The organism is Alloyangia mangrovi (assembly GCF_002300555.2).
Classification (GTDB): domain Bacteria; phylum Pseudomonadota; class Alphaproteobacteria; order Rhodobacterales; family Rhodobacteraceae; genus Salipiger; species Salipiger mangrovi.
The window spans coordinates 1-49,539 of sequence record NZ_NTHN02000041.1; the positions used below are offsets into that span (position 1 = coordinate 1).

38 protein-coding genes and 1 pseudogene are annotated in these 49,539 nt (G+C 64.9%); 20 read left to right on the forward strand and 19 right to left on the reverse strand.

Annotation, left to right across the window (positions count from 1 at the left end; all coding sequences use genetic code 11):
• The 4 genes from CLG85_RS19095 to gmd all read left to right on the forward strand — a co-directional run.
• A partial coding sequence (locus tag CLG85_RS19095; RefSeq protein ID WP_260349861.1) for a hypothetical protein occupies positions 1-210 on the forward strand: 210 nt, incomplete at its 5' end.
• A 344-nt stretch (positions 211-554) separates the two neighbouring features.
• On the forward strand, positions 555-1,109 hold the full coding sequence (locus tag CLG85_RS19100; RefSeq protein WP_260349862.1) for a hypothetical protein: 555 nt from the start codon (positions 555-557) through the stop codon (positions 1,107-1,109).
• A gap of 5 nt (positions 1,110-1,114) precedes the next feature.
• Entirely contained in the window at positions 1,115-1,612 is a 498-nt protein-coding gene (locus tag CLG85_RS19105) for a hypothetical protein (RefSeq protein ID WP_260349863.1), read from the forward strand.
• Positions 1,613-1,813: 201 nt separating this feature from the next.
• On the forward strand, positions 1,814-2,827 hold the full coding sequence (gmd, locus tag CLG85_RS19110; RefSeq protein WP_095884060.1) for a GDP-mannose 4,6-dehydratase: 1,014 nt from the start codon (positions 1,814-1,816) through the stop codon (positions 2,825-2,827).
• Positions 2,828-3,058: 231 nt separating this feature from the next.
• Here gmd and CLG85_RS19115 read toward each other — a convergent pair whose 3' ends face one another.
• Positions 3,059-3,298, reverse strand: coding sequence for a hypothetical protein (locus CLG85_RS19115; protein ID WP_260349864.1), 240 nt, complete (start codon positions 3,296-3,298; stop codon positions 3,059-3,061).
• Positions 3,299-3,495: 197 nt separating this feature from the next.
• On the opposite strand from CLG85_RS19115, the gene CLG85_RS19120 reads away from it, so the two are divergent.
• The gene (locus tag CLG85_RS19120; RefSeq protein ID WP_260349865.1) at positions 3,496-5,442 is read left to right on the forward strand and encodes a glycosyltransferase; all 1,947 of its coding nucleotides are present in this window, start codon (positions 3,496-3,498) and stop codon (positions 5,440-5,442) included.
• 10 nt (positions 5,443-5,452) lie between these two features.
• On the opposite strand, the gene CLG85_RS19125 is transcribed toward CLG85_RS19120, so the two are convergent.
• The 4 genes from CLG85_RS19125 to CLG85_RS19140 form a co-directional block, all read right to left on the reverse strand.
• The gene (locus tag CLG85_RS19125) at positions 5,453-6,466 is read right to left on the reverse strand and encodes a DUF2793 domain-containing protein (protein ID WP_260349866.1); all 1,014 of its coding nucleotides are present in this window, start codon (positions 6,464-6,466) and stop codon (positions 5,453-5,455) included.
• Positions 6,467-6,656: 190 nt separating this feature from the next.
• Positions 6,657-8,714 (reverse strand): DUF4214 domain-containing protein, encoded by a 2,058-nt coding sequence (locus CLG85_RS19130; protein ID WP_260349867.1) that lies wholly within the window; start codon positions 8,712-8,714, stop codon positions 6,657-6,659.
• Between the two features lie 183 nt (positions 8,715-8,897).
• Positions 8,898-10,421 carry a DUF4214 domain-containing protein gene (locus tag CLG85_RS19135; protein ID WP_260349868.1) on the reverse strand — a complete coding sequence of 508 codons (1,524 nt, stop codon included), beginning with the start codon at positions 10,419-10,421 and terminating at the stop codon, positions 8,898-8,900.
• A complete protein-coding gene (locus CLG85_RS19140; protein ID WP_260349869.1) occupies positions 10,415-11,662 on the reverse strand; it encodes a hypothetical protein in 1,248 nt (415 codons plus the stop codon). The genes CLG85_RS19135 and CLG85_RS19140 overlap by 7 nt, the downstream gene beginning before the upstream one ends.
• A gap of 186 nt (positions 11,663-11,848) precedes the next feature.
• Between CLG85_RS19140 and CLG85_RS19145 the strand changes: the two genes are divergently transcribed.
• Positions 11,849-12,793 carry a glycosyltransferase gene (locus CLG85_RS19145; RefSeq protein ID WP_260349870.1) on the forward strand — a complete coding sequence of 315 codons (945 nt, stop codon included), beginning with the start codon at positions 11,849-11,851 and terminating at the stop codon, positions 12,791-12,793.
• Between the two features lie 36 nt (positions 12,794-12,829).
• On the opposite strand, the gene CLG85_RS19150 is transcribed toward CLG85_RS19145, so the two are convergent.
• Positions 12,830-13,492 (reverse strand): ABC transporter ATP-binding protein, encoded by a 663-nt coding sequence (locus CLG85_RS19150; protein ID WP_224849654.1) that lies wholly within the window; start codon positions 13,490-13,492, stop codon positions 12,830-12,832.
• A 13-nt stretch (positions 13,493-13,505) separates the two neighbouring features.
• Positions 13,506-14,819 carry a KpsE/RkpR family capsule polysaccharide export protein gene (locus CLG85_RS19155; protein WP_260349871.1) on the reverse strand — a complete coding sequence of 438 codons (1,314 nt, stop codon included), beginning with the start codon at positions 14,817-14,819 and terminating at the stop codon, positions 13,506-13,508.
• 175 nt (positions 14,820-14,994) lie between these two features.
• Here CLG85_RS19155 and CLG85_RS19160 point away from each other — a divergent pair, with 175 nt between their 5' ends.
• Positions 14,995-15,735, forward strand: a complete 741-nt coding sequence (locus CLG85_RS19160; protein ID WP_260349872.1) for an ABC transporter permease — start codon at positions 14,995-14,997, stop codon at positions 15,733-15,735.
• A 59-nt stretch (positions 15,736-15,794) separates the two neighbouring features.
• A complete protein-coding gene (locus CLG85_RS19165) occupies positions 15,795-16,700 on the forward strand; it encodes a hypothetical protein (RefSeq protein WP_095884059.1) in 906 nt (301 codons plus the stop codon).
• On the opposite strand, the gene CLG85_RS19170 is transcribed toward CLG85_RS19165, so the two are convergent.
• The 4 genes from CLG85_RS19170 to CLG85_RS19185 all read right to left on the reverse strand — a co-directional run bounded on the left by CLG85_RS19170 (position 16,672) and on the right by CLG85_RS19185 (position 21,843).
• The gene (locus tag CLG85_RS19170; protein ID WP_260349873.1) at positions 16,672-17,598 is read right to left on the reverse strand and encodes a glycosyltransferase; all 927 of its coding nucleotides are present in this window, start codon (positions 17,596-17,598) and stop codon (positions 16,672-16,674) included. The two genes, CLG85_RS19165 and CLG85_RS19170, sit on opposite strands and share 29 nt — an antisense overlap.
• Entirely contained in the window at positions 17,549-19,213 is a 1,665-nt protein-coding gene (locus tag CLG85_RS19175) for a glycosyltransferase family 2 protein (RefSeq protein WP_260349874.1), read from the reverse strand. Before CLG85_RS19175 ends, CLG85_RS19170 begins: the two co-directional genes overlap by 50 nt.
• 29 nt (positions 19,214-19,242) lie before the next feature.
• On the reverse strand, positions 19,243-20,391 hold the full coding sequence (locus CLG85_RS19180; RefSeq protein WP_260349875.1) for a ParB/RepB/Spo0J family partition protein: 1,149 nt from the start codon (positions 20,389-20,391) through the stop codon (positions 19,243-19,245).
• Between the two features lie 105 nt (positions 20,392-20,496).
• Positions 20,497-21,843, reverse strand: coding sequence for an AAA family ATPase (locus tag CLG85_RS19185; RefSeq protein WP_260349882.1), 1,347 nt, complete (start codon positions 21,841-21,843; stop codon positions 20,497-20,499).
• A 473-nt stretch (positions 21,844-22,316) separates the two neighbouring features.
• On the opposite strand from CLG85_RS19185, the gene CLG85_RS19190 reads away from it, so the two are divergent.
• From CLG85_RS19190 to rpiB, 3 genes are all read left to right on the forward strand, one after another.
• Positions 22,317-23,369: a replication initiator protein A gene (locus tag CLG85_RS19190; RefSeq protein ID WP_375796940.1), complete on the forward strand. Its 1,053-nt coding sequence runs from the start codon at positions 22,317-22,319 to the stop codon at positions 23,367-23,369.
• Positions 23,363-24,193, forward strand: a complete 831-nt coding sequence (locus CLG85_RS19195; protein WP_260349876.1) for a hypothetical protein — start codon at positions 23,363-23,365, stop codon at positions 24,191-24,193. The genes CLG85_RS19190 and CLG85_RS19195 overlap by 7 nt, the downstream gene beginning before the upstream one ends.
• Positions 24,194-24,378: 185 nt before the next feature.
• Positions 24,379-24,822, forward strand: coding sequence for a ribose 5-phosphate isomerase B (gene rpiB, locus CLG85_RS19200; protein ID WP_095883852.1), 444 nt, complete (start codon positions 24,379-24,381; stop codon positions 24,820-24,822).
• Positions 24,823-25,047: 225 nt separating this feature from the next.
• Here rpiB and CLG85_RS19205 read toward each other — a convergent pair whose 3' ends face one another.
• Entirely contained in the window at positions 25,048-27,006 is a 1,959-nt protein-coding gene (locus CLG85_RS19205) for a DUF4214 domain-containing protein (protein WP_095883853.1), read from the reverse strand.
• A gap of 744 nt (positions 27,007-27,750) precedes the next feature.
• Between CLG85_RS19205 and CLG85_RS19210 the strand changes: the two genes are divergently transcribed.
• Positions 27,751-28,662, forward strand: a complete 912-nt coding sequence (locus CLG85_RS19210; RefSeq protein ID WP_260349877.1) for an acyltransferase family protein — start codon at positions 27,751-27,753, stop codon at positions 28,660-28,662.
• Positions 28,663-29,114: 452 nt separating this feature from the next.
• Here CLG85_RS19210 and cysN read toward each other — a convergent pair whose 3' ends face one another.
• Entirely contained in the window at positions 29,115-31,022 is a 1,908-nt protein-coding gene (gene cysN / locus CLG85_RS19215; protein WP_095883855.1) for a sulfate adenylyltransferase subunit CysN, read from the reverse strand.
• 58 nt (positions 31,023-31,080) lie between these two features.
• Positions 31,081-32,019: pseudogene (cysD, locus tag CLG85_RS19220) on the reverse strand (sulfate adenylyltransferase subunit CysD); the annotation flags it as partial.
• Between the two features lie 416 nt (positions 32,020-32,435).
• Between cysD and CLG85_RS19225 the strand changes: the two are divergent.
• From CLG85_RS19225 to CLG85_RS19245, 5 genes are all read left to right on the forward strand, one after another.
• Positions 32,436-33,140 carry a helix-turn-helix transcriptional regulator gene (locus tag CLG85_RS19225; protein WP_260349878.1) on the forward strand — a complete coding sequence of 235 codons (705 nt, stop codon included), beginning with the start codon at positions 32,436-32,438 and terminating at the stop codon, positions 33,138-33,140.
• Between the two features lie 320 nt (positions 33,141-33,460).
• Positions 33,461-35,632, forward strand: a complete 2,172-nt coding sequence (locus CLG85_RS19230) for a YjbH domain-containing protein (protein ID WP_095884207.1) — start codon at positions 33,461-33,463, stop codon at positions 35,630-35,632.
• Positions 35,611-36,291: a YjbF family lipoprotein gene (locus tag CLG85_RS19235; protein ID WP_095884208.1), complete on the forward strand. Its 681-nt coding sequence runs from the start codon at positions 35,611-35,613 to the stop codon at positions 36,289-36,291. Before CLG85_RS19230 ends, CLG85_RS19235 begins: the two co-directional genes overlap by 22 nt.
• 135 nt (positions 36,292-36,426) lie before the next feature.
• Positions 36,427-36,849: a hypothetical protein gene (locus tag CLG85_RS19240; RefSeq protein WP_260349879.1), complete on the forward strand. Its 423-nt coding sequence runs from the start codon at positions 36,427-36,429 to the stop codon at positions 36,847-36,849.
• A gap of 171 nt (positions 36,850-37,020) precedes the next feature.
• Complete coding sequence (locus tag CLG85_RS19245; RefSeq protein WP_176476492.1) at positions 37,021-38,388, forward strand: polysaccharide biosynthesis/export family protein; 1,368 nt, start codon at positions 37,021-37,023, stop codon at positions 38,386-38,388.
• 999 nt (positions 38,389-39,387) lie between these two features.
• On the opposite strand, the gene CLG85_RS19250 is transcribed toward CLG85_RS19245, so the two are convergent.
• On the reverse strand, positions 39,388-39,930 hold the full coding sequence (locus tag CLG85_RS19250) for a hypothetical protein (protein WP_260349880.1): 543 nt from the start codon (positions 39,928-39,930) through the stop codon (positions 39,388-39,390).
• Between the two features lie 14 nt (positions 39,931-39,944).
• On the opposite strand from CLG85_RS19250, the gene CLG85_RS19255 reads away from it, so the two are divergent.
• Both CLG85_RS19255 and CLG85_RS27820 read left to right on the forward strand, forming a co-directional pair.
• Positions 39,945-40,892 (forward strand): glycoside hydrolase family 16 protein, encoded by a 948-nt coding sequence (locus tag CLG85_RS19255; protein WP_176476491.1) that lies wholly within the window; start codon positions 39,945-39,947, stop codon positions 40,890-40,892.
• A 280-nt stretch (positions 40,893-41,172) separates the two neighbouring features.
• Positions 41,173-41,478, forward strand: a complete 306-nt coding sequence (locus tag CLG85_RS27820) for an integrase core domain-containing protein (RefSeq protein WP_141244447.1) — start codon at positions 41,173-41,175, stop codon at positions 41,476-41,478.
• A 216-nt stretch (positions 41,479-41,694) separates the two neighbouring features.
• Here CLG85_RS27820 and CLG85_RS19260 read toward each other — a convergent pair whose 3' ends face one another.
• From CLG85_RS19260 to CLG85_RS19275, 4 genes are all read right to left on the reverse strand, one after another.
• The gene (locus tag CLG85_RS19260) at positions 41,695-42,840 is read right to left on the reverse strand and encodes a glycosyltransferase family 4 protein (RefSeq protein ID WP_095881101.1); all 1,146 of its coding nucleotides are present in this window, start codon (positions 42,838-42,840) and stop codon (positions 41,695-41,697) included.
• Between the two features lie 69 nt (positions 42,841-42,909).
• Positions 42,910-44,172, reverse strand: coding sequence for a lipopolysaccharide biosynthesis protein (locus CLG85_RS19265; protein WP_141244446.1), 1,263 nt, complete (start codon positions 44,170-44,172; stop codon positions 42,910-42,912).
• A 153-nt stretch (positions 44,173-44,325) separates the two neighbouring features.
• A complete protein-coding gene (locus tag CLG85_RS19270; protein WP_260349883.1) occupies positions 44,326-45,342 on the reverse strand; it encodes a glycosyltransferase in 1,017 nt (338 codons plus the stop codon).
• Positions 45,343-46,350: 1,008 nt separating this feature from the next.
• The gene (locus tag CLG85_RS19275) at positions 46,351-48,465 is read right to left on the reverse strand and encodes a GumC family protein (RefSeq protein ID WP_095881098.1); all 2,115 of its coding nucleotides are present in this window, start codon (positions 48,463-48,465) and stop codon (positions 46,351-46,353) included.
• A gap of 649 nt (positions 48,466-49,114) precedes the next feature.
• Between CLG85_RS19275 and CLG85_RS19280 the strand changes: the two genes are divergently transcribed.
• Positions 49,115-49,539 (forward strand): helix-turn-helix domain-containing protein (locus CLG85_RS19280; protein WP_260349881.1); only part of this gene is annotated, 425 nt, incomplete at its 3' end.

A 49,539-nucleotide genomic window follows, 5' to 3' on the forward strand; every position in this document is an offset into this window, starting at 1 on the left:
GGCGATCTCGCGCGCTACTGCGACCCCGGCGCGCCCGAGAGCCTGCGCGCCGCGCTCGCGGCCACGCTGGCCGACCCGGGTGCCGCCGCCCGCGCCGACGCGCTGCGCGCGCATGTCGCCCGGCACATGTCCTGGGAGGGCTACGCCCGCGCCACCGCCGAGGCCTACCAGCGCGCGCTGCAGAGCCCGCCAAAGGCGCCCCCCGCCTGAGCCCAGTGGCCAATCCCTGCCGCCGCTGCTCGCCGGCGAGATCGCCCGGGCCGGCAGCGAGGCGACCGAGCAGAAGATCCGCTTCGGCGCCGGCTGGCAGGCGCCGGAGGAGGGGCTGCGCCGGACCTCCGCGCCGCGCGCCGAACTCTGGCTGCGCGGGGACCGCGCGTTGCGCCCCGGGCAGGAGGCGCTCCTGCTGCACCTCGGCCTTTGCGGCACACGACCCGACGGAGAACCCGCCGAGCTGCGCGTCCATTGTGGCGGTAGCTGCCTCTATGCCGCGCCGGTCACCGGCGCCGGCCTGCCCGGCGAGCTGCTGCTGCACCTGCCCGCCAGCGCGCTCGATGGGGCGGGCGAGCTGCCGCTGGTGCTCGAGCTACCCCCCCGGCCTCGGTCTCGGCTTCGCGCGGCTGCTCGATCCCGAGCTTTGCAACCCGCTCTATCTCCTTCCCAACCCGCAGGACTGGAGCTTTGGCCTGCTGCCGCAGGAGATCGACCTCGGCCTCGCGGCGCAGCGCGCCCTGCTCGCCCCGGGCCTGCAGGCCAGTGCCGCCTGGGGCGCCGGATCGCGCGCGCCGCACCTGGCGCTCTTCCTGCCGATCCTGCCCGGCGCCCCGGCGCAGCGCCTCGTTCTGAGCCTGCGCCCGGTGGCCAGCCCCGAGGCCCCCTCGGGCGCGCGGTTCTCCTGCAACGGCAGGCTGCTGGCCGAGCCGCGCTGGCAAAACAGCACCCCGGTCGAGCTTGAGCTCGAACTGCAGGAGGCCGACCTGCAGGCCGCCCCCGCGGTGCTGCTGATCGAGCCGCTCTCCCCGGCCACCCCGGCGGATCTCGGCCTCGGGCAGGAGCGCGGCCTGGCCGGGCTCGGGCTCTTCGACCTCAGCCTGACACCGGAGGGATGAGCGCCATGCTGCTGCCGTCCAACAGCCGTTTCGAGCAGCCCATGGAGGGGCGCGAGCTGAGCACCGGGATCCGCCTCGGCCGCGGCTGGCACACCGGGGACCCCGCGGACGCAGGCGCGGCCTGGACCCGCAGCCCGCGCGCCACGCTGCAGATCTCCGCCGGACATTTTCCCGAGCCGGTGCCGCTGCGCCTGACCCTGCGGGCCTTTTGCGCCAGCCCGGAGCGGCAGGGCACGCTGCGCCTGCTCAGCCCCGGCCAGCCGGTTCTGCAGCGCGTGCTCACCAGCACCGCGCCGGTCACCCTGCTGCTGCCGACGCCGCGCCACGCGCCGGGAGCGGAAAGCACCGCGCTCACCCTCGCCTTCGACCTCTTCGGCAGCCCGCTGCTGGAGGGCACCGGACCCGACGAGCGCCAGCTCGGCCTCGCGCTCCTCGATGTCACCCCGCGCTGGCCTCTGCGCCGGCGCCTGAACGCGGTGCTGTCCCGGCTGCGGCGCGGCTGATCCCGCGCCCCCATGCCGTGTCTTGCATGTAGCACCTTGCCCCCGGGGTACGGTGCTGGCCCTGTGCGCTTGATCCCCCCCCCACCGGGCCTCTATCAAATCTACGGACTTGTCCCTCTCCTGCACGGGAGCCCGCGCAGGAGAGGGACCAAGAAGGCGGCGCATACCGCCCGGACACGGACGTTTCAGAGGCAGGACCCCATGAAGACAGCATTCATCACCGGCATCACCGGACAGGACGGCGCCTATCTCGCGAAGCTGCTGCTCGAAAAGGGCTACGAGGTCCACGGCGGGGTGCGGCGCATCTCCCATTCCGAGACCGTCCGGCTGGAGCTGCTGGGGATCGCCGACCAGGTCACCCTGCACGAGTTCGACCTGACCGAGCAGAACAACATCTTCCGCACTTTGCAGAAGATCGAGATGGACGAGTTCTACAACCTCGCGGCGCAGAGCTTCGTCGGCGCCTCCTGGGACCTGCCGATCTACACCTCCGACGTCGACGCCATGGGTGTGGTGCGGGTGCTCGACACGCTGCGCAGCCTGCGCCCGGACGTGCGCTTCTACCAGGCCTCGACCTCCGAGATGTTCGGCCTCGTGCAGGCGGTGCCGCAAAGCGAGACCACGCCCTTCTACCCGCGCTCGCCCTATGGCGTGGCCAAGGTCTATGGCCATTTCATCACCAAGAACTACCGCGAGAGCTTCGGCCTGCACGCCAGCTCGGGGATCCTGTTCAACCACGAAAGCCCGCTGCGCGGCGCCGAGTTCGTCACCCGCAAGATCACCCTCGGCCTCGCGGCGCTGGCCCGCGGCGGCGAGGCGGCGGTGGAGCTCGGCAACATGGACGCGCAGCGCGACTGGGGCTTTGCCGGCGACTACGTCGAGGGCATGTGGCGCATGCTGCAGCAGGACGAGGCCGACGATTACGTGCTGGCCACCGGGGTGACCACGACGATCCGCGACTTCTTCACCTATGCCGCCGAGGAGCTTGGCATGGATCTGGCCTGGGAAGGCGCGGGAGAAGCCGAGACCGCCACCGACCGCAAGAGCGGCAAGCTGGTGATGAAGGTGAACCCGAAGTTCTACCGCCCCGCCGAGGTCGACCTGCTGATCGGCGACGCGACCAAGGCGCGCGAGAAGCTCGGCTGGGAGGCGCGCACCGACATTCGCGCCCTGGCGCGGATGATGGCCAAGTCCGACTACGACGCGCTCGCCTGAGCCGCCTGACCCACCGACTGCCCTTTTGCCCAAGGAAATCCCGATGAGCCCGCTGCTCTCCAAGCTCCGCTCCACCGCCCGCCGGGTGCTGAAGGGCCCACCGCCGCCGCCCGATGGCCACCAGTACCACGGCGCCTTCCGCGGCAGTCTCGACGGGCTCTCCGATGACGGTGTTCTGCGCGGCTGGGTGATCCGCCACGACAGCAAGAAAGGCCGGGTGCCGGTCGGGCTCTACGCCGGGACCACCCTGATCGACGCCCGCGTCGCCGACGAGCTGCGCGAGGACGTGCGCGACGTGACCGGCGGCGAGACGACCTGCGGCTTCCAGTTCCGCCTGTCGGAAATCCACCACCAGAAGATCGCCGAGGCCGGCGGCGCGCTGCGCCTGCGCATCGAGGGGCCGGAGGGGATCGAGCTGGGACGGCTGCAGCTCGAGGTCGAGGACGCCGCGCCCGGCGCTGGCGCCGACATGGTGACCGGCTGCCGCTTCGCGCTGAAGCGCGAGCTGGCGGCCCTGCGCGCGCTGCTGGACGAGACGCCCCCCGGTCGAGGCCCTGCCCTCCGCGCCGGAGCCGCGCCCCGCGCTGAGCCGCCACCGCAATCTCCTGACCACCGAGCGGCTGGTCCCCGATATCCCGAAGAGCGGCCAGCCCGCCTATCTCGATTACGTGCGCTACCGCTACCGGCTGAACGAGCGCTTCCCGGTCGAGCCCGGGCTCGAATGCCAGGACCACTACCTCTACTGGTACATGAGCGCCTACCGCAGCGGCGAGAACCACCGCATCCCGATCTCGGCGCAGCAGATCGCCTATCTCAACGCGCCGCAGACCATGGGCGGGCAGACCAATACGCTCACCCGCGTCATGTGGTGGCGGCTCATGGGCCGACCCGACATGCTGGGACGGCTCAACCTCAACGACCGCGACGCCTATCTCGACGTGCTGTTCTGGTGGGCGCACCAGGACGTGGCCACGCTCTACTTCGAGGATTGCCTGGTGCCGGAGCAGGTCGCCGAGGCGCTGCGCGAGGTGCCCCCGGCACGCCGGCTCGCCGCCTTCCCGCTGAGCCAGTTCGCCGCGCGCTTCCACGCCGAGAACCCGAAACTGAAGTTCCTCGACATCGAGACCGCCGAGGGCCGCAAGACCCTGCTGCTGATCCTGCTGTTGCAGGCGGCGCAGCGCCCCGACCTGTTGCGCTACATCCCGCAGGAGCAGATCGACGCGCTGCTCGCCCCGGGCGCTTCCGGCGGCGCCTCGGAACTCGAGCTCTTCGTCAACGCCCTCCTCGAGGACGGCACCGGGGAAGAACAGGCAGATCCCATTGCCCTGCCCCGCGCCCGCTACGCCGCGGCGCTGCGCCGCAAGTACTTCGACCTCGGCAGCCGCGCCTTCCTGACCTTCGACCAGGCCGGCAACCGTTTCGAGGCCGCCGCCATGCCGCTGCCCGATCCCGCCCGCCGCGAGGTCGACGTGCAGCTAATCGGCCCGCTCGCCAAGGCCTCGGGCCTCGGCCAGGCCACGCGGCTCTCGGCCGAGATCCTGCGCGCCACCGGGCTTGACGTGCGCGGCGTCGACTTCGACCTCGACAACCCGGCACCCGAGGGCTTCTCCTCGGAGACGCTGATCGAGGACTACGGCCCGGCCAAGATCAACCTGCTTCACCTCAACGCGGAATCCGTGCCGCTGGCCTATTCCTACCAGCCCGATGTCTTCTCGGGCGCCTACAACATCGGCTACTTCTTCTGGGAACTCGACATGCCGGCCTATTGCCACTACCTCGGCATGTCGCTGCTCGACGAGATCTGGGTCTCCACCGAGTACGGGCTGCGGATCTACAAGCCGGGGGCCGAGGGCAAGCCGGTGGTCAACGTCGGCATGTGCTACGAGGAGCACCCCGACATCACCCGCGAGACCGCCCGCGGCTTCGTCGAGGCACGCTTCGGCTTCGACGAGAGCCACCACGTCTGCCTCGTCGCCTTCGACAGCTTCTCCTTCGTGCAGCGCAAGAACCCGGTGGCGGTGCTCGAAGCCTTCCAGCAAGCCTTCGAGGGGGTGCCCGAGGCGCGGCTGGTGGTGAAGACGCAGAACCGCACCAAGGTGTTCGACCCGGTGCAGGTGGCGCTCTGGAACCGCGTCGACGCGATCATCGAGAGCGATCCGCGCATCGTGGTGATGAACGAGACGCTGAGCTACCGCGACCTGCTGCAGCTCAAGGCCGGTTCGGATTGCTACATCTCGCTGCACAAGTCCGAGGGCTGGGGCTTTGGCATGATCGAGGCCATGGCGCTGAAGGTGCCGGTGATCTGCACCGCCTATTCCGGCAACATGGACTTCTGCTCGGACGAGACCGCCTGGCTGGTGGATTACGAGGAGGTGCCACTCGAGCAGGGCGACTACATCTTCGTGCGCGAGGGCTCGCTCTGGGCCGAGCCCTCGGTCACCGATGCCGCCCGCCAGCTGCGCGCCGCGCGCGACAACCCAGAGGCCAGCCGCGCCAAGGCCGAGGCGGCCTATTCCCACATCCGGGAGAATTTCTCGGTGGAGGCCATCGCCGGACGCTACGGCGGGCGGCTGCGGGAGATCCTCGCCGAGCTGCAGGCGCCGCGGGCGAGCTGAGCCCGGGGCGTCAGACCCAGCTTCCCACCGCCAGCACCGCGCAGGCGGTGGCGACCCGCGCGCCGCTGAGATCCCAGGCCGAGATCTCGGCGCTGCCCGAGGCCAGCGTGCCGACCGAGAGCAGCTGCGCGGCCCCCGAGGCACAGCTGCCGCTCACCACGGGCGGCGCGGCAAACCCTGCCGGGTAGCTCCAGCTGACCGCCCCCGCCGCGCTGCTGGTCAGCGTGTGCCAGCAAAGCTGGGTGCCGTCCGCCAGCCGCCAGGTAGCTGCCCGCCGCCCCCCGAGCCCTGCTCGAGCAGTGCCCCCGGTGCTCTCGCCTGCCGCCTGCGCCACCGTGCCGAGCACGCCCGAGCCGCAGAGCGCGCCATCGACCCGCGCGCCCTGCGGCAGATGCGCCACGCCGGTGGTCGCCGACAGGCTCAGCCCGATCCGCCAACCCGCGCCATCCTCCGAGACCTTCACCGAGAAATCATCCTCCCCGGCGCAGCCCATCTCGGCACGGCCCGACCAGCCGGACTGGAAGAGCAGGCTGGCGGTGTCGCCCGCCGCCGCCTTGTTGATCTTCAGCTGGTGGCCAGCTCCGGCGTGGCTGAGCAGCGTCGCCTCCGAGGCCACCGCCAGCCGGTTCACCGCGTCGGGCGCGGCGTTCACCCCGAGCTCGAGCATCTGGCCCCGGCTCGGCAGCGACATCTCCTGCCAGTCGCCCTCCTGCCAGACCAGCGCCGCCGCCTCGTCGAGCACGAAGGCCAGCCAGCCCGGCCCCGGCGCGAGGAACTGCCAGGCCGTGCCGTCCCAGAAGGCCAGCGCCCCGCCCTGCCCCGACCAGGCGCCGCCCGCCGCCGCAGGCAGCAGGTAGCGCGCGCCGGGCGCGGGCTCGGCGGGAGGGTCGGGAAGCGTGCGGCTCTGCACCGCCAGCTGCACCAGCGCGTCGAGCCGCAGCAGCGCCTCGTTGTGGGTGACGTGCTTCTGCGCCTGCGCCGGGGCGAGATAGGGCAGCGAGAGGTTGGCGGACAGATCGGACATGCGGCGGCTCCCTGCGCGATGCCCCCTCGCGGAGGCTCATGGCAGGCAGGGTAGGCGCAGCGCCCCTAAGCGGATCCTGCACCGCCGCGCGCGCGAAGCGCAACGGCCCGGGCGCCGCTTGGAGATGCCTCGAGAGAGGGTCGATCCGGGCGAAACCGCCCGGATCAGAGACTGTTTTCGGCTCAGGCCCTCAGGCCAGCTCGAGCCGCGCCCCGGTCATCAGGTCGAGATCGGTGCCCAGCAGCACCAGGTCCGATCCGCCCGCGGTCAGCAGCAGGTCGTCGCCGTCCTGCACGAAGGCCGCCCGCGCCGCGGCGGTGTCGGCAAAGCCGAAGCCCTCGAGCCGCAGCGTGTCCCAGGCCTCGAAATCAGCGATCGTGGCGCTGCCGCCGCTGGCGAAGAGGAAGAGATCCGCATGGGCGCCGCCGACCAGGATGTCGTCGCCGGTGCCGCCGTCGAGCACGTCATCGATGCCCTGACCCCGCATCCAGGCCTCGTAATCGGCCTCGGTGCCGGCGATGAACTCGGCGCTCTGGGCAAAGCCCTGCACCACCTCGGACCGGCTCATCCCGCCGTCCAGCCGCGCCGTCCAGTTGGCGAGCCCGGTGGCATCCGCATCCCGGCCCAGCACGTTGTTGTAGAGCAGGTCGACGAAAGCGCCGTTGTCGAGCGCGCCGTAGGTTTTCTGGAACTCGGCGCTCTGCACGAAGCCGTCGACCACCTCGAGATAGGCCCGCCCGTCGGCGAGCCGGCCGCTCCAGTTATCGAAGCCGGTGACATCCGGTGCGCGGTCCAGCGTCGCCTGGTAGAGCCGGAAGACATCGTCACCCCAGGAGGCCGCGCCGCCCTCGGACAGGGCGTGGTGGATGCCGTAGGCCGCCGCATCCGCCGCGGTCTTGGCGATGAACTCGGCGCTCTGCGAGAAGCCGAGCACCACCTCGGGGCGGCTCCAGGAACCCCCGTCGAGCCGCGCGGTCCAGTTGGCCAGCCCGGTGGCATCGGGATCGCGGTCCAGCACGTTGTTGTAGAGCAGGGTGACGAAGCCTTCGTTGTCCAGCGCGCCGTAGGTTTTCTGGAACTCGGCGCTGCCGGTGAAGCCGCTCGCGACCTCCTCCAGCGTCTTCGCGCCGCTCTCGAGCCGCGCCGACCAGTTGCCGTAACCCTCGAGGTTGGGGGCGCGGTCCAGCGTCGCGAGGTAGAGCCGGTAGACCGTGTCACCCTCGGCCGGGCCCTCGAAAGCCTGATCGCCGAAGAGCAGGTCGTCGCCGCCGCCGCCGAGCAGCGTGTCCGACCCGCCGCCGCCGATCAGGGTCTGGTCGACCTCGCCGAGGCCCTGCAGCAGCTCGTCCGCCGGCGTGCCCTGGAGCAGCGCCGCCGAGGAGATGAGATCGCCCGCCACCGCCTCGCCCGCGATGGCGTCGAGCTTGAGGTTCTCGTCTCCCATGGCGACGCTGTAGCTCAACTCGCCGGAGATTCCCGCGCCCGAGAAGCTGACCTCGTAGACCCCCTCCGGCAGCACCAACTGGTAGCCGCCCGAGGCCCAGCTCGTGGTGGTATAGGTGCCCGCGGCGCCGGTGGCGATGACGGTGATGCCGCCCAGCCCCTCGCCGATGTCGTAGAAATCATCGCCGTCGGCATCGTCGATCACCACCCCCAGGAGCTGCGCCTGGTAATCGGCGCGGGTGCCGAAGTCCTGCGTCATCGCATAGGGGCCGATGCCGCCCGAGGCGGCGGCGACGCCGATGCCGACCTCGGTCACCCCCGAGGAGAGGATGGCGTTGCGGTGCCCGGCCGGGCTCTGCATGCCGCCGGTGCCCACGCCCCAGTCGATGTAGAAGGCGGCGTGGCTGTGCAGCGGATCCTCGGCATAGGCAAAGACGTTCTCGTTGAGCCGGGTCCAGCCGGTGTAGCCCGCCGCCACGACCCGGTCGCGCAGCACCGGCTCGTCGTCGATCTGGTGGGCCTGGGTCTTGGTGTCGATCATCAGCTGGGTGTGGTCGTCGGCGGCATCGGCCAGGGCGCTGTTCCAGGCCAGCGGCGCCACCGGGTCATAGGCGGCGAGCTGCTGCTTGAAGAGATCGAGGTCGACGCCGAAGTAGTCCAGCGCCTGGGTGATGTTGGCCTGCGCGCCGGTGCCGCTGGCGGCATCCGAGATCAGCGCATCGAACTCCCCCGTCGGGTCGAGGCGGGCGCGGTTGATGTATTCCAGCATCTGCTGTTCGAAGGCGGTGGGGGTCTGGGTCGACATGATATCCTTCGTGTTTCTACTCTGGTGCTTGGGAAATTCCGAACTTCTGAAACTCTGAAAACTCTGGAAGCGGGGCTTACAGGTAGGTCTAACCGGCCAAAAGTAACCCACTCCCCCCCCTCATCGGCTATAGGCTTGGCGAGGACCGGCGCTGGCCCGGCTCTGGCCTGCCGCGGGCCGGCCCTAGAACAGCAACATGTCATCGTGAATGTCAGATTGAAGCACCCCCTGCAGGGTGATGCTGCTGCCTTGGGCGGAAAACACCACCCCCTGTTCCCCCTGCTCCAGATGCGCCCGGATCTCCGCCGCCGAGCCGAAACCAAAGCCCTCGAAGACCAGCAGGTCCCAGCGCTCGAGATCGGCCACCACATGGGTGCCCCGCGCCTCGGCGCGGAAGACGAAGCGGTCCGAGAGCATGCCGCCGACCAGCAGGTTGGTCCCGCCGCCGCCGTCGAGCAGGTCGTCCTCGCCGGTCCCGCGCAGGAAGGCCAGCAGGTCCGGGGCGCTGCGGGCGGTGAACTCGGCGCTCTGGGAAAAGCCGCGCACCACCTCGGCGCGGCTCATCCCCGCCTCGAGCCGGGCGGTCCAGTTGGCCTGCCCCGCCGCGTCGCCCTCGCGGCCCAGCACGTTGCGGTAGAGCTGCGCGACGAAGCCCGCCGCGTCGAGCGCGCCGTAGCTCTGGCGGAACTCGGCGCTGGCGGTGAACCCCTCGACCACCTCGGGAAACGGCCGTCCCTGCGCCAGCCGGGCGCTCCAGTTCAGCAGGCCCGGCAGGTCGGGGGCGCGGTCCAGCACCGCCTGGTAGAGCCGGAAGACATCGTCCGCCCAGCCCTGCTGCAGCGCCTCGCGGCTGTGCCCGGCCGCCCCGGCGGCGCTGGCGGCGATGAACTCGGCGCTTTCGGAAAACCCCAGGACCACCCGCTCGCGGCTCATCCCCGCCTCGAGCCGCGCGGTCCAGTTGGCCAGCCCCTGCGGCTCGGGCTCCCGGTCCAGCACGTTGCGGTAGAGCAGCGTCACGAAACCGGCGTCATCGGGGGCGCCATAGGCCTGGCGGAACTCCGGCGCGCCGGTAAAGCCCGCCGCCACCGAGACGAGGTCGCGCTCGCCCGAGAGCAGCCGCGCGCTCCAGTTCCACAGGCCCGCGGCATCGGGCGCGCGGTCGAGCGTGGCGCGGTAGAGCCGGTAGACCGATCCCGCGACCGGATCGAAGCCGGGGTCGGCCTCCGCGCCGCTCAGCACATCGTCCCCCGGCCCGCCGAGCAGCAGGCTGCCTGCGGCGGTCGGCGTTTCGCCCGGAGTTTCTCCCGGCGGTTCGCCGGGCGTCTCCTCCGGCGGTTCAGGCTCTGATCCGGGCTCTTCTTCGTCCGGCACCTCCTCCACCGGCTGCGGCTCGGGGATCGGGCTGGTGTCCAGGTGCCACAGGTCGCGCAGATCCCCGATGTCGAAATCCGCCGCCGAGAGCGGGCTGCCCGCGGCGCTGCGCACCTGCAGCACATCCGCGCCGATCTTGATCCGCGCGCCGGTCGAACTGGGGGTGATCGTCAGCGCCGCCACCGTGTAGAACCGCCCCATGGCCGAGAGGTCGATGCGATCCACCCCCGGCTCGAAATCGTCGATCCGGTCAAGCTCCCCGTCGCCGTCGATCACGAAGACATCCGCCCCGGCGCCGCCGTGCAGCCGGTCCCGCCCCGGCCCGTCGATCAGCACGTCGTCCCCGGCGCCGCCGCGCAGCGTGTCGTCGCCTGCCCGCCCGCGACCTGGTCGTTGCCCGCGCCGCCCTGCCAGCTGTCCGCCCCGGCGCCGAGCTGCAGCCTTGCGCCGATCTGCCCCAGCTCGGCACGCAGCAGGCTGATCCCGCCGCCCGAGCCGGGCGGCCCCTCGGGCCAGCCGCCAGCCACGTAGATCTCCAGCGTCGTCCCTGCCCCGCTGCCGCTGCGCGCCAGCGCCAGCGCGGCGGGATCGCTCAACGCCATGCCCGCGTCATCGGCCAGCGTTGCCAGGTGCAGCAGCCGCCCGCCGGGCAGCAGGGTCAGCAGGCTGATGCCGTCGTCGCTGCCGCCCGCCACCAGGTAGAGCTGCCCGTCCACCACGAGGCTGGCCAGCGCGGTGACCCCGGCGAAGCGCGTGTCCAGATCATCGCCGACAAGGTCGGTCACCCGCATGCCGCCATCCGCCGCCAGCGCCACCACCGCCAGATGCCCCGAGCCCGCGCCGATCAGCGCGTAGCTCTGCCCGGCCAGCGTCACCAGCTCGAGCCGGGTCGGCGTGTCGAGAAACAGCCCGTCGTACACCCGGAGCTGGCGCATATCGCTCAGCCCGCCGGAAGGTGCGATTTCCCATGAATAGAGACTGTTTTCCCCGGGTGAGAGCGCCAGAACCCCGCTCTGCGTGCCAAGCTCCGCCACCGCCAGCGCCGAGACCGCGCCGATCTCGCGGGCCGAGGTCCCCACGCGCAGGATCCCGTCTGATCCGACCTGCCAGACCTCGATCCCCGGACCCTGCCGCGCCGCGCTGACCAGAAGATCCGCCCCGCCACCCTGCCCCGGCAGCACGACCAGATCCGCCAGCGCCCGCGCCGCGCCATCGCCGTAACGCAGCGAGACCCGCTCCGCGAGCGCGCCATCCGCGCCGATCCGCCAGCCCTCGATCCCCGCGCCGGCGCCGCCCGGCACCAGCAGCAGATCCGCCCCGCCGATCTCGGCGACCAGCAGCCGGCGCGGCGCGGAGAGCCCGGGATTAGAGCCTGCATAGCCCTGCACCGTGGTGATCCCCAGGTCCGCGCTCCAGCCCAGAAGCCCGGTTCCGGCGCTGTAGATCCGCAGGCCGCCCTCCCCACTTTCCTCCGCAGGCCAGGCCAGCAGCGCCGAGAGCCCCATCATCTGCGCCGCGCCCGCGGGGCCCAGGTCGGCCCCGGCAAACTGCGTCGTCACATGGCTGAGCTGCCCCATCTCGCGTCCCGCGTCCTGCCCGGCGTGGCCTCCAGCTATGCCCCCGCCGCCCTCGCCACGTGGTTAACGCCGTGCCCTGAAATCCGCGCAAAATGTCTCGCATTGTCGAGAACTGCCGCGCGCGGTTGCGCGCCCCGCCGCGCTCCGGCATGACCTAGGGCAAGAGCCCCGGCAGAGAGACCGACCATGCGCGCGCCCCAGCCCCCTTCGGTGCAGACCCGGATCACCATCCTCCTGGCCACGTGGAACGGCGCGACGCACCTGCAGGAACAGCTCGAGTCGTACCTGGCGCAGACCCATGAGGCCTGGGACCTCTGGGTCAGCGACGACGGCTCCAGCGATGCCACGCGGGAGATCCTCGAGGCCTTCCGCGCCGCCGAGAGCCCTCGCCGCGAGGTGCGCATCGTCGCCGGGCCGCGGCGCGGCCATGCCGCCAACTTCCTGTCGCTGCTGTGCCACCCCGAGCTGCCCGCCGGGCCGGTGGCGCTCTCGGACCAGGACGACGTCTGGCTGCCCGGCAAGCTGGCGCTGGCGCTCTCGGCGCTGAAGAACGCCGGGCCGGTGGCGCTCTACGGCGCGCAGAGCATCCACACCGACCAGGCGCTGCGCCGCATCGGCGGCTCGCGCCCGCCGCGCGGACGGCCCTGTTTCGGCAATGCGCTGACCCAGAACGTGGTAAGCGGGCACAGCGCCACGCTCAGCGCCGGGGCGCTCGAGCTGGTGCGCCGCGCCGGCGTGCCCGAAGGCATCCCCTACCACGACTGGTGGCTCTACCAGCTGGTGAGCGGCGCCGGCGGCGAGATCGTCATCGACCCGGCCAAGGTGCTCTATTATCGCCAGCACGTCAGCAACGCGATGGGCGCGCACCAGGGGCTGTCGGCGCGGCTGGTGCGGGCGCGGCAGGTGCTCGGGCGGACCTACGCGGGCTGGATCGGCGCCAATCTTGCGGCGCTGGAGCGGGTCTCGGAGCTGCTCACCCCGGAAAACCGGGCGCTGATCGCCCGCCTGCGCGCGGAGCCGCCGCGTCCGGGGCTGTCGCGGCTGCTGACCTTCCGCCAGCTCGGCCTGCACCGGCAGACCCGGCTGACCACGGCGAGCCTCTACCTCGCCGCAGCGCTTGGGCGGGTCTGAGGCGAAACAGGCTCTAACGAGGGGAAATCCACCCCCTCAGGCGCGGCGCTTCATGTTGTCCTCATGGTCGCGGATGCCCTGGTCGACGTCGTCGTAGAAGGTCAGATGACCGTCTTCCAGCACCACCACCGCGTCGCAAAGCTGGCTGATCTGTCTCATGGAATGGCTCACCACCACCGCTCCGGCGTTGCGCATGCGCTCCTTGAAGAGCGCGTCGCTGCGCGCCTTGAAGGAGGCGTCGCCCACCGCGGTGATCTCGTCCACGAGGTAGGTGTCAAAGGCGATGCCCATGGAGGTGCCGAAGGCCAGGCGCGACTTCATCCCCGAGGAATAGGTCTTCAGCGGCAGGTGGAAATGCACCCCGAGCCCGGCGAAGTCCTCGACGAAGGCGATGAGCTCATCGGTGTCGACGCCGTAGATCCGACCGATGAAGCGACAGTTCTGCGCGCCGCTCAGCTCGGGGTGAAAGGAGCCGGCAAAGCCCACCGGCCAGGAGATCGAGCCCGAGGAGCTGATCTTGCCCGAAGTCGGCGGCTCGGTGCCGGCGATCATCTTCAGCAGCGTCGACTTGCCCGCGCCATTGCGCCCCAGCAGCCCCACCGAGCGGCCGCTGGGGAAGGTCATGGAAACATTCTCCATGATGGTCTTGCGCTTGCCCTCCATGACGAAGGTCTTGCTGACGTTCTCGAAGCGGATCATCTCCGGCGCGCCCTCAGCGGCGGTCCTTGACCGAATAGGCCAGCAGCACGGCGGTCGACCAGAGCAGGAAGAGGAAGAGCGACACCACCATCAGCAGCGTGAGGCGGCTCGGGTATTCCGCGGTCTCGGCGCTGGTCGGCTTCATGTAGGCGGCGAGGTAGCGGCTCTTGCGCTTGGCCTCGGCCAGCGCGCTGTCATAGGCGGTCAGCGCCGACAGGTAGGCGCGCTCGGCGAACTCGCGGTCAACCGAGAGCCGCTCATAGTCGCCGACCAGATCGGCAAAAACCTGGCCGTTCGCCCCCGAACCCTCGAAGCCGAGCTTCTGGCGCTCGGCTGAAATGCGCGCACGGATCACGTCGAGCCGACGCTCGGCCTGGCCGACGCGCGGATCGTTCTGCTGCGAGGTCTCGCGCAGGAGGTCAAGCTCGATGATCTGCTCGGCTTCCTGGGCCTGCAGGTTGCTGAGCAGCCCGGCCTGGCTCTGCAGGTCGATCTGCGGGTCGATGATCTGGGTCTCGTTGCGGAAGCGGGTGACCGTCTCGCGCGCGACCTTGAGCCGCTCCACCGCCTCGTCGAGCTCGTCGCGCGAGTAGCTGATCGCATCGGCCCGGGCCACGGCGCTGAGCTCGTTGATCACGTCCGCGCTCTCGTCGAGCAGGGTCTGGGAGATCAGCGTCGCATCCTCGGGACGGAAGGCGCGGACCTCGACCTCGATCAGCCCGGCGCTGTAGGAGATGCGGACCATGTCGCCCCAATAGGCCAGCAGCTGCTCGATCGAGGCGTCCTGCGGCAGCTTGAACACAGGATCCCAGCCCGGCGGCGACCAGATTGCATGAAGGTCGATCTTCTTGTCGATGTCCGAGACCAGCTTCTGGCTCTGGATGAACTCGTAGAGGATGTCGGTGTCCGAGGAGCTCGAGCTCGAGAGGTTCGTCAGCCCGCCCAGCAGATCGACCGCCGAGGCGGCATCCTCCTGGCGCACGGTGAAGCCGACCTTCGAGGCGTATTGATCCGCCGCAACCAGCCACAGGTAGAGCGCGGTGAGAATGCCCGGCAGCACGACGCCGCAGAAGAAACTCAGCAGCATCAGCTTGTGCCGGCGCCGCGGCTTCGCCGCGCCCGCCGGCGGGCGGGCCGGAGCCTGGGGCACCGCCTTCGGACCCTGTTTCCGCGGCTGGCCCGGGGCCGGCACGACCGCCGGGCGCGGCAATCCGGGTGCGGCCTTCTGCTCGGCGGGGCTGCTGGGCTGGGCGGAACCGGGCTTGGCCTGCCCCCCCTGCTGCGGCTGCGCCTGCTTGGCAGCCTTGTCCTTGGCGGGTTGTGTCAAACGAGCCCCATGGGAATGTCATTTACCTCAAGGCGATGCTAATACACCTCAGACGCACAAGATACCAGTTTCCGGAAGACCCCCCGCATGAGCACCGAAGGTTTTGCGCCGCCCCCCCCAGACGCCTGCCCCGGCCACGGTTTCCGGCCGGCGCTCCTTTCCCGGCGCGCGCGCGGTGGCAGCGCTGATCCTGCGCGAGATGGCCACCAGCTACGGCCGCTCGCCGGGCGGCTACATCTGGGCCATCCTCGAGCCGATCGGCGGCATCGTGATGCTGTCGCTGGCCTTTTCGGCCTTCCTGCGCCACCCCAGCCTCGGGATCAGCTTCCCGATGTTCTACGCCACCGGCATGCTGCCCTTCGTCATGTACACCGAGCTGCAGGGCAAGATCGCCAGCTCGTTGAACTTCTCGAAACCACTGCTGGCCTATCCGACGGTGACCTTCGTCGATGCCATCGCCGGGCGCTTCATCCTGTCGGTGATGACCAAGCTGCTGGTCAGCTACATCATCTTCGGCGGCATCATGCTGATCTACGAGACCCGGGTGACCCTGGACTTCCTGCATATCTTCGAGGCCTTCGCCCTGGCGGGGCTGCTCGGGCTGGGGCTCGGCACGCTCACCTGTTTCGTCTTCACCCGCTTTCCACTGGCGCAGCAGGCCTGGGGCATCGTCACCAAGCCGCTGTTCCTGGTCTCTGGCATCTTCTACCTCTACGAGACCATCCCCCATCCCTACCAGAGCTACCTGTGGTACAACCCGCTGGTGCATATCATCGGCATCATGCGCAAGGGGTTCTACCCGACCTATGACGCCAACTACGCCTCGCCGGTCTACGTGCTCTCCATCGCGCTGATCAGCCTGGCCCTCGGTCTGCTGCTGCTCCGGCGCTACCACGCCGAGATCCTGAACCGCTGAGCCTATTCTCCTCCCCCTGGCCTTCTCCCCTGTCCTATACTTCATCCATCCGGAACCACATGCCCACGCTTTTCCTCCATGTCGGTCTGCACAAGACCGGCACCACCAGCCTGCAGAAGGCCTTCTTCGACAATCGCGCCGCGCTTGAACGCCAGGGGTTTCTCTATCCCCACACGGGCCTTTCCCCGAAGCCGGTGAACTGGGGGCACCACGAGCTGGCCTATGCCCTGCGCCATCGGCCCCAAGGAATCGAGATGTGGCAGGCTCTGCGCAAGGAAGCCGATGACGCCGGGCTGCCGAACGTGGTGGTCTCCTCCGAAGAGCTTTCGCTTCTGCCCTTCGCCAGCCTGCCCGGGCCCGCAGCCTTCAAGCTGATTTCCAAGATCTTCGAAGGCTACGATGTCCGGCTGATCTGCTACCTGCGGCCGCAGGCGGAGATGATCGCCTCGCTCTACAACCACCATGTCAAATCGGTGGGCGAGAAACGCGACATTCTCGAGTTCATCGCCCAGGTCGCCCCGCGGCTCGACTACCAGAACTACCTGAACGTGGCCGCCCATGGGCTCGGCACCGAAGCCATCGAGGTCCGGCTCTATCAGAAGAGCCACATGAAAAACGGCGACATCATCTCCGACATGGCCGACCGCCTCGGCATCGATCTCTCCGACGGATTTACCATACGTCAGGCATCGCTCAACTCCGGGCTGACGCGCGAAGGCCTGCAGGCCATGCTCGAGGCCAACCGCCGACTCACCGGCGACCCCGAGCGGCTCAAGGCCGAGCGCACCGCCATCATCGAGCGGCACCGCGCACCAGCCTTCTACCGCCACCAGCTGCTTTCGGACGAGATGCTGCAGGTCATCGAAGCGCTCTATCGCAACAAGAACCGCCAGATTTCCCGCCGCTTCCTCGGACGCAACGAGCCCCTGTTTGCCGTCAGCTCCGAAGCCGAAGCCCTGGCGTAGAGACCAACCGCGCCTCGGCGAGCGCCGCCAGCAGATCGGCGGGATCCATACGCGTCCCCTGCGGCACCGGCAAGAGCGCCCCGGGCGCGCCCTGCGCCAGGGCCCGGGCCACCGCCTCGCCCTGGGCGCCGAGATCGAAGCTCACCACCGGCAGGCCGGTGGCCAGCATCTCGTGGGTGGTGAAGGAGAAGGTCTCGGGCCAGATCGAGGGCATCAGCCAGCCCGAGATCCCGTAGCGCGCCACCAGCCCCGGCAGGTCGCGCAACTCGTAGCTGCCATGCACGAGGCTCGGTGCGGCGAGCTTGTAGGACGGATCGATATGGCCCAGCACCACCAGTCGCGCGGCACCCGAGCGCGCCAGATCGCGGCTCAGTTCCTGCAACAGCGCCACGCCCTTCTGCTCGCCGATATTGCCCAGGACGCCGATCACCGGCGCGCCGTCGGCCCCGGCCCCCGGCGCGATGCGCGGCGGAGTGGCGGGCAGCACATGCGGCACCACGGCGATACTCCCCGCGATCTGCGGATAGGCCGCGCATAGGATGTCCCGGCTCGAGCCGGAGAAGACCACCACCCGCTCGGCGGCCTGCATCAGCCGGCCCCAGGCCTCCTGCCAGTCGCGCAGCGAGGCGAGCTTGCCGCCGGGCCGCTCGTAGACATGCGCCGGGTCGGCCTCGAGCGGGCCGCCCGCCACCGGCACGCCGCGGTAGAGGCCATCCTTGCCCAGTAGCGTGTAGGAGGGGCTCACCGGGAAGAAGTCGTGCAGCAGGATCTCGACCGGGTGCCTGCCCTGCCCGTCTTCCCGCTCTGCCAGCCGCAGCAGCCGGTCCGGCAGCTCGGACGCATCGCGTTCATGCACGCCGCAGGAATAGACGATGCGCCGCTCCGGCAGCAGCGCCACCAGTCTCTCGACAAGGGCAAAATCGTTGGTCAGACCCTGGGTGAGCCCCGTCGCCCCGTAGAGCTCGAGCTTCCAGCGATGGCCCTGCCCGACCCGCAGCACCAGCGCCGCGCCGCCCGCGGCCACCTCCTGCGCGATGCGTCCCTGCAGGTAGTTCTCGGCGCCGCCGCCGAGCGCATGGGCGATGGTAGACCGGCACGGGCCCCGCCTGCAGCGCGGCCTGCCGACGCGCCGCCAGCACCAGCCCCAGCGCCAGCCGCGGGGTGTTGAGCGGGTCGCGGCGGATGAACTCCTGCACCTCGGCGTCATAGCCCGGGTAGCGCCCGGCGAGCACCCGCAGGTTGCGCTCGAGCAGCCGCTGCTTGTCGGCGCTGCCGAAAGACTGCCCGCCGCGGTGCTCGACGAAGAGGTTGGGCGCGCAGAGATGCCGCCCGCCAAGCTCGGCCACCTTCCGGCACCAGTCGTTCTCCTCGCCGTAGCCACGGCCGAAGATCGTGTCGAACTGCGGCACGCGGGCAAGGAAGCGCGGCGCCAGCGCCATGCAGAAGCCGACCCCGGTGGGTGCCTCGGCGAGCCCGGCCCGCGGGTCGAACCCCGCCGCCACGCGGTCGAGCGCATCGACGTCGCCGGGCGCCAGGTCGTTGCGCTGGCAGATCACCGGCACGGTGAAGATCTCGGCATCGTTGGACATCGGCGTGACCGAGGCGACATCGGGCTCCGCCAGCGGCGCCAGCAGCCGCGGCAGCCAGCCTGCGGGCACCATGGCGTCGGAATTGACCAGCACCACCGGGTCCTCGGGCCAGCGCGCCAGCGCCTCGGTGAAGCCGCGGTTGACCGTGCCGATGAAGCCGAGGTTCTCGGGGTTCTCCAGCAGGGTGACCTCGGGCCGGCCCTCGGCCCAGGTGCGCAGGAAAGGCAGCACCTCGGGGTCGGGCGAGGCATCGTCAATCAGCAGCAGTCGCCAGGCCGTGCCGGAATGCGTCGCGATCCGCTCCAGCGCCTCGGGCAGCAGGTGGAAGGCATTGTAGACCGGCAGGATCAGCGTCGCGGCGCGCTCGGGCGGGACAGGCGGCGGCGCCTCCGGCAGCAGCGCCGAGATCATCTCCACCGCCTCCGAGCGCGGCACCAGCCCGAGCCGCTCCTTGACCACCTCGCGCGCGCCGAGATCGCCCTGCCATTTCCAGCGGTAGATCACCGGCGCCAGCGCCGCCAGCGTCGCCACGAAGCGCAGCGCCATGGGCAGCCGTGCCCGCATAAGCGTGGCCTGGGAGAAGCCGGGCAGGCTCTGGCCCGCCTTGGGCAGACCCTCTCCGCGCTCGGCGATCAGGTCGATCGGCCCGGTCTCGCAGGGGATGTCGAGCGCAAAGCCGCGCCGCACGCTGCCGCCCTGCACCAGGTCGGGCACCGTCCAGGCGCGGGTGCGGTTCACCGCGAGCCCGATCCGCTCGGCCTCGGCCCAGCCCTCCACGTGGATGCGGTTCCGGCGCAGCGCGATGCGGGTGATCTCGCCGTAGGCGGCGCCGCCTTCATCGGTGAGCGAGGTGCCCGGGAGATCCCGCGCGATGTTCATCTCGGCATAGCGCTCGAAGATGCGGTAGATCCGGCCCAGCAGCACGCGTCGTCTCCTTCAGTCTTCCGGCCCGCTTACAGGGCAAACCGTCTTGTCACAGGCCCCGCCCGGTGCCGCGCGAAAATGTTTCGCAGCGAAACAAATGCCGGAACAGGGCCTGTCATGGTCATCCCTTGTCGAAACGGGCCGAGAGCCAGGCGGCGAGATCCGCGCCCAACTCGGCATCCGCGCCTGGCCCGTCGATCTCGAGCCGTGAGCCGCGGCGGCGCAGGGTGAGCCCCGGCCATTGCGCCAGGGTCTCGGGGGCGGGCTTCGGCTCTACGTCGGGGATTTGGCTCTGGATCGGCGCGGGCTCGGAGACCGGCTTCGCCGCCATGCAGCGGGTCAGGATCTCGCGCTCCGCCGCGGCATCGGCGGGGGGGCGCGGCCTTCAGTGCCTGCGCGATCTCCTGCGCGATCCCCGGACGGTCGCGCAGCTGCTGCGCCAGCTCCAGCCCGGCCCGCTCGCTCAACGCCTCGGGGAAGCGCAGCGCCCGGTCGAGGCTCTTCACGATGGCGATGAAGGAATTGATCTTCGAGCGCCGCGCCCGCGGCACCGAGGCAAAGAGTGTCGCCAGAGCGGATTTCTCCGAGGCGAAGACGCCGCGCTCGGCGGCTTTCACCACGATCCGCGCGCGCTCGTAATGGCTGAGGTTGGCGCGGATCTCGTTCTCCTCGATCATCGCGACATAGGCCGCGTGGCCGTCCTCGGGGCGGCGCAGCAGCGCCTGCACCGTGCCGAAGCGCGCCTCGCCGGTTTCCTCCCGCAGCGCCGCCAGCGCCCGGCAGCGGCGCCAGCCCGAGAGCAGCCCGTAGGCGGCGCGGCCGGGCAGGGCGACCACCTCGATCGGCGTCTGCTGGCCGCGCGCCCGCAGGCTGTCGCGCAGCGCCTGCGCCTCCTCGGGATCCTCGGCGATGCGGTCGCGCACCAGGTGGGTCATCTCGATCTGCTCGAGGGGGATCTCCAGCACCAGCTTGCCCTCGCGCCGGGCGGCCTCCCAGCGCTCTGAAAGCTCCTCGAGCGCGGCGCTGGCCGCAGCTCCCGCCGCCACGTCGGCGATCGGCGCGGCCCGCCGCGGGGCGGTGAACATGGATTTGGTCTCGAGCCCCGCCGCGGGCTCGCCGGTGTCCAGGCCGATGTGCGGGCCGGTCTCGAGCGGGGTCAGTCTCTTGCGCTTGGCCATCCGTCTGCTCCTGTCAGGAAAGGGTCCAGGCACAAGCCCGCCCGAACTTGGTTAAGACGGGGTAAGCCCGTCGCGCAGAAAATTGTTTCGCAGCGAAACAGAGTCTCATTCGGCCGCCTTCAGAGCCTGTTCATCGCGCCGCCAACTGCCGAGCAACAACTGCTTCAACGCCGCGTAGGTGGCGTCGAAGGTCTCGCGGCCGCGGGCATAGGTCTCGCGATTGAAGTCGCGGTAGTCGGCCTCGTAGATGCCGCGCACCTGCTCGCCGGCCTGGCCGATGAGCGCGGTGAAATCCTGCCGGTGCGGCGAGAGCACCGGGCCGAGGTAGGCCTGCATCAGCGCCGCGAGCTCGGCCTGCTGGGTGCCGTCGTAGCGGGTGATCACCGCGCGCACCGCGTCCCATTGGAAGGACAGCCCGTCGCGGCCCAGGGCCCGGGCAGCCATGTTCTCGGCCTCCTCGATCGAGGAGAAGGTCGAATGCAGCATGTCGAAGAACCGCCCCGTCGAGTCGAACTCGAGGAAGGAGGCGCCGAGCGGCACCAGCAGGATGTCGGCGGCGGCGAGCCCGTTGATCGTCAGGTAGCCGAGCGCCGGGGGCGTATCGAGGAAGATCACGTCGTACTGGTCGAGGATGCCATCCTCCTCGAGGCTTTCGGTCAGCGCGTCCCAGAGTTTCCAACCGCGGCCCTGCATGCGCCAGACCGGGATCTGGAACTCGGCCCAGTAGAGGTTGAGCTGCGCGCCGATGAGATCGATGTTCAGCCAATGGGTCTTCTGCACGAGGTCCGGGGCCTTGACCTCCAGCGCCTCGGTCAACGTGTCGTCGAGCGGGACGGGGGCCTCGCCGCGGTCGAGCCGGCGCTGGTTCTCGCTCCGCAGGTGGCGGCCGTAGTGGCGCGCCAGCAGCGGGAAGACCGTCTGCCATTCGTCCTCGACCTTGCCGCCGAAGATCGAGGTCATCGAGCCCTGGCTGTCGAGGTCGATCACCAGCACCTTGTAGCCATCGAGCGCGGCCGACATCGCCAGATGCGCGCAGGTCGAGGTCTTGCCGACGCCGCCCTTGAAGTTCGCCACGGCGACCATCTTGGCGGGCAGCCCCTCGGGGCGCCAGGGCAGGTAGTTCTTGGTCTTCGACCCGCCGGCGGCGAAATGCGCCCGCAGCCGCAGCACCTCCTCGAAGGTGAACCACTTGGCGCCGCCCTCGGTCTCGGAGCGGCCCTGCGGCAGCTCGGGGTTCTGCTTCAGCACCCGGCGGAAATGCCCCATGGCGACGGGGATGAGATAGCGGGTGATCTCCCAGGTCGAGAAGAGCCGCAGGCTGCGGCCGCCGTTTTCCTCCAGCCCGCGCCCGGCAAGATCGCCCCGGCCCGCCTCGCAGGCCTGGGCGATGGCGGAGAACCCGGAGGTCTCGAAGGGCCCGCCGAGGGCGCTCAGCGCGGCATCGGGATCGATGTTGAAATAGGGGGGGGAGCTCGGTCTTGATCTCGGCTTTCATGTCCCTGCTCGGCCTTTATGTGTGGCGTTTTTTTGCAGGATAGCGAAAAAACTGCGCACATGGAAGCAAAAGCTGCACATCTACGTATTTTCTCAGCAAATTCGCGGCTTTGGGAGAGGGCGGATCGCTGCGATCCAGGGCAGCCCCTTTCTGCGGGGTTGTTATTTTTTGTTAGTTTATTCGTTACGGTCTGGGAAGTACTTTCCCAAGCATCTGATATTCAATGGCAAAAATGCATCGTTGCGAGCTGCTCCGACTCTGAACCCACGTTCGCCCGACTCTGAACCCACGGCGAAGCGACTCCGATCCCCCGAAGTCGGGCTGGACGGGGACTGTGGATAAAACTAGGCTGAGCGTCACTGAAACCCCGAAAGCGGGCGGGCGCAGATCCGCCGCGAAAAACCGGGGGCAGGGCAGGCAGGACGAGACGATGAGCGCAGCGACACAGCCGCCCGGGCAGGGGGCGGGACACTCCGACAGCGGGCTGCTGCCTGACCGTCATCCGACCGCCGACTTCTTCGTCTGCGACATCTTCGATGCCGCGCCCAAGGATGATCTCGGCTCGATGGAGCACCCGATATTCTCGCTCTCGACCCGGCCCGACCGGCGGCTGCTGAGCTACGAGCACAACGGCACGCAGATCGACGTCATCCCCTCGGTCAAGGGCCGCGCCACGATCCACGACAAAGATATCCTGATCTACTGCGTCAGCCAGCTGATGGCGGCGCTGAACGCCGGCCGCGAGGTCTCGCGCACGCTACAGCTCAAGGCGCATGACCTGCTGGTCGCCACCAACCGCGACACCTCGGGCGACGGCTACACCCGGCTCAAGGACGCCTTCGAGCGGCTCGCCGGCACCCGCATCACCACCAACATGACCACCGGCGGCCTCGAGACCACCCGCGGCTTCGGCCTCATCGAAAGCTGGGAGATCGTCCGCCGCTCGCGCGGCGGGCGGATGATCTCGGTGACCGTGACCCTCTCGGAATGGCTGTTCCGCGCGGTGCTGGCAAAATCGGTGCTGACCCTCAGCCGCGACTACTTCCGCCTGCGCAAGCCGCTCGAGCGGCGCCTCTACGAGCTGGCGCGCAAGCATTGCGGCAAGCAGGCGAGCTGGCAGGTCTCGGTTGGCACGCTGCACAAGAAGTCCGGCTCCGCGGCGCCGCTGCGGGTGTTCCGCGCCGCGCTGCGCAAGATGATCGCCGAGGCGACGCTGCCGGACTACGCGCTGCGCGAGCTGCCGGGCGATCTCATCGTCATCGAGCGCCTGCGCGCCACCCGCGGCGACCACTACCACCGGACCGCATCTGTCGGACGATGCCTTCGAGGCCGCCCGCGCGCTGCGCCCCGGCGCCGACGTCCACGCCCTTGCCGCCCGCTGGCGGGGCTGGTGGGAGGAGACCGGCCGGCCGCGCCTCGGCAATGCCGACGCCGCCTTCCTCGGCTGGGTGAAGGCGCAACGGTGAAGGTGAAGAGATGCTGACCTTCGACAGAATTGTTTCGCTGCGAAACAAGGCCGGACGGCTGCTCGGCCGGGGCAGGGGGGCGCCGCGCCCGCCGCAGCCGATCCGCGAGCGGGTGGTGCTGTTCCACTTCCCGAAGACCGGCGGCACCTCGCTGCACCGCTTCCTGCTGCCGCATTTTCCGCGCGAGACGATCTGCCCCGAGCGGCTGCGCAACCTCGACCGGTTCGACGCGGAGCAGCTCGCGGGCTATCGCTATGTCTCCGCCCACATGGATTACGAGCGGTTCCAGCTCATCCCCGGTCCGCATTGCGCGATCACCGTGCTGCGCGAGCCCAAGGCGCGGGTCCTGTCGCTCTACTATTTCTGGCGGGCGCATTCCTGGCGGGTGATCGAGGAACGCAAGTTGAAGGGGCCGCGGCTGGCCAAGGACCTGGGGCTGCTGGAGTTCCTGCGCCATCGCACCGAGGGCTTGCCCTCGGACACTGACAACTACTACGCCCGCAGCCTGATCGGCCGGCATTGGGTCGGCCCGCGCGGCGAGATGCGGCTGAGCGACGAGGAGGCGCTGCCCCTGGCCCTGGAGCGGCTCGGGGAGTTCGACATCGTCGGCTTCACCGAGGACATGCCGGCTCTGTTCCGCCAGGTGACCTCGCGGCTCGGGATCGCCATGCCCAGGGAGATGCCCTGGGCGCTGTCGTCGCAGGAGCGCGCCCGCCATCCGGACATGGAAGAGGTCGACCGCGAGGAGATCACCCCGGAGATCGACGCCGAGCTCGACCACCTGACGCGGCTCGACCGGGTGATCTACGAAGAGGCCAGGCGGCGGTTCGGGCGCCACTAGCCTAGGTGGCAGAGGTCACAAAGGTCTGCCTTTCGTGGGCCGCGCGCCGCTCGCTAGGCCCGCCAAGCTGCCGTTCGCGCAGGGCGCGGCGAACGACCCTTCCGAGCCCATTTTGCATTTTGCTGCAAGGCGTTTGGAGGTCTGCTATCGGGTGCTCACCGAGGATATTTGTGTAGGACTCGCCTATGAGCATTCGTATCGCCCTGTCCAGCGACCATGCTGCTATCGAACTTCGTCAGGCAATCGCCCGTCATCTTGCGGACCAAGGTTTTGACGTAGTCGACATCGGGCCGACGGAGCCTGAGAGCACTGACTATCCGAAACATGGCGAAGCGGCAGCGAGGCTTGTCAAGTCTGACGACTGTCAGCTTGGCATCGTCTTATGTGGCACAGGCCAAGGTATCATGATGGCCGCGAACAAAGTGAAGGGTATCCGGTGTGGTGTCTGCGCTGACGTATTTTCGGCCCGTATGATCCGCCAACACAACGATGCCAATATGCTCTCTTTGGGTGCGCGCGTGGTTGGAGAAGGCTTGGCACTGGAAATAGTCGATGCGTTCATGAACGCGAGCTTCGAAGGTGGTCGACATACGGTGCGAGTTAAAATGATCGACGCGCTGGAAAGCTGAACGCCGCCATTGGCGCAGCCGCAGCAAAAGCCTGCTTTTCCGCACTGTGGACACTCGCGCCAGCGGCAGCGATGGGCCGCGTCTCCATGGGTAGCCCGGCCAGAGGCAACGCCTCTGACAAAAGGGGCAGAACTATCTGCTGCTTTACACTAGCCCGGGCATGAAAAAGGGATCGCGGCGGGGCCGCGATCCCTTGGAGGGGGCAGGGCCGGAGGGCCCGTCGCCTCAGACCAGCACCATCCCGGCGTTCAGATCGGCCATCGCCGTGTCGTGCAGCGTGACCGTGACGTCCTGGTCGATGAACACCAGGTCGTCGCCGACCTCGGTCATCTGGTCCATGGCCGCGCCCGCGCTGCCGTAGCCGAAGGCGCTGAAGTCGAGCATGTCCCAGCTCTCGAGATCGGTCACATCATGGCTGCTGCCGGCCTCGGCGGCAAAGACGAAGCGGTCCGAAAGCAGCCCGCCCGAGAGCGTGTTCGCCCCGCCATCGCCCATCAGCACGTCGTCGGTGCCCTGCTCCATCACCCAGTCGGTGATGTCATCGGCCATCGACTTGCGGAACTCGGGGCTTTCGGAGAAGCCGAGCAGCACCTCGGCCCGGCTCATGCCGCCGTCGAGACGGGCGGTCCAATTGGCCAGCCCCCGGGCGTCGGCGCCGCGGTCGAGCACGTTCATGTAGAGCGCGTCCACATAGGCCTCGTTGCCCAGCCCGCCGTAGTCGCGGGCGAACTCGGCACTGCCGGTGAAGCCCGCGGCGACCTGCCCGAGCGAGAGCTCGCCGGTCTCCAGCCGCTCGGTCCAGTTGTAGAAGCCCCCCGCGTCGGGCGCGCGGTCGAAGGCGGCCTGGTAGAGCCGGATGACCTGGCCGCTTTCCACCTCGGCGCTGCCCGTGGTGGCGAAATCGCCGTAGATCATGTCATCGCCGCCGCCGCCGCCGATATTGTCCGCCCCCTGGTCGCCGTAGAGCGTGTCATCCCCGCCCGCGCCGCGCAGGATGTCGTTGCCCATGCCGCCCGAGGCCCAGTCGGCCATCATGCCGGTCGAGGCATTGGCCAGGCCCTGGTCGCCGTCGGCCCAGCTGCCGGTGTGGATCTCGTCGTTGCCGGCGCCACCGTAGATCGTGTCGGAGCCGTCGGCGGAGGCATCGAAGGTCAGTCCAAGCGCGTCGGCGACGCGGCTGTCGTCATCCCCGGTGAGGATGTCGTCCCCGGCGCGGCCGCGGATCACGTCATTGCCCGCGCCCCCGGCGAGGCCGTTGTCGTAATCCGACAGCATCAGGCTGCCCGCGGCGCCGCCATCGGCGGCATCGGCCAAGTTGTCGTCCTCCTCCGAGGCGTCAACGAGGTCCTCCCCCGCGCCGCCATGCAGCACGTCGCGGCCCGAGCCGCCGGAGATCGTGTCATTGTCGGCGCCGGCGGCGATGCTGTCATTCCCGCCGCGGGCGTCGATGAAGTCATCGCCGGGGCCGGCGTTGAAACTGTCGTCGCCCTCGGTCAGGGTGACCCGTCCCGAAGCCATGGCGCGCTGCGCGGCGAAGAGGGCCATGGCCTCCTCAAAGCTGGCGCTCTCGATGTCGCCGGCGGCGGCGGGCAGGATGCCGGTATAGCCGTTGCTGCCGCCGTCGACCTCGCCGCCGGTGCCTTCGCCGATGCCGTCAGGCACCTGCACCCCGTGCAGCACGATCTCGCGCAGGGTCAGCGGCATGAGATCCTCGGCGGTGTAATCGGTCATCGACACCGGGCTGAAGAAATTGCTGTCATCGCCCAGCTCGTAGCTCTGGACGAAGGCCAGCATGCCGGTGCTGTCGGCCATGGGCATGGCGCCGTCCGCGGCCGAGACCAGCGGCAGCAGCACGTCGCCATATTGGCCGAGCCCCTCGAGCACCTCGACCATGCCGTCGGCGTCGGCGTCATCGGCGAGCGTGGGGGCGGTCGAGTCGATCGGGTTGCCCGCGTCGTCGAAGAGCCCGTGGATATGCTGCGCATGGGTCTGCGACGGGGTCATCCCGCTGGCCGCTATGGCCACGTTGAGATAAGCGCTGCCATCCTCCTCGGTGGTCATCGCAAGGACCGCGGTGGCCTTGACGCCGGAGCTGTTCAGGGCGGTGAAATCGACGGTCCAGAAGGCATCAGCCTGGGACAGGAAGGTCTCGAAAGACCGGTAGGAAGACGCAAGGTGGGCCATTGGTGATCTCCTCTCTCATCAGTGGTCGCACCGGAGGAGACACGGGGGGGGCGGTCGGGAAAGTTTCCCTCGGCCCATGCACAGAGACGTGAACGCGCCGAGAGCAGGGCCCGGCAGGGGAGGAGGGGGAGGCCTTGAGACGAGACGCGGGGCGTCGGTGGTCTGAACGGATTTACAGCACCAGCCGGCTCGGCCCCGACATGTCGATCCCGGGAAATGGCTGCGCTTGTCGCGGTAGTGAGCGGAGACCGCCTGCACGAAGCTTAGCTCGCCAGTGCGTCAGAGCGGCCCCGAAGTCTGCACCATTGGCTTGGTACAGCCTGAGGTATGACCGTTTGTAGCTGCTCATTGCGCCGCACGATTGGCAGCAACGTACTGGGGTGGAGTTTTCTTGCCTTCTTTTCGCTAAGAACTTGAAACCAAGCTCCTTCTGATGTTTGAGGAAGGTGTTTGCGCCGCCGCTTCGCAGAAAGAGAAATCTGTGTCGGCAAAGGTCAACTCGTGCGCGGGCTCGATGAATTTTTCTACAAGGAACGTCGATTCACGCATAGTTGCCACAAATCAAAGTTCTGGTTGGTGTAGATAACGGGTGGGTCTGGTAGGTTGGCGCTGACAAATAGTCCGATAACGGACGCTAATCATCCCTGTTGCCTTGAGTGAAGGTTGAAATGTAAAAATGATCGCGCTGAATTTCCCAAAGTACCCACAACACCTGTAAAATTTAGAACTTTCAGGAGACTAGATGTGAGTGAAGCTTCGTATGTGATCGGAAAAGCTCCTAGTGAGCTATCTGTGGGTGGAATTAATTCCAGAAATCTGGGGCGCCTTCAGTACTTTGATTACTTTAGAGGGGTAACAATATTATTTGTTGTCGCTGGACACTGTTACAATAATTGGCGTCCCGCCGGATTTCTTGAGGTTTCGGTGGCTAACTTCATAACTGGCGCAACGGCCATTTTTGTATTTATATCTGGCTTCTTCTTTCACTTCGCGTTTTATAAAAGATTTAACTACAGAAATTTCATGTATGCGAAATTCAGAAATGTTGCGCTTCCATATCTTGTCTTGACAACTGTTAGTGCGGCGGGGTTTATTTTTGCGTACGGAGAAATTCCGTTCCCGATAGTTTTTTCTGAAGATCAATTTTTAAATAATGCGATATCTTATGTTGCGAATGTTTTTACGGGTCGTAGCTGGACGGCGTACTGGTATGTACCTTTCATAATGCTGGTTTTTGCAATGTCTCCACTATTTATTTGGTTCATTAGCTTGAGGCTGTCGATAAAGCTGGCTCTAACGGCCTTCTGCCTCCTTATGGCTCTTTTCGTTCATAGGCCGACGTTGAACCTAAATCCAGCCCACAGTGTTCTATACTTGATGGGCTTCTATATGATTGGTATTTTGTTTAGTGAATATCGAATTTCCTTGGAGGAATTTCTAAAGAGCACGACTATATTTTGGTGTGTTATTGCTGTGGTGTGTGCGGCTTTGACGGCGTACCTCGGGCAGATTGGCAATTCTCACAAGATGACGCCTTGGGCTTGGCAAGGGATCGATCTCATGGTCCCCTTGAAGCTTGTATCTATTCCAGCGATGCTTGGCTTATTCCTGAATATAGAGAGGTTCAGCATACCTGTGCTGCGTTTTTTTTGCTGAAATAAGCTTTGGGCTTTTCTTCATTCATACGCTGGTTCTTTCGGCAGTGAAGTCTATGTATTTCGAGAGGATGGAGCATGGTTTCTGGGGAGCTGCGCTCATCTTCATTCTCGTGCTCTTGATATCTACATTGCTCATTTCAATATTGCGAAAGCTACTTGGGCGCCGTTCCAGATACCTGATTGGTTGCTAACGAGAGAGTTCCTCTGGCTCCGCGTGCCGTTGGCGCTAGAATTGTTCCAGAACTCGGCTGCGATCAGCAGGATCGCCAAACGCTTTGGTGAAGGCTGCGCAATCGACCTGGGAAACTCGATTCTTTGAGAAGGTGATGGTCTTCACTACAATATGGTTGCACGTGCTGTCTGATGTGTGTGTGTAACTGTACACAGGACCACCCGAAAAAAGCCCCGGCGTCTGCACGCCGGGGCCGGTGTTTGTCGAAAGCCTCTCCCTTACGGGATCAGCCGCGCGATGATCAGGTCCGCGGCTTCCTCGGGCGTCATTTCGGTGGTGTCGATGCGCAGCTCGGGGGCCTCGGGGTGCTCGTAGGGGCTGTCGATGCCGGTGAAGTTCTTCAGCTGGCCCGAGCGGGCCTTGGCGTAGAGCCCCTTCACGTCGCGGCTCTCGGCCACTTCCAGCGGCGTGTCGACGAAGACCTCGACGAATTCGCCCGGCTGCATCATGCCGCGCACCATGTCGCGCTCCGAGCGGAACGGCGAGATGAAGGCGGTGATCACGATGAGACCGGCGTCGGTCATCAGCTTGGCCACCTCGCCGACGCGGCGGATGTTCTCGACGCGGTCGGCCTCGGTAAAGCCGAGGTCCTTGTTGAGCCCGTGGCGGACGTTGTCACCATCGAGAAGGAAGGTGTGGCGGTTCATCCGCGCCAGCTTCTTCTCGACGATATTGGCGATGGTCGACTTGCCCGAGCCCGACAGGCCGGTGAGCCAGAGCACGGCGGGCTTCTGGTGCTTCATCGAGGCGTGGTGCTCGCGGCCGATGTCGGTGGCCTGCCAATGCACGTTCTGCGCCCGGCGCAGCGCGAAATGCAGCAGGCCGGCGGCGACCGTGTGATTGGTCAGCTTGTCGATCAGGATGAAGCCGCCGAGGTCACGGTTCTCGGCGTAGGGAGCAAAGGGGATCTCGCGGTCGGTGGTGATGTTGGCGACACCGATGGCGTTGAGATCGAGCGTCTTGCTCGCGAGGTGCTCCTGGGTGTTGACGTTCACCTCGTACTTCGGCTCGGCGACGGTGGCCGAGACGGTCTGGGTGCCGATCTTCAGCCAGTAGGCGCGGCCCGGCACCAGCTCGTTCTCGTCCATCCAGACCAGCGTGCTCTCGAACTGGTCGGCGACCTCGAGCGGCGCCTGCGCCGCGACGATCACCTGGCCGCGCGAGCAGTCGATCTCGTCGGCGAGGGTGATGGTCACCGACTCGCCGGCGACGGCGAGATCCTTGTCGCCGTCGAAGCTGACGATGCGCGCCACACTCGAGGTCTTGCCCGAGGGCAGCACCCGCACCGCGTCGCCCGGGCGCAGCTGGCCCGAGGCGATCATCCCGGCAAAGCCGCGGAAGTCGAGGTTGGGGCGGTTCACCCATTGCACCTGCATGCGGAACGGGCCGGCCTGGTCGCGGGTGTCCTCGACCTCGACCTCTTCCAGCAGCGGCAGCAGCGCCGGGCCGTCGTACCAGGGGGTGTTCTCGCTCGGGCCGGTGATGTTGTCACCCTTGAAGCCCGAGATCGGCATGGCGGTGAAGCTCTCGATGCCGATGCTCTCGGCAAAGGCGCGGTAGTCGGCGACGATGCGCTCGAAGGTCTCCTGCTCGTAGCCGACGAGGTCCATCTTGTTGACCGCCAGCACCACGTGGCGGATGCCCAGGAGCTTCACCAGGTAGCTGTGGCGGCGGGTCTGGGTCAGCACGCCCTTGCGCGCGTCGATCAGGATCACCGCGAGATCGGCGGTCGAGGCGCCGGTCACCATGTTGCGGGTGTACTGCTCGTGGCCCGGGGTGTCGGCGACGATGAACTTGCGCTTCTCGGTGGCGAAGAAGCGGTAGGCGACGTCGATGGTGATGCCCTGCTCGCGCTCGGCGGCAAGCCCGTCGACGAGCAGCGCGAAGTCGATCTCTTCACCTTGCGTGCCCGAGCGCTTGGAGTCGGATTCCAGCGCGGCGAGCTGGTCCTCGAAGATCATCTTGCTGTCGTAGAGCAGCCGGCCGATCAGCGTCGACTTGCCGTCATCGACGGAGCCGCAGGTGATGAAGCGCAGCATGGTCTTGTGCTGGTGCGCCTCGAGATAGGCGTCGATGTCCTCGGCGATCAGCGCGTCGGTCTTGTAGATGGGGTCCTGGGTGGTCATGGCGTGTCCCTGAAAACTGGGGCTGGAAGGGGAGGTTGGCGCGGCGCTGTCGCGGCGCTCAGAAATAGCCTTCCTGCTTCTTCTTCTCCATCGAGGCGGCCTGATCGTGGTCGATCGCCCGGCCCTGGCGTTCCGAGGTGGTGGTCAGCAGCATCTCCTGGATGACCTCGGGCAGGGTCTGCGCCTCGCTCTCCACGGCGCCGGTCAGCGGGTAGCAGCCGAGCGTGCGGAAGCGGATCGAGCGCATCACCGGCTCTTCGCCGTCCTTCAGCGGGAAGCGCTCGTCGTCGACCATCAGCAGCAGCCCGTCGCGTTCCACCGTCGGGCGCGGCTGCGAGAAATACAGCGGCACGATCTCGATGTTCTCGAGGTGGATGTACTGCCAGATGTCGAGTTCGGTCCAGTTGGAGATCGGGAAGACCCGCACGCTCTCGCCCTTGGTCTTGCGGGCGTTGTAGAGCCGCCAGAGTTCCGGGCGCTGGTTCTTCGGATCCCAGCGGTGGTTGGCCGAGCGGAAGGAGAAGACGCGCTCCTTGGCGCGGGATTTCTCCTCGTCGCGGCGGGCGCCGCCGAAGGCCACGTCGAAGCCGTATTTGTCGAGCGCCTGCTTCAGCCCTTCCGTTTTCCACATGTCGGTGTGCAGACCGCCGTGGTCGAAGGGGTTGATGCCGCGCTCCTTGGCTTCGGGGTTCTGGTAGACCAGCAGCTCCATGCCGGCATCCTTGGCGGCCTTGTCGCGCAGCTTGTACATGTCCTGGAACTTCCAGGTGGTGTCCACGTGCAGCAGCGGGAAGGGCGGCGGGCTGGGGTAGAAGGCCTTTTTCGCCAGGTGCAGCATGACGGCGCTGTCCTTGCCGACGCTGTAGAGCATGACCGGGTTCTCGGCCTCGGCGACGACCTCGCGCAGGATGTGAATGCTTTCGGCTTCCAGGCGCTGCAGGTGGGTGAGGGTCTTGGTGTCCATCGGGGGGGGCCTCTGGTCGGAACTGTACTGAAGGCCTCATCTACCCTTGCTGCGGATGCGAAAAACCTCCCATATGGGGGGGTATCTGGCGAGAAGGCGGGACATGTCGGGCGAAAGTGAGATCCTCGCGGCGCTCTTTGCCGCATCCATGGGCACGTCTGGGGGCGAGGCCACGGAGAGTGAAGAGAGCCTCTGGCAGAATTTCCTCGCCCAACTCTCTGCCGCCACGCAGGCCGAGAGCGCACTGCTGCGGCTCTTCTGGCCCGGCAGCCCGGTGTCGGGCTGGCACATCGGCCCGGCCTGGGAGGGCCCGCCCGAGAGCGTGGTCGAGCGCATGCGCAGCGGCCGGGTCTATTCGCAGGTCGACCTGCCGGACCCGGGGCCGGCGGGGCAGGGCGAGGCGCTGCCCCTGCGCGCCCTGCGCTGGCGCATCGGCCGCGGCGGGGCTGGTGGTATCCCGGGTGCCCGCGTCCTGCTGGCCTGCGCCGCCGCGGCGAGGATTTCCGCGCCGTCGACGGCCTGCAGCCTGGCCAATCTCACCCCCTATCTCGGGCCTCGCCCTGGGCGGTTGGCGGCAGCTGCAGCAGGCGCGCGCCCGGGCGGCGCTCGACCGCGGGCTGGCCGGCGATCTCGGTGCGGGCTGGCTGCTCTTCTCCCCGGCCGGGCAGGTGACCGCCCTGGCCGAGGGGCTGGCGGAGCGGCTCGAGGCAATGGGCCTGCCGCTGCGCGCCGACGGGCGGCTGCCCCTTCCCGAGCCCGAGGCCGTGGCGCTGCGCTTGGCGCTGGCGAAGGCCGGGGAGGGGGCGTCCCTGCCGGTGCCGGTGCTGCTGTCGCGCGCGCCGCGGGTCGAGTTGATGCTCCGGCGCGAGGCCCCGGCGGGCGAGCCGCTGCTGGTCGGCCGGCTGCGCCACGCCCTCTCGGCCCGGGCGTTGCCCCTGGCCCGGCTCACTACCGCCTTCGGCCTCAGCCGCAGCGAGGCGCGGCTCGCCGCCTGCCTCTGCGACGGGCTGAGCCTTTCGGAGGCGGCGACGGAGCTCGGCTGGACGCAGGAGACCGCGCGCAGCTGCTCCAAGCAGCTCTTCGCGCGGATGGGGGTGAGCGGCCAGCCCGGGGTGGTGCGGCGGATGCTGGCAAGCGCGGTCTGGCTGGGGTGAGCGGGGCAGGGGCTGACCGGCGGGCGGCGCGTGTCAGCCCTGTGTCGGGAGCGGGTGTTCAGGCGAAAAATCGCCGGGTCCGCGCGGCGTTGCGGAAATTCCATGCAGGCCGTGTCCCTTCGCCGGTGCCTTGTGGGATTCCGGACACGGTCATTCGCGGGGAGGGGGCGCGCGCCGGGGCTGAGTGTTTGAACTTTCCGCCCAACGCGGCGATGGTGCGCGCAACACAAGAATGGAGCGCCCCGGATCTTCGGGCAGCGGCCGCGTGCCCCCTCCCGGGCACAGGGCCGGGGACGTTCTGACAGAGGCGGAGTTCCGGAATGCCAGTTCCGACACATGGGTTGCGACGCAGCCGGACACCCAGGGGCGCGGTGCCGCTGACCATGGGGCTGTGCGCGGGGCTGGGGCTTGCCCTCACCGCGGGCCCGGCGATCCCGCAGGAAGACCCCTGGTCGCGCCCGACGCTCAACTACATGGGCGTGCCTGGGATCGTCGACATGCCGACCGCGCACCCGATGCGGGACGCGGACCTGAGCATGTCGGTCGGGACCTTCAAGGACACCATTCGCGGCACGCTGCACTTCCAGATCACACCGCGGCTGTCGGGGGTGTTCCGGTATGTGAGTTTGGATGGGTATAACAATAAAGACTATTACGACCGCAGTTTCGACCTGCGGTTCTTGCTTGCGGAGGAAGGGCGCTATTCACCTGCCGTGACTTTGGGTCTGCAGGATTTCGGTGGCACCGGCATCTATGCGGGGGAATACCTTGTCGCGACCAAAACCTTCGGTCGCCTGAGGGCGACAGGAGGCATCGGGTGGGGACGGTTCGGAAGCTACAACGGTTTCAGCAATCCGCTGGGCATCCTGAGTGATCGGTTCGAGACACGACCGGAGGGTGCCACAGGCGTCGAGCAGACAGGCCGGGTCGACTTCGGGCAATGGTTCCGGGGTGATGCGGCCCTTTTTGGCGGTCTGCAATATGCGGTCAACGATAGGCTGCTCCTCTCGGCCGAGTACTCTTCTGACGCCTATGTTTCCGAATCCGAAAGGATGGGCTTCGAGCATAACTCGCCTATCAACCTCGGCTTCAGCTACCGCCTCACCGACGGGCTCGACCTGAGCGCCGCCTATCTCTACGGCTCTACTCTCGCCGCCCAGCTCAGCTACACGTTCAACCCCAAGACCCCGACCCGCTATCCCGGTGGCGTTGGCCCCGCACCCAAGCCCGTCTTCCTGCGCCCGCCGCAGAGCGCGGTGGATCTTGGCTGGACGCAGCAGCCGGACGCTCCGGAGATCCTGCGGACTACCCTCAAGGGCCTGCTCGAGGCCGACGACATGGAGCTCGAGCGCTTCGGCGTCGAGGCGCATGTGGCGCGGGCGGAGGTGCGCACCGGCGCGCAGCAGTCCGAGGCGCAGGCGGTGGGCCGGGTCGCGCGGATTATGAGCCAACTCATGCCCGCCTCGGTGGAGCGCTTCGAGATCACCCTCGTCACCGGCACCGGCCTGCCGGTGAGCCGGATCAAGCTGAACCGCAGCGATCTCGAGGAGCTCGAATACGCCCCCGATGGCGCCTGGCAGAGCTACGCGCGCGCCGAGGTCGAGGATGCCCTGCCCGAACACGCCGGGCAGATCGTCCCGCAAGGCGCCTTCCCGAAATACGAATGGTCCCTGGCGCCCTACCTCACCTCCTCCTATTTCGACCCGCGCCAGCCGATCACCCTGACCCTCGGCGCGCAACTGCGCGGCAGCATCGAGCCGGTGCCCGGCCTGGTTCTGGAAGGCGCCGTGCGCCAGAAGCTGACCTCCAACAGCGCCGGCGTCCGGCCCTCCAATTCGATCCTGCCGCATGTGCGCACCGACAACACGCTTTACCAGGAGACCGACGATCCGACGCTCAACTACCTGACGGCGACGCAGTATTTCCGCCCCGGGCAGGATGTCTTCGCGCGCGTCACCGCCGGCTATTTCGAGCCGATGTACGGCGGCATCTCGGGCGAGGTCCTCTGGAAGCCGGTGGACAGCCGCCTCGGCCTCGGGCTCGAGGTGAACTACGCGCAGCAGCGCGAATACGACCAAGGCTTCGGCTTCATGGATTACGGTGTGGTGACCGGTCATGCCTCGGCCTATTACAAGGCGCCGAACAACTTCCATTACCAGGTCGACGCGGGGCGCTACCTCGCCAAGGACTGGGGCGCCACCTTCGGCGTCGATCGGGAGTTCGACAACGGCATCACCATCGGCGCTTTCGCCACTTTCACCGATGTCTCCTTCGACGATTTCGGCGAGGGCTCCTTCGACAAGGGTATCCGCTTCTACGTGCCGTTCTCGGCGATCACCGGCGAGCGCTCGAACGTGACGATCTCGCGGGCGCTGCGCCCGGTGCTGCGCGACGGCGGCGCGCGGCTCAACGTCGGCACCCGACTCTATGAGCAGGTACGCCAGTATCAGCAGCCCGAGCTGCAGTCACAATGGGGACGGTTCTGGCGATGAAGATGCGCGCGCTTTTCACCGGGCTTGCCCTCGCGCTGCTCGCCGGTTGCGGCAGCGATCTGAACATGGTCCGCTATCTTGCCGACCTCGGCACGGCCGTCTCGGACCTTGGCAAGCCTCAACAGGACATCCGCGGGCAGATCACCCCGCAGATGGTGGCGGCGGCGGGCCGACCGGTGCTTTTCGCCACCCTGCCGCAGCGCGGCACCCAAGTGGTCTTCGTTGAGGACACGCGGAACGGCGACAGCACCTCCTGGCTCTCGCCCTCGAACGAGGCGATCGTGTTGCAGGACGGCGTTCTGATCGCCACGCGCGCGGCCGGGGGAGACCTTATCTCGGCGGATGTGCGCGATGTGCGCGCGGCGCTGGCCGGGGCGCCGGGGCCGGCCGAGCGCATCCATCGCTATCTCGATGGCGAGAACCACCTCGTGGTGCATGCCTATATCTGCGACTACAGCCGCGCGCCGGACGTCGCCGCGGCCTATTTCGGCCAGCTCGAGGTCACCCGGGTGGACGAGCGCTGCACCGGCCCGCAGGAGAATTTCGAGAATCGCTACTGGATCGCCGCTTCCGGCGACATCGTGCGCTCGGAACAATGGGTCGGCCCGGCGGTTGGCCATCTGACCTACGAGCGGCTGAGTAATTGGGCAGATTACTGATCCCCAGGCACGGAAGATGGCGGCGGGATGACAATTCACCTTGCCCCGCGTCATTGAAATTGCCTCGGCAAAACGAATTTGCTAACGCTGCCAGTAAGTTTCTTTGGGACCGTAAGTTTCTTTAGGAGAAGAGCTATGACCATGAAGACCATGACGGGGCTTTCAGCGGCCTGCTTTCTCGCGTTCACTTCGTTTGCGAGTGCTCAGGGCATCGGCGCTGGCGGTGCGGCTGCGCAAGGCGGTGGTGCTGTCGGTAACACGCAGACCGCGGGTCTTGGCGGCGGCGGTGCCGGTGGTGGCGCGGGTGCGGGCGCAGGTGTCGGCGGTGGCGTAGGGGCCGGCGTGGGTGCCGGGGCTGGCGTCGGGGCGGGCATTGGCGGTGGCGTCGGGCTTGCCGGCCTGGGCGCCGCGGGCTTTGCCGGTATCTCGGGCACTCTCCTGGCCGCGGGCCTCGGCACGCTGGCCGTGGGCGGGATCGCCTCCATTGCCTCCGGCGGTGACAAGGGCAAGGGTAAGCCCGGCACCACGACCACGACCGGAACCTCGGGCACGAACTGAGGCGCCTGAGCGGCGGGTCGTCAATTCCGCCACAGGTTGAGACGAAATCGGGCGGACCTTTGCAGGGTCCGCCTTTTTCATGGGTTCCCGCATGGCCTGTCGGGGCAAATCCATCTAATCTGCGCGCAAGGGGCCTGACCCCGCCAGAACACAATCTTCACGAGGAAGAACATGGGCAAAAAGGCCTTGAGCAGCCTGGCCGTGACCGGCCTTCTGATGCTGGGCGGCTGCGGCGTCGCCTACCAATCGCCATCGGTGAACCCGATGAGCGCCAGCGCCTCGAAGGTGCGGGTGCTGGCGATCACCCCGGAAACCGTGCTGGCGGCGAACCGCTCGGGCTACAGCCCCAAGGAGCTGCCGGCGGTCTTCTTCGCCAATGCCGGCGGCGGCAGCACCCAGCGCGGCGCCGGGGCGGTGCCCGACCCTGTGGTGGATTACCAGCCGCGCCCTGACATGCTCGAGACCCGGGTGCCGCCGGCGGTGCCCGACGCGCCCTATACGATCGGCATCGGCGACGTGCTGCTGCTGGCCACGCCGCAGACCGGCTCGACGGTCGAGCAGTTGACCGGGCTGCTGGCTGCCTCGAACTCCCGGCAAGGCTACACCGTACAGGATGACGGGGCGATCGCGATCCCCAACGTCGGCCGCGTGCAGGTTGCTGGCACCACCCTCGAGGAAGCCGAGAACCGCCTGTTCCAGCGCCTGGTGGAGAACCAGATCGACCCGACCTTCAGCCTCGAGGTTGCCGAGTTCAACTCCAAGAAGGTCTCGATCGGTGGCGCCGTGGCGCAGCCTGCGGTGGCGCCGATCACTCTCACTCCGCTCTACCTCGACGAGGCGCTGGCGGCGGCGGGCGGGATCACCGCCGAGGATCTGGATTACGCCTCGGTACGCATCTACCGCGACGGCACGATCTACCAAATCCCGCTGCGCGAGCTCTACTCGAGCAGCCGCCTGTCACGAGTGCAGCTGACCAACGGTGACGCGGTCTTCGTTGACACCGAATACACGCTCGACCGGGCCCAGGCTTACTTCGAGGAGCGTATCCGCCTCGCCGAGTTCCGCCAGGACGCGCGCATCGCCGCGCTCAACGAGCTGAACGCCGAGGTGAACATCCGCCGCGGCGCGCTGGCCGAAGAGCGCGAGAACTACATGACCCGGCTCGAGCTCGACTCCGTCGATCGCGACTACGTCTACCTGACCGGCGAAGTGAACAAGCAGGCGCGCTACCCGCTGCCCTTCGGCCGCACCGCGACGCTGGCCGACGCGCTCTATTCCAACGACGGCGTGCCGACCCGCACCGGCAACGTGGCGGAGATCTACGTGCTGCGCGGCTCGCCCGACCCTCGCGAGTTCGGCGCGCTGACCGCCTGGCATCTCGACGGGCGCAACGCCGCCAACTTCCTGCTGGCGACGCGTTTCGAGCTGCGCCCCAATGACGTGGTCTTCGTGGCAGAGCAGCCGGTGACCCGCTGGAGCCGCGTGGTGACGCAGATCACCCCGTCGCTGATCACCTCGACCGCGGCGCAGCTGAACTGACCTTCAAAGTTCAGAGCTTCTCCAAAAGCAAACCCCTTCCGGCTGCAAAGCCGGAAGGGGTTTCTAATTTTCAGCGGCAATCAGTGAGTGGCACTTATAATAAGTGCTGCTCGCCATATTGGCGAGGCCGGTACATTCTTTCATGCCTCTTAACCTGCCAGCCCCCATCAAAAGTATACCAGAGATTGATCGCGTTGCATGTATTCAAATGAAGAAAGGGCGTAACATTATGTCGGAAGCCTCTGAGGCGTTGCTTCTAGGTGCAGCACTAAATCTTAATTCTCAGGCGTCGCTTGAGTTTACGGTCGGGAATACGAAGGAGCCCAACGCAGAGTCCAACAGCCATCCAGGCGCCAAATCCTATCATCAGGTTTGTTTGCATTAGGAATACCTCGAGTGACATGTGGATCAAAAGTAATGCAAAGACAGAAGTCGCGTAGCAACTGAGCGGGTCTCTCCTTCTTATCTTTCCGATAGATTTCCAAATGCTCACCATGAGTGCTATGAGGACTGAGAGGCCAAATATTCCAGTCTGCATGTAGACTTGAATATAGTAGCTATGCGCACTCCATTCAGATGCGTAAAGCTGAGAGAAAGTTGCGCCTGAGCCCAATCCGAACCAAGGGGATTGAGATACGTACGAAATGATAATTGGCCAAATGATCTGCCGTCCACTTACCGCATTTCTGCCAGTATAGTTTACAAAAATTTCATTGAAAACACTAATATCAAATCCAAGAATTCCAGTATAAAGAGCGATCAGTCCGAAAATTGATGCGGCTAGGGTGATCAAAATTCCATACTTGACTATAGAGGATGGTGCAAATTGACATAAGTAGTATGTGACGATTCCAACAGCGCCCAGCCCAGCAAGCGCTCTGTGGTCTAAGCTAAATGCAATCAGAGTCACGCTCATAAAAATGCAAGTACTTATCAAGTTTGCTCTCTTCGGGTTTCGAGAAACTAAGATGGCGCCAGCCGCTAGAATGGGATATGCTACTAGGCCACTAAGCGTGTTTTTTTGCTACGCCCTGTGAAATATGTCCCGCGGCGGTTACTACTAACGCCCCCCCCAATTAGAAACGTAGGAACGTTTGAGGAGCGCACCGCATCATTTGCCTTGCTGACAAAATAAAAGAATACTGCGGCGCTAATAAGTACTCCAATTGTATTTTTTACCCCAATGACTGATGGAGAAATTATTGTCCAAGTTAAATATATCGAAGTTAGCAGTATAAAGAAGAATCCAGTTGCGCCGAGAGATTTTCGCAGGCCTTGATTGTAAATCACAGAACCAGCCATCAATATGCTGGAAACTGCTAGAAGAGCGTCCGCTAAAGTTTCTGCTCCGACAGCTTTCAATGTCGAGAGTAACATGACGCCGATGAAGGTGAGAGATGTCCAGCTGAGATAGCCTAGCTGGGAGCTCATAACTTCTGCGTCAACGGACTTGCCGAGACGTTCATTCCGTGAGTTTTCGTTCAGAACTTGGATTCGGCTCCAAGTTGATGGCATATTGGCCATAATTTTTCTGTAGCTCATGCTGGAGTGTGGCCGTGAACATCTTGTACTATAAACGTTATAGCGGCGAAGTCCAAGTGACACTCGCGCGTCAGGCAAAGTGTGCGCGGCGCTCAAGTGTAGTAAGAGCAACCCATGCTGTTCGAAGGGCTATTCTCATAGACGGACAATCCCGCCGAGAACGTTGGTGGCCGGGCATTCTGACCCTCTCCGCTTTAGTGACGCTGTGTACGCTCCAATCTGCTTCAGTTGTTTTCGGGGAAGTTTCTCTCGGCCTTCCCCGGCAAGGTGGGTGCGAGCTTGCTTGGTCCGATGAATTCAACGGGCTTGATCTCAATGGAGAATATTGGGCTCATAGAGCTCTTGGCCCCAGAAAAGGAGCGTTCGTATCCGAGAAACAGGCGTTTGTCGATGGGGTCGGATATCTGGTGCTGAAGGCGGAACGTCGAAGTGGGCAGGTTCACATAGGAATGGTAGGTACCGGAGAGAAATTCCTCACGAAATACGGTTACTTTGAAACACGAGTGAAGCTTACATCATCACCTTATGTGAGGTCTGCATTTTGGTTGCAAACGCCTACCGTTGGGAGAGAAATTGGAAATCCCGTTGAGAGTGGTGTCGAGATCGATGTCTTTGAATTCATAGCCCGATCCAATCCCATTCTTTCGGATTGGACGAACCACGCCATCCACTGGGATGGATATGGGAAACACCACAAGGAGATACATAAACGCGTCCGCCCAAATTTGAGGCCAGGTACTTGGCATACTTTCGGTATGCTTTGGGCGCCGGATGGATACATATTTTATATAGATGGCCGGGTGACTTCAGAAATCTATGGCCCCGTTAGCGACGTCGAACAATATCTAATATTTAGTGTCGAGTATCTTCCACAGAAAGACATTGCAAAATCTTTGATGAGCGATGAAATGCTTGTGGATTATGTTCGCGTTTATCACAATTCTCCTAACTGCCCTAGTTGATATGGGATATGTTAATCTATTTTAGAATCCACTTATCGTGCGCTGCACATTTTGTAAGGCCGTATGCCCTTCTGCGGCTGACCTGTGAGCCGCGATTCACCCCACACAGGCGACCAGCAAGGTCGCCGGAGTAGAGTGGAAGGGGGGCATAGCCGGCCTCCTCAGCGGTGTGGTTGTTCAAAACCACTGTTGACACGTGGCTCGGTCATGACCACACAGCCCTGCTGTGTGGTGAGCTGCGTGCGTGCCCATAACCACCTGTCGGCAGTGTCGGTTCCCGATGTACTATGGGCTCGCCTTCACTAGCCACCACTTCACGATCATCGTCTGCAATTACGGCCTGAAGCAGGAATTCATCACTCCTCACTGCCCGCAGCAGAACGGCATGGTCGAGCGCTTTGTCAGGGTACTAAAGGAACAATGCGTGCGTCGGCATCGCTCCGATAGCCCTTCAGCCATCGGTGACTGGATCGCATTCTACAACAACCGCCGCTCTCATCAGGCACTTGCCATGGTCCACCCACCGAGGCATTCAGATTATCAACTTAACCTGAGCAAATTCTGCCGGGTCAAAACATCCTCATAGTTGTCTAGTTACTAGAACTCCGTGATTGCGGACCTTGCCGCGACGGCCACTGAAATTGTCGTTTTGTGGACATCCAGCCCTATGAACATGCCATCCTGCATCTGGTCTCTCCTCCATTCCTGAGGCTCGGCACCGGGCCATCCGGCGCAACCCTTAAATAGAGAATGCTGCGGGAGAGGCTGTTGCCCCAGTCAGCTCGCTCTGCGAGCATGGGGCCTAGGTTGCGCTGATCAATACGCGGCGACGAAGATTATTCAAGATTTGGGTGACGTGCCGATCCCAAGATAGGGTCTTCAGGGCCCACGTTCGCCCATCACCGGCGAGACGATCCAATTTTTCCGAATTGGTCAACAGGGATTCCAAGGCGGCGGCAATCTCTTCGGTATTCTCGCCGTTCACAATAAGACCTCTTACCCCATGCTTGACAAAGTCCTTCGGGCCGCCTGCCACCCCAGCGATTGCAGCTGCTCCGAAGGACATTGCATCGGCGATCACCAGGCCGAAGCCTTCCAGGTCCAGACCACCACTTGGCGCTGTCTGAGGGTGCAGGAAGATATCTGCTCCGCGATATAGCTTCGGGATGTCTTCGTCTTTGACATATCCTGACATCGTAACAAAGGAATGCAAGTTTAACTCGTCAATCAGCGCCGTTAGCATTTCCCGCATGGGTCCAGTGCCAGCGACGGTATAGTGAAAGTTCGTTATGCCGCGATCACGAAGAATGGCCAAGGCCCGCAGGCAACCCTGCACGTTCTTGCGTTCCACCAAGCGGGCGAATGACAAAATTCGAACGAGATCCTCTGGGTTTCGGCTCGGGCGCATGAAGTCGGTGGCTTCCTTGATGTAGGAAAGTCCGTTAAAATCTACCTCCCATTCGCCTCTTGGCTGCGCGCCGGACAGAGCGCTTTCCGCCATTTCCATGCTTGCGTTCGAAACGGTTACCAGAAGATCAGTAGTTCGGAGGACGTGAGACATCGCTGTCTTCATAATTGCGGGATAATTTAGAACTTCTCGTCCGTGGACGGTCAGTACGACCGGAGTTTTGCCCTTCCAAGGGAGGATCGCCAGGGCAGGCCGCCATGTGGTAGAGTGAAAGAAATCGAAATTTTCCTTTCGGCAGAGTTTGCCGCAAGAGATCAACATGCGGGCAAAAACAATGGGCTGCGAGGCCATGCCCAAGTTCAGGACGCTGATGGTTCCCTCGGGGTAGTTCCGTTCGTGCCAGCCCCGGCGGCCCTCCCAAGAGGTGACCACGACAGGGATGACGCCGGCCTTAAGGTAGGCCCGTGCCACGAACTCGCTATAGCTTTGCACTCCGCCGACATCCGGGGGGTAGGCCTTGGCAATGATCAGAACCTTCATGAAAGACTAATTCTCCGTTGATCTGTGCGGATATGCGCATGGGGACCCTTGGAGGCCAGCTCCGCCTTGTCACGCTTTCCGAAAGGCATTGCCGCTCAGAGGCATGATGAGGATCCCTCTTTTGCGTTGTAGGTAGAGGACTTGATACATGTACATGGCACAAAATGCAGTCGCCTGCGCAGTGGCTATGGCCAGGGTGCCATGCGGGCTCAGGAATATGGCCAGCGCTGTTTCCAGAACAACCGTTACCAACAGCCCGAGTAAGACGGCGGTGGTGTGGCCCGTCATTTTTAGTACCTCGTCGACCGGTCCACCGAAGGCTTCCCCCAGCGCACCGAAAATCAGGACGAACAGAACCCCCCACGCGGCCGCGTATTCCTCACCGAGGAGAAATAGCAGAACCGGCTTGCCGATCAGGGCCATGAGCAGCATGGCCAGCAGCGTCAGAAGAGTCGTGAAAAGGGCAATCTTACGCCCAGTGCGCTCGATGGCGGGCCAGTCGCCTTCCGCGGCGGCTGCCACGATTACGGGGCGGACGGAAAAGCGCAGGGCTGCGATCACGGCGGAGACTGCGATCAGAAGCCGCCCGGCGGTCGCAATGACCGAAGCATCTGCGGCCCCCAGAAGGGCGCCGCAGACCCATACGGGGATCCAGTAGATCATCGCCTGCAACATGCGCGACACCGCTATGACGCTCCCGGTCCGGAAAGCTGGTCCGAGATCGGCCTTTGCACGCCCGGTATGGGGCGAAAGCGCCCTGGACAAGAAGACGAGAGCGGTGACCAGCGACAAGGTGGCCGCTGTGATCGTGCAGAACATGAGCCCCGTCAGCGTCGGATCGCGCCAGAACAGCAGATAAGGCACCGATGTCATCAGCAGGTACATATTGGTCGAACTATAAAAGAAGAAAGCTCCGAGTCCGGCGGAACGTAGGGCGACTAGGGCCTGCGCCGCATAGAAGATCATGCCGTAAAGGAAGCACCAGACGGCGGTCAGAAGGACATAGTCGCCCTGCGCGCCTGTCGCGAGGAAAACGAGGCTGCCCAAGGCGCAGGCCGTCAGTGCGGTGATTGCGCTGATGATTCCGCTCTTCACGATGGCATCGTGGACCCGATCTGCCCGCTGGCGCGATAGATCCTCGCCGACACTTTTCACCAAACCGTCCGGGAGTCCAACACCAGCCAAACAGAAAACCGTAGCGACTAGCCCGAAGGAGACGAAATACTGTCCGGCCTGAGCCTGCGGCAAAGACCTCGCGACCAGAAGCACGAGTATGAACTGGATCGCGAGAGCTCCGTATCGCGCGCCTATCGCGACGATATATCGCTTCATTATTCCCTCGTTGAACTGGCGGAGGTTGTAGAGTATCAAAAGGACACGCAACACAAGGTTGCGCTTTGGTCAAGCGCGACGGGCGGTGTGGTCATGCTCGTTACAAGCAGCTGCAGGGCGTTGTCTTGATGACCAGCTTCCCCCTTCTTCCCATCATATGTTCCGGCTCTGCGCCGGAGCCCATGTCTGATATGCTTTTCCCTGCAGGGATTCGAATATGCCATGCGCCGTCGCTAAGAGCGCGAGAATGATTTCTCCGGCTTTTTGCGCCCTGGCGTCGCCGCGCTTCCACAGCACGTAGGCTACAAGGCTACCGGTCAGAAGTGGCACCAGTCCGGCAATCCCCATGACATCAAACAGCCCGAGTATTGCGCAACCACCCGACATAGCGAGGAACATTGGGCTGAACCAACGCAACAGCTTGTGGGAGGTATACTTGAAACGATCCATGCCCGACATCTCCCGCAACCGTGGCGCGAGATAACGATGCGTGTTGAAGGCACGGCAGGCAATACGGCGTTTGCGACGGTATTCGTCACGGCTGTCAGTAGTCAAACGTTCATAGGCGACCACGTCAGGCGCTGAAATCACGCGATAACCATCGAATAGAGGGCTGATCGACGCGGTGAGATCGTCTAGAAGATGTGGAGGGACCTCGGGATAATCGGCCCGGCGTCGCGCAAAAATTGCCCCGTCGGCCCCCATAGTTGATCCCGTCTGGCTTTCCAACGCCTTAATGCGTTCTTCAAGCGTCCAATAACGGTTGCCGACATCGGCCGTCGCACTGTCTGACTGGTTGAGGTAGTGTAGGTGCCCTGCCACGGTACCGATCTGTGGATCCGAAAAATAGATGCTGAGATGATCAATCGCATCCAGGTCCAGAGTGACATTGGCGTCAGTGAAAATTACGACATCTCCCGTCGCGCGAGCCACGAGTTGCCGCATACCCCAAGCCTTGCCAAGTCGTTCGGTGGCGGGCACCGCCGTCAACAGCCCTTCAGCCTCGGCGGCTTGCAACATCTCCAGCGTCCTGTCCTCCGACACGTCGGAATACCCCAAGACCTCAAGTCCCGGATAGCGAGCCTTCAGCTCTCGAATATTACCGAGCTTTTCCGGAAGCGCATTCTCCTCGTTGTATGCGCAAAAAAACCAGCGTGAAACTGGTAACAGCGTTCTCCCGCGGCGTACAGAGCGGCTGCTTGGGAAGGCGTGCGAGCAGGAATGGGTAAATCAGAAAGGGATACAGAAAAACCGCGAAACACAGGAGGCTCAAAGCGAGGAAAACCACTATCTACTTCCTTCAGTCAGACTCTCAGGACAAAAATTTCAGCGTCTACCCTTATGACATGCTGTACCCCAGTGTCCAAGAGCATATCCTCCCCTTTTTCCTCCTTGGCCGAGAACAAAGACCATTGACGCTCCGCGCCGTGCTTGACTTGATGAAATAATTAACGGATGGCTCTCAATTTTTACCGATCCACGTGCAGCATGGATGTGACCAATTTCTCATCAACAGGCATCCATAGCTCGCAGGATTTGCATAAAATGCAGGCGCGACGGGTATGGTGGATGATATTATTGCGTAATGATCTCACTTCAAATGAATGAAGAAATGGATGTGCTGTTGATGGTGAGCTCAAAACCGCCTGGATTATGGTCGTATCACAAGAGCTTGATGCGGCGCCCCCCTTCCCGACGATGCGCGATGCGCCAAGGTGGGAACGCAAAAATTCAAGATGGAAGGAGGAATGTCGGAGATTATCCGATTGGGCTGGGTCAGGCAAAGAATGTGTTTCAAGCTCCACGGAGTTGAGGTGGATGAGTGGAGATTGTCTGTGTTAATTAATTTTGTGACTTGTCAATCAAAATCACATTTATATCTGGAGTCGGTTTATATTTCCTAAATAGGTGATGATTTTATTTAAAAAATTACGTAATTTACTTTGATAATCTGATTTCATAAATTGTTCGCAAGATGTTGATTTCAGAGAAGCCGCCTGTCCATTAGAGAGGGAAGTATGGAGTGGTAATTATAGACTTCTCCCTATTTTTTTGCGCCACGGGTCTTGGAAATTTGTAAAGTTTTCGATCCGTGGCTTTATACTTCGGCGCGCCAAGGAAATCTTGTTCTTGGCTACGCCTTGCGGTGGAGTCTTCACCGGATGGTTCCAGTGCGGTTCAGTTCAGGTAGTACTTAGCCCCATAAGCGGAATAGGGCCCGTAGTTGTTGCCATAACCGTAACGCTTCATGCCGCGCGGGCTGATCTGGTTCAGAACGAGGCCGCTCACGGGCTTGCCGACGCTTTCGAACTCGCGCAGCGCGCCGATCACCTGCTCGCGCTGGGTCTGGTCCCATTTCACCACGAAGACCGTGGCATCGACGTGCTGGGCGATCACCCGCGCATCCGGCACAACCAGCACCGGCGGCGTGTCGACGATGATGATGTCGTAGCGGCTGCGCAGCTCTTTCAGGAGTTCGGCGAAGCGCACCGAGGAGAAGATGTCCGCGGCGTTGGACTGGCCCTTGTCACCGAGCAGCACGTCGGCGCCGACCAGATCGTCATGGGTGACCACCTCGTCGAAGGTTTTCGCCCCGGTCAGCACCGAGACGACGCCGTCGGTCTGCTCGGTGGTCAGATACTGGCCAAAGACTCGGCGGCGAATGTCGCCCTCGATCAGCAGCACCTTCTTGCCCATCGAAGCGAAGTTCAGCGTCAGCGACATTGCGACCGTGGTCTTGCCTTCGCCGGGCAGCGCCGAGCAGGTCATGATGACCTTGGGCGGCGTGTCGACGTTGGAAAGCATGACCGAGGTGCGCAGGTTGCGCACCGCCTCCGCCGCCGCCGAGGAGGGACGCTCTTTGAGATAGGCGATGGCATCTTTCCGGCGGCTGGCCTTGATCATCGGCAGTTGGCCGATGGTGGCGTAGCCGGTGGTGCCCTCAAGTTGCTCGGCGGTGCGGAAGGCGCGGTTGCGGGCTTCACGGATCAGCACGAAGGCGGCGCCCAGCATCAGGCCGAGAATGCCCGACATCGCCAGGATGAGCGGTTTGCGCGGCGCTGAGGCCTGCACCGGCTCCACTGCCGGCGAGATGATCCGGCTGTCCGCCTGCTGAACGCCCTGCTGAGCCGAGGTCTCCTTGAGACGCGACAGGAAGTATTCATAGAGCAGTCGGCTGGCCTCGGCCTCGCGGGAGAGCTGCTGCAAGGTGATGAGATCCTGGCTCTGCTGCTCGGTCTGCCGCTCGAGCTCCGCAAGAGAGTTCTGAAGCGCCGCGAGCTGGCTGGTGTTGCGCGTCAGCTCGGCTTGGGCGCGGGCAGAAAGCTGCTCGAAGCGCGTCCTGAAACTCTCGGCGATCGCCGGCTCGTCAACCCGCGGCAGCATGCGCTGAAGCTGCAGATCCTTGGTGGCATCCGCCTGCTGCTGCGGCGTCTGTGCAGCCTCGAGCGCGGCGACCCGGGCCCGGGCGGCATCCTGGGCGGTCTCCATGCTGGTGATCCGCTCGCGCGTGTCCTTGACTTGGATTTCGAGCCCTTCCAGCGCCTCGGGGCTGACCAGAGGTGTGCTTGCGCGGAAGTCCTTGACCTTGCCTTCAGCCTCCTCAAGCGCAACCTGCAGATCGGTGACCCGCTCGGTCAGCCAGGTCGTCGCCTGCTCGGTCGCCTCGAATTTCACCTCGAGTTGGTTGAGGATGTAGAGATCCACCAGAGCATCAGCGATTTTGGCCGATTTCGCCGCATCGGTGGTTTCGACGGTCACTTGGAAGACAAGACTTTGGGACACGTTCTTGATCGTCATGCTTGTCAGAAGCGCATCGATCGTGGCTTCACGCTGCCTCGCGTCTCCGCTGCTTTCGGTTTCCCCGGCTGGGGCCACCAAGGAGCTCAAGAAGCCTTTCAGCTGATCAATCGTACTCGGCGCCTTGAGCGAGGCGTTGAATTCGGGATCGGTAGTCAGTTCGAGTTTGTCGACAACCTTGCCAAGCAGAACCCGGCTCTTAAGCACCTCGACCTCGGTGTTGATCACTGTGGTGTCCGACCCGAGGCCACTCATGACGCTGCCCAGGTCGACGACCTGCTCTTCGCGGTTGTTGAGCATCACCACAGCGGTGGCGCGGTACATTGGCGTGGCTAGCACATAGGCGTAGAGGCCCCCGAGCAGCACCGCTGCGACGAAAGCCAAGATGATGATAACTTTGCCCCGCCACAGCGACCCGAGCAGAGCTCCAAGATCGATGACATCCTCGTCTTGAGAAACAGATGCCGCGCGCTGGCTCAGCTCAATACGTTTCATGTCGCTCAACGTGTCACTCCAAGTCTTGAGCCCGACGGCTCCCGGGAAAAGTGAGTCTCCTTTAACACGATTGACGGCAAGGTCTAACCCGATGTGCCGGTCGGCTGTTTCGCGTCAGTCGTGGGGGTTTCGGTGCATAGTTCATTTGCGCCAGCCACTTGTGAGATGTCTTTGCATTGAGGTGCTTGTGTTTGTAAATGCACGGTTTTCTCAAATATGGAAGACCTTTATGTGTTAGGAACTTGCCTAGTTCTCAGAAGGATCGATGCAGCTTTTCCCAGCGCACCAACATGGGATGACTTCGAACTAGCTGCTCATCTTTTGAGCGTAGTCTTAGGTCGTCTCTCGAAGCCTTTCCTTACAAGACAAATCTACCCTGAGTAGATTTGGTCGACCGTCATTCACCGATGATCTGCACTGCTGTGCATCAAGAATGTAATGCTAGTGTGACCTCGCACATTCGATGCACTGCTAGAATAGATAATTTCGTGAGTGCTGCAGGCGCATCTGCGAACTGAGCTCTTGAACATATCTGAGGGAGAATTTTGATCATAAATCGCATTATACGCTTCTGCGTGTGTAGCGGGGTGGATTCACAAACGAAGTGCAAATTCTGTATCAAAACAGAAGTTTGCATGGAGGATGTGGGATGGGTCGGTGTTACCTTCAGCTGAGTTTCGAGGGACGGATCAAGATTGCCAAGTGGCGTGAGGCCAAGATGCCGATCCCAGAGATCGCGGATCGACTGAGCCGCGCCCCCTCGACCATTTACCGCGATCTGAAGCGCAATCACTTCGACGGCGGCGACCTGCCCGAGTTCGCGGGATACTACGCGCTGAATGCCCAGACCATGAGCGAGAAGCGCCGCGCCCTTCACCGCAAGATGATTCAGCACCCTGAGCTCAAAGCTGCCGTCGAGCATGGTCTCAAGGCTGGCTGGTCACCGGAGCAGATCGCCGGCCGGATGCGCTTCGAAGGTCTGCCCGTGACCGTCAGCCACGAGACCATCTACGCCCATATCTATGGCCCAGAGGGTCGTGCCGAAGAGTTGGCGCGACACCTGCCCAGCCGGCG

Bases quoted from the DNA above. Each gene is read 5' to 3' on its own strand.
- CLG85_RS19100 (WP_260349862.1), top strand. From the start codon at position 555: ATGGGGCGGGCGAGCTGCCGCTGGTGCTCGAGCTACCCCCCCGGCCTC.
- CLG85_RS19105 (WP_260349863.1), top strand. From the start codon at position 1,115: ATGCTGCTGCCGTCCAACAGCCGTTTCGAGCAGCCCATGGAGGGGCGC.
- gmd (WP_095884060.1), top strand. From the start codon at position 1,814: ATGAAGACAGCATTCATCACCGGCATCACCGGACAGGACGGCGCCTAT.
- CLG85_RS19115 (WP_260349864.1), bottom strand. From the start codon at position 3,298: ATGTCGGCGCCAGCGCCGGGCGCGGCGTCCTCGACCTCGAGCTGCAGC.
- CLG85_RS19125 (WP_260349866.1), bottom strand. From the start codon at position 6,466: ATGTCCGATCTGTCCGCCAACCTCTCGCTGCCCTATCTCGCCCCGGCG.
- CLG85_RS19130 (WP_260349867.1), bottom strand. From the start codon at position 8,714: ATGTCGACCCAGACCCCCACCGCCTTCGAACAGCAGATGCTGGAATAC.
- CLG85_RS19140 (WP_260349869.1), bottom strand. From the start codon at position 11,662: ATGGGGCAGCTCAGCCATGTGACGACGCAGTTTGCCGGGGCCGACCTG.
- CLG85_RS19145 (WP_260349870.1), top strand. From the start codon at position 11,849: ATGCGCGCGCCCCAGCCCCCTTCGGTGCAGACCCGGATCACCATCCTC.
- CLG85_RS19150 (WP_224849654.1), bottom strand. From the start codon at position 13,492: ATGATCCGCTTCGAGAACGTCAGCAAGACCTTCGTCATGGAGGGCAAG.
- CLG85_RS19165 (WP_095884059.1), top strand. From the start codon at position 15,795: ATGCCCACGCTTTTCCTCCATGTCGGTCTGCACAAGACCGGCACCACC.
- CLG85_RS19180 (WP_260349875.1), bottom strand. From the start codon at position 20,391: ATGGCCAAGCGCAAGAGACTGACCCCGCTCGAGACCGGCCCGCACATC.
- CLG85_RS19190 (WP_375796940.1), top strand. From the start codon at position 22,317: ATGAGCGCAGCGACACAGCCGCCCGGGCAGGGGGCGGGACACTCCGAC.
- CLG85_RS19195 (WP_260349876.1), top strand. From the start codon at position 23,363: ATGCTGACCTTCGACAGAATTGTTTCGCTGCGAAACAAGGCCGGACGG.
- rpiB (WP_095883852.1), top strand. From the start codon at position 24,379: ATGAGCATTCGTATCGCCCTGTCCAGCGACCATGCTGCTATCGAACTT.
- CLG85_RS19205 (WP_095883853.1), bottom strand. From the start codon at position 27,006: ATGGCCCACCTTGCGTCTTCCTACCGGTCTTTCGAGACCTTCCTGTCC.
- cysN (WP_095883855.1), bottom strand. From the start codon at position 31,022: ATGACCACCCAGGACCCCATCTACAAGACCGACGCGCTGATCGCCGAG.
- CLG85_RS19230 (WP_095884207.1), top strand. From the start codon at position 33,461: ATGCCAGTTCCGACACATGGGTTGCGACGCAGCCGGACACCCAGGGGC.
- CLG85_RS19235 (WP_095884208.1), top strand. From the start codon at position 35,611: ATGGGGACGGTTCTGGCGATGAAGATGCGCGCGCTTTTCACCGGGCTT.
- CLG85_RS19240 (WP_260349879.1), top strand. From the start codon at position 36,427: ATGACCATGAAGACCATGACGGGGCTTTCAGCGGCCTGCTTTCTCGCG.
- CLG85_RS19245 (WP_176476492.1), top strand. From the start codon at position 37,021: ATGGGCAAAAAGGCCTTGAGCAGCCTGGCCGTGACCGGCCTTCTGATG.
- CLG85_RS19250 (WP_260349880.1), bottom strand. From the start codon at position 39,930: ATGAGCTACAGAAAAATTATGGCCAATATGCCATCAACTTGGAGCCGA.
- CLG85_RS27820 (WP_141244447.1), top strand. From the start codon at position 41,173: ATGTACTATGGGCTCGCCTTCACTAGCCACCACTTCACGATCATCGTC.
- CLG85_RS19260 (WP_095881101.1), bottom strand. From the start codon at position 42,840: ATGAAGGTTCTGATCATTGCCAAGGCCTACCCCCCGGATGTCGGCGGA.
- CLG85_RS19265 (WP_141244446.1), bottom strand. From the start codon at position 44,172: ATGAAGCGATATATCGTCGCGATAGGCGCGCGATACGGAGCTCTCGCG.
- CLG85_RS19275 (WP_095881098.1), bottom strand. From the start codon at position 48,465: ATGAAACGTATTGAGCTGAGCCAGCGCGCGGCATCTGTTTCTCAAGAC.